Annotated in this window: 53 protein-coding genes, 1 tRNA gene and 3 pseudogenes (2 of these 57 only partly in view); 30 read left to right on the plus strand and 27 right to left on the minus strand. The window is 50.2% G+C overall.

All coding sequences use genetic code 11. The annotated features are described in order from the left end of the window. A protein-coding gene (locus C2M34_RS02720; RefSeq protein WP_105199469.1) for a rhodanese-like domain-containing protein crosses the window boundary here: on the minus strand, nt 1–91 show its 5' portion. It extends 341 nt beyond the left edge of the window; 91 of the gene's 432 nt are visible here — the first part of the coding sequence; it begins with the start codon at nt 89–91; the stop codon falls past the left edge of the window. 149 nt (nt 92–240) lie between these two features. Here C2M34_RS02720 and gpmM point away from each other — a divergent pair, with 149 nt between their 5' ends. From gpmM to C2M34_RS02740, 4 genes are all read left to right on the plus strand, one after another. After that, nucleotides 241–1,776: a 2,3-bisphosphoglycerate-independent phosphoglycerate mutase gene (gene gpmM, locus C2M34_RS02725; protein WP_105258001.1), complete on the plus strand. Its 1,536-nt coding sequence runs from the start codon at nt 241–243 to the stop codon at nt 1,774–1,776. A gap of 9 nt (nt 1,777–1,785) precedes the next feature. Next, a complete protein-coding gene (locus C2M34_RS02730) occupies nt 1,786–2,940 on the plus strand; it encodes a murein hydrolase activator EnvC family protein (RefSeq protein WP_105199467.1) in 1,155 nt (384 codons plus the stop codon). 32 nt (nt 2,941–2,972) lie between these two features. After that, nucleotides 2,973–4,175: a S41 family peptidase gene (locus tag C2M34_RS02735; RefSeq protein WP_105199466.1), complete on the plus strand. Its 1,203-nt coding sequence runs from the start codon at nt 2,973–2,975 to the stop codon at nt 4,173–4,175. A 100-nt stretch (nt 4,176–4,275) separates the two neighbouring features. After that, complete coding sequence (locus tag C2M34_RS02740) at nt 4,276–5,046, plus strand: divergent polysaccharide deacetylase family protein (RefSeq protein ID WP_234398759.1); 771 nt, start codon at nt 4,276–4,278, stop codon at nt 5,044–5,046. A gap of 74 nt (nt 5,047–5,120) precedes the next feature. Here the strand turns inward: C2M34_RS02740 and tkt are convergent. Then, nucleotides 5,121–7,111: pseudogene (gene tkt / locus C2M34_RS02745) on the minus strand (transketolase). A 347-nt stretch (nt 7,112–7,458) separates the two neighbouring features. Between tkt and metK the strand changes: the two are divergent. Next, entirely contained in the window at nt 7,459–8,610 is a 1,152-nt protein-coding gene (gene metK, locus C2M34_RS02750; RefSeq protein ID WP_105188405.1) for a methionine adenosyltransferase, read from the plus strand. A 52-nt stretch (nt 8,611–8,662) separates the two neighbouring features. On the opposite strand, the gene C2M34_RS02755 is transcribed toward metK, so the two are convergent. Together C2M34_RS02755 and C2M34_RS02760 are read right to left on the minus strand one after the other, a co-directional pair. Further along, complete coding sequence (locus tag C2M34_RS02755; RefSeq protein ID WP_158681381.1) at nt 8,663–9,328, minus strand: START domain-containing protein; 666 nt, start codon at nt 9,326–9,328, stop codon at nt 8,663–8,665. Next, a complete protein-coding gene (locus C2M34_RS02760; protein ID WP_105199463.1) occupies nt 9,288–10,811 on the minus strand; it encodes a CYTH and CHAD domain-containing protein in 1,524 nt (507 codons plus the stop codon). The genes C2M34_RS02755 and C2M34_RS02760 overlap by 41 nt, the downstream gene beginning before the upstream one ends. Nucleotides 10,812–11,011: 200 nt before the next feature. Here C2M34_RS02760 and C2M34_RS02765 point away from each other — a divergent pair, with 200 nt between their 5' ends. Further along, the gene (locus C2M34_RS02765) at nt 11,012–11,602 is read left to right on the plus strand and encodes a TIGR04211 family SH3 domain-containing protein (protein WP_105258003.1); all 591 of its coding nucleotides are present in this window, start codon (nt 11,012–11,014) and stop codon (nt 11,600–11,602) included. A gap of 68 nt (nt 11,603–11,670) precedes the next feature. On the opposite strand, the gene C2M34_RS02770 is transcribed toward C2M34_RS02765, so the two are convergent. Next, a complete protein-coding gene (locus C2M34_RS02770) occupies nt 11,671–12,153 on the minus strand; it encodes a winged helix-turn-helix transcriptional regulator (protein ID WP_105199461.1) in 483 nt (160 codons plus the stop codon). A 284-nt stretch (nt 12,154–12,437) separates the two neighbouring features. Here C2M34_RS02770 and putA point away from each other — a divergent pair, with 284 nt between their 5' ends. Further along, the gene (putA, locus tag C2M34_RS02775) at nt 12,438–16,241 is read left to right on the plus strand and encodes a bifunctional proline dehydrogenase/L-glutamate gamma-semialdehyde dehydrogenase PutA (protein ID WP_105258004.1); all 3,804 of its coding nucleotides are present in this window, start codon (nt 12,438–12,440) and stop codon (nt 16,239–16,241) included. A gap of 85 nt (nt 16,242–16,326) precedes the next feature. Here putA and C2M34_RS02780 read toward each other — a convergent pair whose 3' ends face one another. Then, nucleotides 16,327–17,394 (minus strand): general secretion pathway protein GspB, encoded by a 1,068-nt coding sequence (locus C2M34_RS02780; RefSeq protein WP_105258005.1) that lies wholly within the window; start codon nt 17,392–17,394, stop codon nt 16,327–16,329. A 9-nt stretch (nt 17,395–17,403) separates the two neighbouring features. Continuing rightward, complete coding sequence (locus C2M34_RS02785) at nt 17,404–18,327, minus strand: ExeA family protein (RefSeq protein WP_105199756.1); 924 nt, start codon at nt 18,325–18,327, stop codon at nt 17,404–17,406. Between the two features lie 165 nt (nt 18,328–18,492). Here C2M34_RS02785 and C2M34_RS02790 point away from each other — a divergent pair, with 165 nt between their 5' ends. Continuing rightward, nucleotides 18,493–19,599: a tRNA nucleotidyltransferase gene (locus C2M34_RS02790; RefSeq protein WP_105258006.1), complete on the plus strand. Its 1,107-nt coding sequence runs from the start codon at nt 18,493–18,495 to the stop codon at nt 19,597–19,599. A 55-nt stretch (nt 19,600–19,654) separates the two neighbouring features. Here the strand turns inward: C2M34_RS02790 and C2M34_RS02795 are convergent, their stop codons facing one another. Genes C2M34_RS02795 through folB form a run of 3 tightly spaced genes read right to left on the minus strand, consistent with a single transcriptional unit; the run spans nt 19,655 to nt 21,293 of the window. Then, entirely contained in the window at nt 19,655–20,458 is an 804-nt protein-coding gene (locus tag C2M34_RS02795) for an undecaprenyl-diphosphate phosphatase (protein ID WP_105258007.1), read from the minus strand. Beyond that, nucleotides 20,455–20,937: a 2-amino-4-hydroxy-6-hydroxymethyldihydropteridine diphosphokinase gene (gene folK / locus C2M34_RS02800; RefSeq protein ID WP_105199456.1), complete on the minus strand. Its 483-nt coding sequence runs from the start codon at nt 20,935–20,937 to the stop codon at nt 20,455–20,457. The genes C2M34_RS02795 and folK overlap by 4 nt, the downstream gene beginning before the upstream one ends. 2 nt (nt 20,938–20,939) lie before the next feature. After that, nucleotides 20,940–21,293 carry a dihydroneopterin aldolase gene (gene folB, locus C2M34_RS02805; RefSeq protein WP_105199455.1) on the minus strand — a complete coding sequence of 118 codons (354 nt, stop codon included), beginning with the start codon at nt 21,291–21,293 and terminating at the stop codon, nt 20,940–20,942. Nucleotides 21,294–21,465: 172 nt separating this feature from the next. On the opposite strand from folB, the gene plsY reads away from it, so the two are divergent. After that, nucleotides 21,466–22,077: a glycerol-3-phosphate 1-O-acyltransferase PlsY gene (gene plsY, locus C2M34_RS02810; protein ID WP_158681382.1), complete on the plus strand. Its 612-nt coding sequence runs from the start codon at nt 21,466–21,468 to the stop codon at nt 22,075–22,077. A gap of 21 nt (nt 22,078–22,098) precedes the next feature. On the opposite strand, the gene tsaD is transcribed toward plsY, so the two are convergent. Beyond that, entirely contained in the window at nt 22,099–23,115 is a 1,017-nt protein-coding gene (tsaD, locus tag C2M34_RS02815; protein WP_105258008.1) for a tRNA (adenosine(37)-N6)-threonylcarbamoyltransferase complex transferase subunit TsaD, read from the minus strand. A gap of 196 nt (nt 23,116–23,311) precedes the next feature. Here tsaD and rpsU point away from each other — a divergent pair, with 196 nt between their 5' ends. The 12 genes from rpsU to C2M34_RS02875 all read left to right on the plus strand — a co-directional run bounded on the left by rpsU (nt 23,312) and on the right by C2M34_RS02875 (nt 35,789). Further along, nucleotides 23,312–23,527 carry a 30S ribosomal protein S21 gene (rpsU, locus tag C2M34_RS02820; RefSeq protein ID WP_105188416.1) on the plus strand — a complete coding sequence of 72 codons (216 nt, stop codon included), beginning with the start codon at nt 23,312–23,314 and terminating at the stop codon, nt 23,525–23,527. Between the two features lie 21 nt (nt 23,528–23,548). Next, complete coding sequence (locus tag C2M34_RS02825) at nt 23,549–23,995, plus strand: GatB/YqeY domain-containing protein (RefSeq protein WP_105199452.1); 447 nt, start codon at nt 23,549–23,551, stop codon at nt 23,993–23,995. 148 nt (nt 23,996–24,143) lie between these two features. Continuing rightward, on the plus strand, nt 24,144–25,916 hold the full coding sequence (gene dnaG, locus C2M34_RS02830) for a DNA primase (protein ID WP_105258009.1): 1,773 nt from the start codon (nt 24,144–24,146) through the stop codon (nt 25,914–25,916). A 124-nt stretch (nt 25,917–26,040) separates the two neighbouring features. Beyond that, on the plus strand, nt 26,041–27,888 hold the full coding sequence (gene rpoD, locus C2M34_RS02835) for an RNA polymerase sigma factor RpoD (protein WP_105199450.1): 1,848 nt from the start codon (nt 26,041–26,043) through the stop codon (nt 27,886–27,888). Between the two features lie 86 nt (nt 27,889–27,974). Then, the gene (gene prmA, locus C2M34_RS02840; protein WP_105258010.1) at nt 27,975–28,853 is read left to right on the plus strand and encodes a 50S ribosomal protein L11 methyltransferase; all 879 of its coding nucleotides are present in this window, start codon (nt 27,975–27,977) and stop codon (nt 28,851–28,853) included. Nucleotides 28,854–29,129: 276 nt separating this feature from the next. Continuing rightward, nucleotides 29,130–30,095: a tRNA dihydrouridine synthase DusB gene (dusB, locus tag C2M34_RS02845; protein ID WP_105199448.1), complete on the plus strand. Its 966-nt coding sequence runs from the start codon at nt 29,130–29,132 to the stop codon at nt 30,093–30,095. 26 nt (nt 30,096–30,121) lie between these two features. Beyond that, entirely contained in the window at nt 30,122–30,412 is a 291-nt protein-coding gene (fis, locus tag C2M34_RS02850) for a DNA-binding transcriptional regulator Fis (RefSeq protein ID WP_010374122.1), read from the plus strand. Nucleotides 30,413–30,641: 229 nt separating this feature from the next. After that, nucleotides 30,642–32,228 (plus strand): bifunctional phosphoribosylaminoimidazolecarboxamide formyltransferase/IMP cyclohydrolase, encoded by a 1,587-nt coding sequence (gene purH, locus C2M34_RS02855; protein WP_105258011.1) that lies wholly within the window; start codon nt 30,642–30,644, stop codon nt 32,226–32,228. Between the two features lie 106 nt (nt 32,229–32,334). Then, nucleotides 32,335–33,156, plus strand: coding sequence for a class I SAM-dependent methyltransferase (locus tag C2M34_RS02860; RefSeq protein ID WP_105199446.1), 822 nt, complete (start codon nt 32,335–32,337; stop codon nt 33,154–33,156). 12 nt (nt 33,157–33,168) lie between these two features. Beyond that, nucleotides 33,169–34,452 (plus strand): phosphoribosylamine--glycine ligase, encoded by a 1,284-nt coding sequence (purD, locus tag C2M34_RS02865; protein ID WP_105258012.1) that lies wholly within the window; start codon nt 33,169–33,171, stop codon nt 34,450–34,452. 155 nt (nt 34,453–34,607) lie between these two features. Next, nucleotides 34,608–35,438, plus strand: coding sequence for a DUF2797 domain-containing protein (locus C2M34_RS02870; RefSeq protein WP_105258013.1), 831 nt, complete (start codon nt 34,608–34,610; stop codon nt 35,436–35,438). A gap of 75 nt (nt 35,439–35,513) precedes the next feature. Next, the gene (locus C2M34_RS02875; protein ID WP_105258014.1) at nt 35,514–35,789 is read left to right on the plus strand and encodes a hypothetical protein; all 276 of its coding nucleotides are present in this window, start codon (nt 35,514–35,516) and stop codon (nt 35,787–35,789) included. 15 nt (nt 35,790–35,804) lie between these two features. On the opposite strand, the gene C2M34_RS02880 is transcribed toward C2M34_RS02875, so the two are convergent. The 5 genes and pseudogenes from C2M34_RS02880 to C2M34_RS02900 all read right to left on the minus strand — a co-directional run bounded on the left by C2M34_RS02880 (nt 35,805) and on the right by C2M34_RS02900 (nt 40,354). Next, nucleotides 35,805–36,737, minus strand: a complete 933-nt coding sequence (locus C2M34_RS02880) for a histone deacetylase family protein (protein WP_105258015.1) — start codon at nt 36,735–36,737, stop codon at nt 35,805–35,807. 98 nt (nt 36,738–36,835) lie between these two features. Further along, the gene (locus C2M34_RS02885) at nt 36,836–38,383 is read right to left on the minus strand and encodes a serine hydrolase (RefSeq protein ID WP_105258016.1); all 1,548 of its coding nucleotides are present in this window, start codon (nt 38,381–38,383) and stop codon (nt 36,836–36,838) included. A gap of 60 nt (nt 38,384–38,443) precedes the next feature. Next, entirely contained in the window at nt 38,444–38,956 is a 513-nt protein-coding gene (locus tag C2M34_RS02890) for a gamma-glutamylcyclotransferase family protein (protein WP_105258017.1), read from the minus strand. Next, nucleotides 38,953–39,578 (minus strand): annotated as a pseudogene (locus C2M34_RS02895) (LysE family transporter). Before C2M34_RS02895 ends, C2M34_RS02890 begins: the two are co-directional and overlap by 4 nt. Further along, entirely contained in the window at nt 39,575–40,354 is a 780-nt protein-coding gene (locus tag C2M34_RS02900; RefSeq protein ID WP_105213506.1) for a hypothetical protein, read from the minus strand. The pseudogene C2M34_RS02895 and the gene C2M34_RS02900 overlap by 4 nt, the downstream one beginning before the upstream one ends. 270 nt (nt 40,355–40,624) lie before the next feature. Here C2M34_RS02900 and C2M34_RS02905 point away from each other — a divergent pair, with 270 nt between their 5' ends. Further along, entirely contained in the window at nt 40,625–40,954 is a 330-nt protein-coding gene (locus C2M34_RS02905) for a 5-carboxymethyl-2-hydroxymuconate Delta-isomerase (protein WP_105199755.1), read from the plus strand. Here the strand turns inward: C2M34_RS02905 and C2M34_RS02910 are convergent. Both C2M34_RS02910 and C2M34_RS02915 read right to left on the minus strand, forming a co-directional pair. Next, on the minus strand, nt 40,951–41,889 hold the full coding sequence (locus C2M34_RS02910) for an amidohydrolase family protein (RefSeq protein ID WP_105258018.1): 939 nt from the start codon (nt 41,887–41,889) through the stop codon (nt 40,951–40,953). The two genes, C2M34_RS02905 and C2M34_RS02910, sit on opposite strands and share 4 nt — an antisense overlap. After that, the gene (locus tag C2M34_RS02915) at nt 41,867–42,595 is read right to left on the minus strand and encodes an SDR family NAD(P)-dependent oxidoreductase (RefSeq protein ID WP_105199437.1); all 729 of its coding nucleotides are present in this window, start codon (nt 42,593–42,595) and stop codon (nt 41,867–41,869) included. The genes C2M34_RS02910 and C2M34_RS02915 overlap by 23 nt, the downstream gene beginning before the upstream one ends. A 74-nt stretch (nt 42,596–42,669) precedes the next feature. Between C2M34_RS02915 and C2M34_RS02920 the strand changes: the two genes are divergently transcribed. Further along, nucleotides 42,670–43,062, plus strand: coding sequence for an acyl-CoA thioesterase (locus C2M34_RS02920; protein WP_105199436.1), 393 nt, complete (start codon nt 42,670–42,672; stop codon nt 43,060–43,062). Between the two features lie 3 nt (nt 43,063–43,065). On the opposite strand, the gene C2M34_RS02925 is transcribed toward C2M34_RS02920, so the two are convergent. Next, the gene (locus C2M34_RS02925; protein ID WP_158677898.1) at nt 43,066–43,479 is read right to left on the minus strand and encodes an META domain-containing protein; all 414 of its coding nucleotides are present in this window, start codon (nt 43,477–43,479) and stop codon (nt 43,066–43,068) included. 177 nt (nt 43,480–43,656) lie between these two features. Here C2M34_RS02925 and C2M34_RS02930 point away from each other — a divergent pair, with 177 nt between their 5' ends. Together C2M34_RS02930 and C2M34_RS02935 are read left to right on the plus strand one after the other, a co-directional pair. Continuing rightward, nucleotides 43,657–45,225, plus strand: a complete 1,569-nt coding sequence (locus C2M34_RS02930) for a S41 family peptidase (RefSeq protein ID WP_234398760.1) — start codon at nt 43,657–43,659, stop codon at nt 45,223–45,225. After that, nucleotides 45,225–45,596 (plus strand): hypothetical protein, encoded by a 372-nt coding sequence (locus tag C2M34_RS02935; protein WP_105213386.1) that lies wholly within the window; start codon nt 45,225–45,227, stop codon nt 45,594–45,596. Before C2M34_RS02930 ends, C2M34_RS02935 begins: the two co-directional genes overlap by 1 nt. Before the next feature lie 53 nt (nt 45,597–45,649). Here C2M34_RS02935 and C2M34_RS02940 read toward each other — a convergent pair whose 3' ends face one another. The 4 genes and pseudogenes from C2M34_RS02940 to C2M34_RS02955 form a co-directional block, all read right to left on the minus strand. Further along, nucleotides 45,650–46,825: a mandelate racemase/muconate lactonizing enzyme family protein gene (locus tag C2M34_RS02940; RefSeq protein WP_105199432.1), complete on the minus strand. Its 1,176-nt coding sequence runs from the start codon at nt 46,823–46,825 to the stop codon at nt 45,650–45,652. A gap of 12 nt (nt 46,826–46,837) precedes the next feature. Further along, a complete protein-coding gene (locus C2M34_RS02945) occupies nt 46,838–47,605 on the minus strand; it encodes a class II aldolase/adducin family protein (protein ID WP_105213507.1) in 768 nt (255 codons plus the stop codon). A gap of 131 nt (nt 47,606–47,736) precedes the next feature. Then, nucleotides 47,737–48,036: a c-type cytochrome gene (locus C2M34_RS02950; RefSeq protein WP_442792501.1), complete on the minus strand. Its 300-nt coding sequence runs from the start codon at nt 48,034–48,036 to the stop codon at nt 47,737–47,739. Nucleotides 48,037–48,195: 159 nt separating this feature from the next. After that, nucleotides 48,196–48,739, minus strand: a pseudogene (locus C2M34_RS02955) (DUF2058 domain-containing protein). Between the two features lie 166 nt (nt 48,740–48,905). On the opposite strand from C2M34_RS02955, the gene C2M34_RS02960 reads away from it, so the two are divergent. After that, nucleotides 48,906–50,048: an MFS transporter gene (locus tag C2M34_RS02960; protein WP_105258020.1), complete on the plus strand. Its 1,143-nt coding sequence runs from the start codon at nt 48,906–48,908 to the stop codon at nt 50,046–50,048. On the opposite strand, the gene C2M34_RS02965 is transcribed toward C2M34_RS02960, so the two are convergent. Then, nucleotides 50,015–50,539: a prolyl-tRNA synthetase associated domain-containing protein gene (locus C2M34_RS02965; protein WP_105258021.1), complete on the minus strand. Its 525-nt coding sequence runs from the start codon at nt 50,537–50,539 to the stop codon at nt 50,015–50,017. The genes C2M34_RS02960 and C2M34_RS02965 overlap by 34 nt on opposite strands. Then, entirely contained in the window at nt 50,539–50,931 is a 393-nt protein-coding gene (locus tag C2M34_RS02970) for a hypothetical protein (protein WP_105199427.1), read from the minus strand. Before C2M34_RS02970 ends, C2M34_RS02965 begins: the two co-directional genes overlap by 1 nt. A gap of 153 nt (nt 50,932–51,084) precedes the next feature. Here C2M34_RS02970 and C2M34_RS02975 point away from each other — a divergent pair. The 3 genes from C2M34_RS02975 (at nt 51,085) to C2M34_RS02985 (ending at nt 53,034) form a co-directional block, all read left to right on the plus strand. Continuing rightward, a tRNA-Ala gene (locus tag C2M34_RS02975) sits at nt 51,085–51,160 on the plus strand. A 294-nt stretch (nt 51,161–51,454) separates the two neighbouring features. Beyond that, complete coding sequence (locus C2M34_RS02980; protein WP_105258022.1) at nt 51,455–52,318, plus strand: DMT family transporter; 864 nt, start codon at nt 51,455–51,457, stop codon at nt 52,316–52,318. Beyond that, complete coding sequence (locus C2M34_RS02985) at nt 52,315–53,034, plus strand: glycerophosphodiester phosphodiesterase (RefSeq protein WP_105258023.1); 720 nt, start codon at nt 52,315–52,317, stop codon at nt 53,032–53,034. Before C2M34_RS02980 ends, C2M34_RS02985 begins: the two co-directional genes overlap by 4 nt. Before the next feature lie 77 nt (nt 53,035–53,111). On the opposite strand, the gene C2M34_RS02990 is transcribed toward C2M34_RS02985, so the two are convergent. Both C2M34_RS02990 and proB read right to left on the minus strand, forming a co-directional pair. Continuing rightward, nucleotides 53,112–54,359 (minus strand): glutamate-5-semialdehyde dehydrogenase, encoded by a 1,248-nt coding sequence (locus C2M34_RS02990; protein WP_105258024.1) that lies wholly within the window; start codon nt 54,357–54,359, stop codon nt 53,112–53,114. Next, entirely contained in the window at nt 54,356–55,462 is a 1,107-nt protein-coding gene (gene proB, locus C2M34_RS02995; RefSeq protein ID WP_105199423.1) for a glutamate 5-kinase, read from the minus strand. The genes C2M34_RS02990 and proB overlap by 4 nt, the downstream gene beginning before the upstream one ends. 548 nt (nt 55,463–56,010) lie before the next feature. On the opposite strand from proB, the gene C2M34_RS03000 reads away from it, so the two are divergent. Further along, nucleotides 56,011–57,671: the 5' portion of a cation:proton antiporter gene (locus C2M34_RS03000; RefSeq protein ID WP_105213394.1), read on the plus strand. The gene runs 193 nt beyond the window's last position; the window shows 1,661 of its 1,854 coding nt (coding positions 1–1,661); it begins with the start codon at nt 56,011–56,013; its stop codon lies off the right edge, out of view.

Here is a 57,671-nt window from a genome sequence, read left to right on the forward strand (position 1 = left end):
TAAACCATCCCGAAATAAGCATAAACACGATAACCAACCAGATAATGCTTAAAATCGGATGATTACCGATAAATTCTATGTATTGTTCCATACGTTTTACTTTGTTAATTCAAACCTTGAGGGCGGCACAAGTATACACATTTGCCTTGCACTTACCAATTAGTGAGATATTTTCTACTGCGATATTGTGCAAAAAACGGTAGGATATTAACAGCACGTGCACATTACCCAGGAGATACAATGACACAGCCCAAAAAGCCGCTCGTTTTGATGATTCTAGACGGATGGGGTTATCGTGAAGAAAGCGAAAGTAACGCCATTTTAGCCGCTAACACCCCGGTTTTAGACAAACTTTGGCAACAATGCCCACATACGTTAATTTCCGGTTCCGGTATGGACGTAGGTCTTCCCGATGGGCAAATGGGTAACTCCGAAGTGGGTCATGTGAATCTCGGTGCCGGTCGCGTTGTGTACCAGGACTTTACCCGTATCACCAAGGCTATTGAAGATGGCACCTTTGCCACTAACCCTGCCCTGGTTAACGCCATTGATGCTGCCGTAAATGCAGGCAAGGCAGTACACCTAATGGGCCTGATGAGCCCAGGCGGCGTACACAGCCATGAAGACCATATTATTGCCGCCATCGAGCTTGCAGCTGAGCGCGGCGCACAAGAAATTTATGTTCATGCCTTCTTAGATGGCCGCGATACGCCGCCACGCAGCGCCGAAGCCACTTTGAAGAATATCGACGCCGCCTTTGCGCGCGTAGGTAAAGGCCGTATTGCCAGCCTGATCGGCCGCTACTATGCCATGGACCGAGACAACCGTTGGGAGCGCATCGAAAGCGCCTACGACTTGATGGTCTTGGGCGAAGCCGAATATCACGCCGCCGATGCCGTAAGCGGATTACAGGCCGCCTATGAGCGCGGTGAAAACGACGAGTTCGTAAAAGCGACCGTGATTGGCGAGACCGCCGCCGCCATTAATGATGGCGATGCAGTGTTGTTTATGAACTTCCGCGCCGACCGTGCCCGTCAAATGACCCGCACCTTTGTCGATGCCGACTTTAAGGGTTTCAACAAAAAGAAAACGCCACAACTGGCCGCCTTTGTCATGCTTACCGAATATGCTGCGGATATCGATGCGCCTGTGGCTTTCCCACCTGAGCCGCTTAACAATGTACTCGGTGAATGGCTGGCCAAGCATAATAAAACTCAGCTGCGTATTTCCGAAACGGAAAAATATGCACACGTTACCTTCTTCTTCAGTGGTGGTCGCGAGCAGGAATTTGCAGGTGAGAGTCGCGAGCTTATTCCTTCTCCCGATGTAGCCACCTATGACTTACAACCGGAAATGAACTCTGAGCTTCTGACCGACAAGCTGGTTGAAGCCATTCACAGCGGCAAGTATGACGTGATCATCTGTAACTACCCTAATGGCGACATGGTGGGTCACTCGGGTGTATTCGAAGCGGCTGTGAAGGCCTGTGAAGCGGTTGACCATTGTATTGGCCGAGTGCTTGAAGCCCTTGAGCAAAGCGGTGGCGAAGCACTGATCACCGCCGACCATGGTAATGCCGAGCAGATGCAAAATGCACAAACCGGTCAGGCCCATACCGCCCACACCAGTGAGCCGGTGCCCTTTATCTATATCGGTCGCGATGCCGAGCCGGTAGCGGGTAAAACCTTGAGCGACGTGGCGCCGACCATGTTGCATCTACTAGGCATGGAGCAGCCTGCGGAAATGACAGGCTCGCCAATCATGCTGCTGCGTTAATCATTGCATATGTTTAGGTTTATCCACCTAGGCTCGCAAACAAGAGTGTCGCTGCTAAGCGCGGCGCTCTTGTCCTTGTGTGCCCTGCCCGCCAGCAGCAATGAAAACCGCACCAAGCAAGACTTAACCGAGGTTCAGCAGGAGATAAAGAAAAACCAGAATAACCTCTCAAGCCAGAAACAATCTCTGGGCTCGCTGCAACAGCAATTAAAAAAATCAGAGAAGGCCATTGCCAACAACGCCAAAAAGTTAAGAGAACTCGATGGCCAAATAAATACCAACCGCCAGCAACACAACGAATTACAAACGCAGGCGCAAGAATTAGAACAGCACAGAAAAACCTTAGACACAGCTTTGGCGGCGCAGCTTAAAAGCGCCTACATGGTCGGCGGTCACGATTACTCCAAGTTGTTACTCAATCAGCAAAACACCGCAAAATTAGAACGCACCATCAGTTATTACGATTACCTCAATAAGGCGCGTTTAGAACAACTTGATGAGCTTAGAGAAACCCTAGAAGAAATAGAACAAAACCAATTGGCGCTGGCGCAAAACCGCGAACAGCTTGAGCAACTGCGCAGCCAGGAAGAAGAGCAAAGGCAGCAATTATTGGCCGCCAAGACCGAGCGTCAGTCTCAGGTAAAGGCGCTGCAAGGCGAATTGAATCAACTGCAAAGCTCCATCGCTTACCTCAAAGACAACGAACAAACCCTGATCACCACCCTGGAAGAGCTTGAAGACTCCAAGGCTCGTCAGGTGGCTATGCTTGGCCTGGCCAGCAGCAAGGGCAAACTGGCCTGGCCGACACGAGGGCCGTTAAAACACCGTTTTGGCACCCGCAAACGCCCTGGCTTTAATTGGAAAGGCGTGGTGATCGATGCTAAAGAAGGCAGCAATATTAATAGCATCGAAGACGGTCAGGTGGTATTTGCCGACTGGCTTAAGGGCTTTGGCTGGGTCATGGTGGTTGACCACGGCAAAGGTTATATGAGTCTTTACGGTCACGCCCAAGCCCTGCTTAAGGAAGTGGGCGATCAGGTTTACCAAGGCGAAGCAATAGCCCTGGTTGGTCAGAGCGGCGGCCAGGTTGATCCTGGTCTATACTTCGAGATACGTCACAAAGGACGTGCCGTTAATCCAACCACTTGGTGCAGGTCCTCATAATTGAATAGCGGCTGCGCCACAAGGGGCAGCCTATGTTTGCATATAACGCACTCATTTTTAGGCACTTTTTAAACTGGTGCCTAGCCATAGCGCTAAGCATTTGCAGTGCTTCAGCAGCGGCGCAGGAAAGCCAGCTCGAAGAAGTTTTATTTCATATAAACCACTTTTATGTCGAGGAAGTGGACCGTGCCAAGCTGGATCAACATGTGCTGAGCAGCCTGCTTAGCGAGCTTGACCCCTACAGCGAATACCTGGATGAGCAGGAATTAAAACGCCTGTTTGATGTTACCAATGGCGAATATAAGGGCCTGGGAATCGAGGTCGAAAAACGCCAGGATCATGTGGTCATCGTCTCGGCACTGCCCAATTCTCCGGCTCAGGCTGCCGGCTTGTTAGGCGGTGATATTTTATTGGCTATCAACAATGTAGCTGTGATAGATAAGTCCCTGGAAGATGTCTCTAAGCTGATCAACAGCCGCGAAAATGGTGAAGTGACTTTGGCCATTGCCCGTGCCGGCCATTCACAACGACTCGATTTTCACCTCACCCGCCAACCCATACATATAGAAAGCGTTAACAGCGAGCTGCAAGCCAATCGCACCGGATACCTGCGCATCAACAGCTTTAATAACCACAGTTTTCATGATGTCGCCCGCCATATTACCAAGATGCAGCAGCAAAGCGGCACGGCACTCAAAGGCCTGCTCATTGATTTGCGCGATAATCCGGGCGGCACCTTCGACAGTGCCATCAATATTGCCGACCTGTTTCTCTCCACCGGCACCATAGTCTCGACCCGAGGACGCTTTATCGAAGCCAATCAAAGGTTTGATGCCCAGCCGGGGGATATCTTAGAAGGCGCGCCCATAGTGGTGTTGATCAACCAAGGTTCGGCGTCGGCGGCAGAAATTGTAGCCGGTGCCTTAAAAGACAACCACAGAGCCAAGGTGGTGGGAACCCGCTCTTACGGCAAGGGTTCGGTGCAATCGCTTATCCCATTAGGCGATGGTCGCAGCGCCTTAAAACTGACTACTGCTAAATACTATACGCCGGCCGGTATCTCTATCGAGGGAACTGGGATCACCCCGGATGTCGCTATTTTGCAACCAGACCTTTCCCAATCAAATAAAGAGGTTATAATCAATTTAGCGGCTGGAAAAAGCGCCAATAGTAATTTGACTGCATTATTGGACACGCAGTTAATAAAAGCCCAGCAACTACTAGAAGAATATTAAAAAATAATAATAGTGAGCCAGTGCGCAAAACATTGGCTCGAATAAAACCAATAGCATTAATGCCTTGGTTAATAACATCAACAGAAGAATAAATATTACTGTGCACATACTAAAATGGATTGCCGTGGTTGTGCTCTTGGCTTGTCTGCTGGCAAGTCCATCGGTACAAGCAAAACAGGTGGCCATCGTTATCGACGATATTGGTTATCAACGTCATGATTTGTCCGCCTTAAACATACCTGGACAGCTTACGTTTGCCATCTTGCCCTTCACTCCCTATGCCGCGCGCTTTGCGACTCAAGCCAATGAGCAACAAAAAGAAATTATGCTTCATGCGCCCATGCAATCGCTCAATGATCTAGCCCTTGGACCCGGCGCCCTGACCATGGATATGCCCAAAGAAGACTTCCAGAGCAGATTAAAAGAAGCCTTAAGCAGCTTGCCCAATATTAAGGGCGTAAATAACCACATGGGCTCATTGCTGACCCAGCAAAATATGCCGATGAATTGGACCATGGAAGTGCTCAAGGAGCAGAAGCTGTATTTTCTCGACAGCAAAACCACGCCGCACTCCAAGGCGCAAAGTATAGCCAGCCTCTATGGCGTCGAGAATATAGCGCGACATGTATTTTTAGATAATATCACCAGCGAAAAACAACTGCGTTTTCGTTTTGATCAGCTTAAACGCATTGCCAAGAAGCATGACTATGCGGTGGCCATAGCTCACCCCTACCCAGAAACCTTTGCCTTTTTGCAAAGTGCCCTAGATGAGCTTAAAGCGGAAGGCATTGAGTTGGTGCCCCTGTCACAGCTGGTACAAGAGCGCACCTTACGTTTGGCTCAAGCTAAAAGCACCAAGACCAGCGAATAACAATAGCTCGTTTTTCTAAGGACATAAAAAAACCGCGCCATGCGCGGTTTTTTCTTATGTCTTTAAACAAGCGATTAGAATTGGCTGTTAGCCGCTGCTACCACATTGTCCACGGTGAAACCGAACAGCTTGAACAGCTCATCCGCCGGCGCCGACTCACCAAAGGTAGTCATGCCGATCACCTTGCCGTTAAGGCCTACATACTTGTACCAGAAGTCGGCAATACCAGCTTCAACGGCAACGCGACGAGTCACAGCAGCCGGTAGTACAGATTCTTTATAAGCCGCATCTTGCTCATCGAATAGATCCGTTGACGGCATTGAGACCACACGTACCTGTTTGCCTTGAGCACGTAATTCAGCGGCTGCATCCATGGTCAGTTGAACTTCTGAACCGGTAGCGATCAGGATCACTTCAGGGTTGCCGTCACAGCTTAGTACATAGCCGCCTTTCTTAACGTTGGCCAACTGCTCTGCAGTACGCGCTTGCTGCGCCAGACCCTGACGGGTAAAGACCAGTGACGTTGGACCGTCTTTGCGCTCGATAGCTTGTTGCCAAGCGATAGCCGACTCAACCTGATCACAAGGACGCCAGTTAACTAGGTTAGGGGTATAACGCAGGCTCGCCATTTGCTCTACCGGCTGGTGCGTTGGGCCATCTTCACCCAGACCGATTGAGTCATGGGTATAAACGAAGATGCTTGGCGTTTTCATCAGCGCCGCCATACGCACCGCGTTACGGGCATATTCCATAAACATCAGGAAGGTAGCACCGTAAGGGATAAAGCCCTTGTGCAGCGCGATACCGTTCATGATCGCCGACATACCGAACTCACGCACACCGTAGAAGATGTAGTTACCGTTGGCATCATCGCTGGTCAAGCCTTTAGAACCACTCCAAAGCGTTAGGTTTGAGCCGGCCAGGTCCGCAGAACCGCCCATAAACTCTGGCAACATAGGACCAAAGGCATTCAGGGCATTTTGTGATGCTTTACGGGTCGCCGGGTTATCCGGGTTTGCTTGTAGCTGCTCGATATAGGCTTGTGACTTTTCCGCCCAATCTGCTGGCAGCTCACTGTTTTGACGACGCTCAAATTCCGCTGCTAGTTCAGGGAACTCAGCCTTATAGGCAGCAAACTTGTCTTTCCAGCTTTGCTCTTTTTGCTGACCTGCTTCTTTGGCATCCCACTGGCTGTAAACGTCCTGAGGGATCACGAAAGGTTCGTGGCTCCAGCCCAGAAACTCACGTGCCGCTTTAATTTCTTCATCACCTAGAGGCGCGCCGTGACAGTCATGGCTGCCCGATTTATTCGGTGAGCCGTAACCGATAACGGTTTTACAACAGATAAGGGTTGGCTTGTCGCCATTAGCACGACCTTCTTCGATGGCCGCACGAATCGCTTCGCTGTCGTGACCATCAACGCCACGAACTACGTGCCAGCCGTATGCTTCGAAACGAGCAGGCGTATCATCGCTGAACCAGCCTTCTACTTCACCGTCGATTGAAATGCCGTTGTCATCCCAAAACGCGATCAACTTACCTAGACCTAAAGTGCCGGCCAATGAACAGGCTTCGTGAGAGATACCTCCATCAAGCAGCCATCACCCAAGAAGGTATAAGTGTAGTGATCAACGATATCGTGACCGTCACGGTTAAATTGTGCCGCCAAAGCTTTCTCGGCGATAGCCATACCCACGGCATTGGTAATACCTTGGCCTAGTGGGCCGGTAGTGGTTTCTACGCCCGGCGCATAACCATACTCAGGGTGACCCGGTGTTTTTGAATGCAATTGACGGAAGTTTTTGATTTCTTCCATAGGCAGGTCATAGCCGCTTAGGTGTAACAGCGAATAAATCAGCATTGAACCGTGGCCATTGGACAGGATAAATCGGTCGCGATCAGCCCAATCAGGATTCGTTGGGTTGTGCTTCAAATAGTCGCGCCAAAGGACTTCGGCGATATCCGCCATGCCCATAGGGGCACCCGGGTGACCTGATTTAGCTTGTTGAACGGCGTCCATAGACAAGACGCGAATGGCGTTAGCGAGTTCTTTGCGAGATGGCATGAATTCTCCTACCTTTATATGTATTTGCGCTGGAAGATTCGCCTTTGCTCAAGCTAGCGAAGGCAAAATAGGTGCCCATTTTTACTTATTCATACGCCCCCTGCAAATAAAACTTGCGGCCAAAGTGAGCGACTTTAGAATTACTCATCAACTAGAGTAATTACTTCAGCTGATTTCGGGCAGTTGACGAGTTTGGCGAGTGAAAAGAAGTATTTTGGACGTCTAGGCGTAAAATTGCTATGCAAGGTGCGATCATTTAGCTAGAATATGCGCCTTATTTTTATGCTGCGCTGCGCCCAGAGGTTGGTGACGAGTTTGGGAAGCGCGAGACTTGTGAGAAGAAGCCAATGGCAAAACATTTATTTACTTCTGAGTCAGTATCTGAGGGACACCCGGATAAAATCGCTGACCAAATTTCAGATGCGGTATTAGATGCTATTTTGGAGCAAGACCCGCACGCCCGTGTCGCTTGTGAAACCTATGTAAAGACCGGCATGGTTATGGTTGGCGGTGAGATCACCACCAGCGCTTGGGTTGATATCGAAGAACTTACGCGTAAAACAGTACGTGAAATTGGCTACACCCACTCAGACATGGGGTTCGATGCCGATTCATGTGCCATCCTAAACACCATTGGTAAACAGTCTCCTGACATCAACCAAGGTGTTGACCGTGCTCGCCCTGAAGATCAAGGCGCCGGTGACCAGGGTCTAATGTTCGGTTACGCGTGTAACGAAACAGACGTATTGATGCCTGCTCCTATTACCTATTCACACCGCCTGGTACAGCGTCAAGCGCACGTACGTAAAAACGGCGAGCTTCCTTGGCTTCGTCCGGATGCAAAGTCTCAGGTAACTTTTGCTTATGAAAATGGCAAAGCAGTTGGTATCGACGCAGTTGTACTATCAACGCAGCACTGTGACACCATTTCACAGGACGCTTTAGTAGAAGCCGTGATGGAAACCATCATCAAACCAACGCTTCCGGCTGAGCTTATCACTTCAGCGACTAAGTTCTTTATCAACCCAACAGGCCGTTTCGTAATCGGTGGCCCTATGGGTGACTGTGGTCTGACTGGTCGTAAGATCATCGTTGATACATACGGTGGTATGGCTCGTCACGGTGGTGGTGCCTTCTCTGGTAAGGATCCATCAAAGGTTGACCGTTCAGCAGCCTACGCAGCTCGTTATGTTGCTAAGAACATTGTTGCTGCCGGTCTTGCAGATCGTTGTGAAATCCAAGTTTCTTACGCTATCGGTGTGGCCGAGCCTACCTCTATCAGCGTTGAAACCTTCGGCACAGGTAAACTGGACGAAGAGCACCTAATTGCACTTATCCGCAAGCACTTCGACCTGCGTCCTTACGGCCTGATCCAGATGCTTGACCTTGAGCGTCCTATTTATCAGCCTACCGCTGCTTACGGTCACTTCGGTCGCGACGAATTCCCATGGGAAGCGACAGACAAAGTAGAAGCATTAAAAGCAGACGCAGGTTTTTAAGACTGCAACAGCTTAGAAAAAAGCGCTCATTGAGCGCTTTTTTTATGCCTGTCTAAAAGGAGGAGCAATCGCCCTCTTGCAATGGCAGGGGTGACATGACCTGGGTCTTAGGCAGCACTCGGCGTAAATTCATTAGCGTCTTATACACGCTTTTTAACGACACCTTATTACTGAGCCAGGTAGGAATGGCACCACCGGGATCGGCCTCGACCCGATATTCCAACACCAAACCATCTGTTCGTGACGTTAGTACCCACAGCGCTTCTAATTCCTTGATCCTTACTCTTCCCTTGCCCACATCCCTATCCGGGTCAACACTGCGAATTAATAATCGCGAACTTTGTTCGTCGAGGGCTTCATAGCAGGACTCGGTATACAGCTCCCTGTCGGCCACCGGCCAGGGCGAATTCAGGTGGGTAAAAACCAGGGTGCGATTGGCGCTGGGACTGTCTAGCAGATTAACGCGCTTAACGCCCTCAAGCCAATCGGGCGCATGCTCGGTATCGTGCAACAGGCTGATAAATTGCGCCTTAGTGGCCTTAGCAACAAACAACTTGGCCTTAATAGCATAGTGACCTTGCGCCGTTTGATAATACTGCACCTGGTATTGCTGCGAGTGCTTCCAGGTGCGCCAATTTTCTTGCGCAGCAAAGGCGTGGCTTTGCGCGCTAAAGAGGCTAATCGCGCCAATAAGGCTGAATATTACGGGTCGCTTCACGACTTTGCTCCATGGCACCGAGTAGACTGTCCGTTTTCTGTGCGAGCCAGGCCTGGATTTTTGCCAGCTCTTCGCTGTCCTTGCCCTGACATAACTGGCCAAGATAATTAAGAGTAAACAGTTCGAAGGTGCCGTGGATGATATCCAGCCAGGGAGCACGGAAATTCATGCGTGCGTTTTCATCGAACAAGGCCCCTAAACAGCACCCGCTCAATAAGTTGCGCTCAAGACGGTGTTTTAGGCTTAAGTATTCATCACTCGACAACTGCGAGTCATTGTCGACCAAGGCGCGCATTTCATGCCAGTCAAATTCCAGCAAGTGAGCAGCAATATCATGGATATTTTTCTCCGCCGCCTGGAACTGAGACTGCCCCCATGACTGTCGCCAGCCGCGCTCGGTCAGCCAAATGGTCAGATCCAGCAGCAAGAGATTATAGCGCTTGCTGGTAAAGACCTTTTGCACTTCGTCTATGCTCGGCTGAACCGCTTTTAAATCTTCAATCACCTGCGCCAGCTCGGGCGCCGCATTGATTTTTTTGTAGTAGGCGTGCTTTTTCGAGGTAAAGGTTTTCAGTTGGATGGCCGTTTCCACCCAGCTTAATTCGCTTAGTAGCCACTTCAGTTCCGAGCGCAAACGCTCTGTGTCCTGCTTTTCAACGATGTCGCTAAACAACCACAGGCTGTGACGAATAAGGCTGACACCATCGGTAATACGCTTCAGGGTTTTTAAGCTCGGCTTTTGGAAATAGCACTCTTCGTGCTTTTGCACAAAGGTAATGCCATGGTTTAAACACTTCTCCAGCGCCCGCTCCTGCGAGTCGGCGTTGCTCAGTGCAACCATATCGATTTCCTTGCTCGCCACCAGCGGTTGGTCATCGGCCAAGCGATAACCGCGCGCCGCCTTTGAGTAGAGCCCCATGCGCAGCGGCAGGTTTTCGATCAGCTTTTCCGCCAGGGAAAAGAGCTCGCTGCGCTCGCCTTTAACCAGCTCGATTTCCAATTCGCAAATAGTCTCAACGCTGGCATTAGCGGCCACCTCTCCTTTATCCAACACCACTTCAATCAAGGTGCCGGCTTGAGTCTCTAACAGCCAGGTACGGCGAATAAAGTTAGTGCTAAACAGTGGATATAAATTGTCGGCAATGGCTTCAACCTGCACCCCGTGCGGCCAAATACTGGCGTCGAATTGACTGAGCTCGGGGCGGTTGCCTTCGATGGGCAAATTATACTCTGGACGCTGATGCAGCCCCCCGACATTCTCGCCGGCAAGCTTAATGGTTTGCTCGCATTGGCCATCGCTGCAGCGCGTGCGCAAACCTATATCCAGGGCCCGTAATTCACGGCTGGGAGTATCAAAATAGGCATTTTGCAGATTACGCGAAGGCTTGTTGGTAACGGTTTTTGCAAACTGTGTGATAAGTGCTGGAATCGACGGGATGACCGCCTCAGAAACTAAAAATTTCAGCTCTATTTCAGTGTCCATACGTTCTAGAAGACCAATGAAATTGACAAGAAGACAACATAAACAAAGCCATCAATGAATGCAAACTTTTTGCATTCATTTCCCAGTAATTTAAGCCCTTAGCCGCGGGGTTGGGTTACAAAATCGGCCTTGCCATTCGCCACGCCAGCCAATAATATGCCCCAATCAACATCTTATTTACGTAAACAAGGTTTAGTTGCATGCTAAAACACCTGTGTGTTGCGCTGCTTTTTATTTCCAGCGCACTAATCACCAAAATGGCCATTGCCGCCCCCAGCACCGCTTATATCAGTGATGATCTCTATATTTTCATGCACTCGGGGGCAGGTAAAAACTACCGCATTATCGGCTCAGTAAACGCTGGCACCGAAATCAAGCTGGTTACCGGCACTGAAAATAACGGCTTTTTTGAGGTTGTTGACGACAAAGAGCGCCAAGGCTGGGTAGAAAGCAAGTATATTAATCAGGAGCAGAGCCTCAAGGTTAAACACGAGAACCTTGCCGAAGAGCTGGCCAGCACCCAACAAAAACTACGTGATGTGCAGGCACAGGTGCCACAGCTGCAAAGCATGAACAGCGATTTGAGCACACAAACCGAGCAGTTGCAGGCCCAGCTTGATCAAGCCATTGCCGAACGCGATGCCATTCAAACCAAACAGCAGAATCTGCGGGCAAAAGAAAAGCGCCAGTTACTGACCTATGGCGGTGCCATTGCCTTTATCGGTTTATTCTTAGGTATTATTTTGACCATCTTTCTGTCGCGCCGAAAGCGCTACGATGGTTGGGCGTAAACTCACTTTTACATGAGTTATCGAAAAAAGAGCGCCTAGGCGCTCTTTTTTGTAGCAAAGGGAAGCTGTTATAAGTCGATACGCAGACCGGTATCTTCTTTCACCTTTTCAATCACCATATAGGTATGGTGCGTGCCCACCCCGGGTATATCGACCAGATCACCAAGCACCTGACGATACTCGTTCATATCACTTACACGCACCTTGAGCAGGTAATCATAGCCCCCGGCCACCATATCGCACTCCACCACTTGTGGGGTTTTAACTATGTGTTCTTTAAATGTTTTAAACACAGAGGTATTCGAGGTTACCAGTGACACCTGTACATGGGCCAAGAGGCTCTGGTTGAGCTTCTGCTCACTGAGCTTAGCAAAATAGCCTTCGATAAAACCCTCAGCTTCAAGGCGTTTAACCCTGTCCAGGCAGGGACTTGGACTCAGGTTTACCTGTTTAGCCAGGTTTACATTGGAGATGCGACCATTTTTTTGCAGCTCATCAAGGATGGCTAAATCTATCCTATCTAGGACACGAGACTTGGCTATTAGAGACATAACAGAATTTTATACGGGCAAGCTACAAATATACCCTGTAAATTATCGTAATTGCCAAAATTAAACCAGCATATTCTGCGGTATTTTCTTTAGAATGCCCGCGAATGTGTAGTCATTAAGAGCACAATCTTAACCACATACTGAATATCCACGTAGGTAAAAATCTACACTCTCGCAGTTAGAACCTACAATGTAGTAATTGTCGTAACCGAGGCCCCACCATCCCACCTTATGGTGTTGGGTACAGTTGCTATGTTTAGACTCCGTTATTTTGAGGGTTGCTTATGTTATTTGAAGGCAATTTGATTACAGAATGCCCCATCCGCCAGAAGATCCGTGACTTCTATCGCATTGACGAAAATGAAGTAATTGATCACATTCTTCCATTGGCTGAAGTAGGTGTTACGGCACGAAGCCGCGCATGGGAGCGCGCCCGTCAAATGGTATTGAATATCCGTAAAGACCAAGATGGTCAAAGCGGTGTTGACGCGCTATTAAACGAATTCTCTCTGTCCAGTGAAGAAGGCGTGGTGTTAATGTGTTTGGCCGAAGCGCTACTGCGCGTGCCAGATAAAGCAACACAAGAACAACTTATTCGCGACAAACTAGCCAATGGCGACTGGAGCTCACACTTAGGTGCAAGTGACTCACTGTTTGTAAATGCATCTTCTTGGGGCCTATTAGTAACCGGTAAAATGGTTAACTACAGTGACAAGAATAAAGAAGACCAGTTCGGCCTGCTAAAACGTACCGTAGGTCGCCTGGGTGAGCCGGTTATTCGTAAGTCTGTAAACTTCGCCATGAAGATCATGGGTAAGCAGTTCGTTATGGGTCAAACCATTGACGAAGCGATTGAGCGTGCTGCAGAAGCTGAAAGCAAGGGTTACGTTTACTCTTATGACATGCTAGGTGAAGGCGCACGCACCATGCGTGATGCTGAGCGTTACTACAACAGCTACGTTATGGCGATTCATGCCATAGGCAAAGCGGCCAATGGCCGGGGCCCGGTGAAAAGTCCTGGTATCTCGGTAAAACTTTCAGCTATCCACCCGCGCTATGAGTTCACTCACCGTGACCGCGTCATGGAAGAGATTGTACCTAAGCTAAAAGACCTGGCACTACTTGCCAAGCAATACGACATCGGCCTGACCGTTGATGCCGAAGAAGCAGACCGTCTTGATATCTCACTAGACATTATCGAAGCCGTATTCAGCGACGCCGAGCTTGGCGACTGGCAAGGTTTTGGTCTGGCGGTTCAGGCTTACCAAAAACGTGCAATTTTCGTTATTGAATGGCTAACCAACCTGGCTCGCCGCGTTGGCCGCAAGCTAATGGTGCGTTTGGTTAAAGGTGCCTACTGGGATACCGAAATCAAAACCACACAGCAAGATGGTTTAAGCCACTTCCCGGTATTTACTCGTAAAGCGACCACAGACGTATCTTACAAAGCCTGTGCTATTAAATTAATGGATGCACGCGATGCGATTTACCCGCAATTTGCAACGCACAATGCCTACACGGCTGCAACCATTCTGGAAGTAGCCAAGGGTGATAACCAGGGCTTTGAATTCCAGCGTCTTCACGGCATGGGTGAGTCTCTGTTCGATCAGGTTGTAACTCAAGAAAAGATTCAGTGTCGTGTGTATGCACCTGTTGGTCAACACGAAGACCTGCTTGCTTACTTGGTACGTCGCCTGCTTGAAAACGGTGCTAACTCATCGTTTGTTAACGCCATCGTTGATACCACTAAGCCTGTTGAAGAGTTACTGCCGGATCCGGTAGAAACCCTGCAAGGTCTACGTAACAAGTACAACAAGCAAATTAAGCTACCGATTGAGCTTTATGGTGACGAGCGTCCAAACTCAAAGGGTATGGACTTAACCGACATCAATGTGATCACCCCACTAAAAGCCAATATGGATGCCTGGTTTGCCGAGCACCTTATCTCGGAAGAGCAAGTTGCTGAAGGTAACCTGGCGGTACGCAACCCTGCGAACCACAAAGAGATTATCGGTCAGCACCGCCTACACACAGGCGATGAGATGCAAACCCTGCTGGCAAACGCAGAAAATGCCTTTACCTCTTGGTCGGCAACGCCTGTTAAAGAGCGTGCGGATCTATTACGTCGCATCGCAGATATCCTAGAGCGTCATAATGACGAACTAGTGGCTCTTTGTATTAAAGAAGCCGGTAAGATCACTCAAGACGGTATCGATGAAGTACGTGAAGCGGTGGATTTCTGTCGTTACTATGCCGCACGTGCAGAAGAGTTATCACAGGACGAGCGTTTTGAAGCCCGCGGTGTGGTGCTATGTATCAGCCCGTGGAACTTCCCACTTGCCATCTTCCTAGGTCAGGTTGTAGCTGCCATTGTGACCGGTAACACGGTCATCGCCAAGCCAGCAGAGCAAACCAGTCTTATCGCATTACGCGCCATCGAGCTAATGCAATATGTAGGTCTGCCTGAGCACGTGGTGCAGCCGGTTATCGCTCGCGGTAGCGAAGTAGGTAAGCACATAGTGCCTGATGAGCGCATTCAAGCAGTGATGTTCACCGGTTCAACGGAAACAGGTACGCTTATTTCACAAACTCTGGCCGCTCGTAACGACATCCAGGTTCCGCTTATCGCCGAAACCGGTGGTCAGAACTGTATGATCGTGGACTCTACCGCTCTGCCTGAGCAGGTAGTAGACGATGTGGTTAAGTCTGGCTTCCAAAGTGCCGGTCAACGCTGTTCTGCACTACGCGTATTGTTCCTACAAGACGACGTAGCCGACGGCATTATCGAGATGCTTAAAGGTGCTATGGCCGAGCTTCACATTGGCGATCCGGCTTACTTGTCTACGGATATAGGTCCGGTAATCGACGAAAAAGCACTGAAAGCGCTGACCGCTCACGTTGAATACCTAAAAGGCAATGGCACCTTACATTATCAATGTGATATCCCTGACAACAGCGAAAATGGTGCCTTCTTCTTTGCACCACGTTTGTATGAAATCAAAGACTTGTCTGTGCTTAAGCGCGAAGTATTTGGCCCTATCGTGCATATCGTTCGCTTTAAAGCGGGTGAACTTGATAACGTGATTGATCAAATCAATAACACGGGTTACGGCCTGACTATGGGTGTTCACTCACGTATTGAAGAGCGTTGCGAGTACGTTGCCCGTCAATCTCGTGCCGGTAACGTCTACGTTAACCGTAATATGATCGGTGCTATCGTTGGTGTGCAGCCGTTCGGTGGTCGTGGTCTTTCTGGTACCGGTCCTAAAGCAGGTGGTCCTAACTACCTACTTCGCCTGGTTAAAGAGAAAGCCTCTCCAGAGAACGTGCAGATGACGAACTTACCAGCGGATGAAGCGGATCAACACCACTATTCGGGTGCTGCTGAAAAGGTAGAAGCACTGATGAGTGCCTCAATGCGCGATGAGAAGATCTGGCGTGCAACGGCGCTGAATGACCGTGTATCGGCACTTCGTCAGCTATTGGCGAAAGTGGCTACGGTTGAGATCATCGACGAACTAGCCGATGACCTGGCCAAGACCCTGAGCGATGCGCGTACTCAGCTTAACCGCATTGAAAAGCGTATGAAGCGTCCTAAGGTATTGCCTGGGCCAACGGGTGAATCAAACATCCTGTATCTTGAGCCGCGCGGCTGTGTGGTTTGTTACGCAGATAAGAGTACCTCGTTCAACTTCTGGGCGATTTCTATTATCACTGCGCTGGCAGCGGGTAACACGGTTATCACAGTTGCCTCTGAGCTATTCTATGAAGAAGCTCTGGCGTTCCGCGATAAATTCATTGCTACCGGTGTAGCCGAGGGCGTATTACAGGTGGCTAAGCCGAATCAGCTACAAGCTATTTTGGCACACTCTCACCTTGCCGGTGCGGTTGTTGCTGCACGCTCGTCTCGCTTGGGCTACTTCGCACAGCAGTTAGCAAACCGTAAGGGGGCTATCCTGCCGGTGATCAGTGCCGAGTACTACGATACCCTGATCAACCGTCTATTGACGGAAAAGACCATCAGTATCGATACCACGGCATCCGGTGGTAACACCTCATTGATGACCCTGGTAGAAGACGAAGAATAAGTCGTAAGCTACTGAAAAAGGCGCCAATTGGCGCCTTTTTTATTACTCTCTCAACGTCTAAACGCCGATAAACCTATGCCTCTTATTAAGGCCAGTCTTGCATTGCCTCAAGGGAAAACTCATAGTTATCAATGCTTAAAATTGTCTGCTCCGGGGTGATCTCCACAACCCGTATGCGACCCACATTGTCACCCTCATACAGCTCATAACCATTAAGTTTAATCCAACGTCTATCCTGCGCGGTGGCATAAATATGGGCTTGATAGACCAAGGATGGAATGCGGCTCTGAATCGCCTCCGGCAATAATTCGATGGGCTCTACCATGGCACTGCTGCGCGATGCGGTAGTGACGGAATCATCATTCTGCATGCCTGCGGTAGCGGCGACGGCATCGGCAAAGGCACGTTTTAAGTCGCTGGAAACTCCTTGTAACTCAGCATCGTTATAGCTAGGCGTCGAAGAGTAACCCTGCTGAGGTTGCTGATAAGCATTGTTGCCCTGCTCCATTGGCTTACCCACCACCTTATATTGACTGGTATCGACCGGCTGCGCCCCAGGATTAAAGGTTTGCGGATATTGGCCGGCATTGGCCATCATAGGATTACCATAAGCGGGAACCCATTGCATATAAGTGCCAGGGCCATAGGCCTGGGGCATTTGTCCCATCACATAAACGGGCACCATTTGTTGATAAGGCTGGGCAAATTGCACCGGCACCTGCAGAGCATTCAAGTTAACCTGCCCCTGCGGTAGCCCCTGCGCTACGGATTGACCAACCTGCTGGCCTGTCACTTGATTCTGCGGATTATTAACTGGCTGTGCTTGATTTGTAGCCAGCTCGGCATTCACCTGAGCCGATGAAGCGGTTTGGGCGGCGGTCACATTTGCCTTGGTAGACTGCTGCTCCTGTGCTTGCATTTGCGCTTGCATCTGGGCCTTGGCCTGTACTAACAATTCATTGCTATTATCCTGCCACCATTTACCGGCGAAATAGCCCACCACCAGAACCACGGCAATCACCACCAGGGCGACTAGGCCCCAGCTTAGGCGGCGATAAAAGTCTAACGCCTCTTGCTGCGATGTATCGGGCTCAGATTCTAGGGCACTCGATTGATTTTGTGATTGTTTTAATGCGTCTAATAACAGCGACATAGTAGAGCCCTAAATAAAGTAAGATAAGCCAATGCCCACGGCGAACAGCATCATAACCCCGCCTAGGGTAAAAACAAAACGTTTGCCTCGGCTCTCTGTGCCGTTATTTTTTTGACTCGGTAAGGTTTCCGGCAAGGCTTCTTTGGCCGCCTGAGTCACTAATTTTTTGCTGACCTGATTAACCTGGGCCGAATAGGCACCGAGTAAGGCGCGTTCGCATAAGAGGTTAATCAAGCGCGGGATACCGCCAGTCAGTTGGTGAATTTGCTTTACCGCAGCACGATCAAAGAGGATCTGCCTGCCACCGGCAATTTTTAAGCGGTGCTTAACGTACGCATCGACCTGGGCCAGCGTCAGTGGCAACAGGTGGTATCGGGCGGTAATACGCTGTGCAAGCTGGCGCAGCTCATTGCGACGCAGTAAGGCCTGCAATTCCGGCTGGCCAACCAAAATAATCTGCAACAGCTTTTTATGGTTGGTTTCTAAGTTGGTAAGTAAACGCAGCTGTTCCAATACCTGAGGCGCCAAATGCTGTGCCTCATCGATGATCAGCATGGTATGACGACCATTAACATGGTTGCTTAGCAAACGCCCCTTAATGCGGTCGGTCAGCGTCTTCAAGGTGGCGTTTTGGTGATCATACTCGATCTCCAGCTCATCGCAGATACTCGCCAACAATTCCAACTCAGACAAGGTGGGATTAAGAATAAAGGCCACCTGGGTCGAATCTGGTACCTGCTCAAGCATGCACCGGGTTACCGTGGTTTTGCCGGTGCCCACCTCGCCGGTTAGCAACACAAAGCCGCCGGACTCACCCAACCCATGCGTCAGGTGCGCCAAGGCTTCATTATGGCGCTCACTGAGATAAAGGTACTCGGGGTTCGGGGCGATGGAAAAGGGTTTTTCGGTTAAGCCAAAGTAATCTAGATACACAAATAGGTCCTTAGTTTTTGCCACAGGCCTTACCCGGAAAACTTCCCTGGTAGGCACTAAGCGCTGCGGTTTAATTAAATTATCACTCGCACTTCTTATAATGGCAAAAAAACCGCCATGATAAAACTCTGTTACAATCATCTTTTTAGCCGCTCGGGAAAACGGATGCAAACATATTTAGTCGGTGGCGCGGTACGCGACCAGTTATTAGGGCGAGTCATCAAAGAGCGCGACTACGTGGTGGTGGGCGCGACTATAGAAGAAATGAAGCGACTTGGTTACACCCAGGTTGGCAAGGATTTCCCGGTATTTTTGCATCCACGCAGCAAGGAAGAATACGCCCTGGCGCGTACCGAGCGCAAACAAGGCCAGGGTTACACCGGCTTTATTTGCGACTTTAATCCGGATATTACCCTAGAGCAGGATTTAGAACGCCGCGACCTGACCGTCAACGCCATAGCCCAAGGTGAAGATGGCCAGCTTATCGACCCTTTTTGTGGCCAGGACGATATTGAAAAACGTTTGTTGCGCCATGTTAGCACCGCCTTTAGCGAAGACCCTTTGCGGGTATTACGCGTAGCCCGCTTCCGCGCCCGCTATCACTATCTCGGCTTTCATATAGCCGAAGAAACTCTGGCCCTGATGCGCGACATAGCCCATAGCGGTGAGCTTCAGGCACTGACCCCGGAACGTGTTTGGATGGAATGGCAAAAGGCTCTGGATGACGGTTATATTCATATCTTTATCGATGCTCTGGCTAAGTGCGATGCCCTGAGCGTACTCTGCCCCGAATTAGCAAACATATGGGCGAATGAAAAGCAGGGCCTGGAAGCGAAAATCGACTATGGCCGCAGCCATGATCACACCCCACCTTGTCAGTTTGCACAGGTGATGCAAGCGCTCGATACCAAGGCGCGCCAGACGTTTTATCAGCACTACCGGGTGCCAAAGCAATATATGGAGATCAGCGAAGCGCTGGCCAAGCATGGTGCCCTGCTCAGCCAAGAGAACTGGCAGGCCAAGGAACTGGTGACGCTTTTTAATGAGTTGGATATTTGGCGTCGCCCACAACGACTGGACGATTTGGTACAGGCGTATACGTGCGCCCAGCTCGGTGATTTTAGCCGCCACGCCCTATTGCTTAAGGCTGCCGAGGCGGCGCAACAGGTGAACGCGCAAACCTATATTGGTCAGGGTATAGAAGGGGCTGCCATTAAAACGGCACTGGCCCAGGGGCGACTTGAAGCTATTGAAAATGTCTTGGCCCCATAAAAGTAGGGGCCAAGTTTATTTCTCACTTTACGAGAAGATAAGAGAAAAGCGCGGGCTATTGATAAAGCAAAAACGCCAGTAAGCCGAAGCCCAGAAGTAAGCGGTAAATCACAAAGGGGAACATGCCCATGCGCTCGATAAACTTAAGGAATAAGAAGATACAGGCATAAGCGGCCATAAAGGATAAACCGGCGCCAAGGATCAGAGCTTGCCAGTCTACCGCTTGCTCACCCGTGGCCAGCTCTATAGTTTTAATAAGCCCCATGCCGCCAATCACAGGCACAGACAGCAAAAACGAAAAACGCGCCGCACTTTCCTTAGTCAAACCTAAAAATAAACCTGCCGTCATGGTGATACCCGAACGTGAAGTACCGGGAATAAGCGCAACGGCCTGGGCACAGCCGATCAGCAAGGCCGATTTCCAATTCAATTGATAGATGTTCTTTGTTTGTTTGGCCTTAATATCCGCCAGCCAGAGCACTAGGCCAAAAAAGATGGTGGTAATGGCGATCACTATGGCCGCGCGTAGATGCTGCTCAATCAGATCTTCAAAGAGCTTGCCGGCCAGGCCTGCAGGAATGGTTGCCAATAAGATATACCAGCCCAGTTTGCTGTCGTCGGTGGCGCCCTGAGAACAGAAGGATTTAAACCAGGCAACTAGGATATCGCCTATTTCCCTGCGAAAATAAATCATCACCGCCATTAAGGAGCCGACATGCACGGCCACATCAAAGGCCAGACCCTGATCCTGCCAGCCCAACAGCTGCGAAGGTAAAATCAGGTGGGCGGAGCTCGAAATGGGGAGAAACTCTGTCAGTCCTTGAATCACTGCCAATACAACAATAGCGAGAATACTCATTCGATAGTGACCTTCCATAGGTTTTGTTTTGATTTATCATAATCTTGCCAGAGTGTCGCAATGGTGGTTTGAGTAACCGGGTGCACCAGCTCTGGGGCCAGTTCAAACAAGGGCCAGAGCACAAAGGCATTTTTGGTGATCTCATCACGGGGCAACTGCGCCGGAGAGTCACAGATCACGTCATCATAAAACAACAGATCCAGATCCAATGTACGGGGGCTAAACTTTTTATCGTCGGGGGTGCGGCCGTTATCACGCTCAATCTGCTTGAGCAGGCTACAGACCTGAGCCAGGCTCATATCTGTGTCGGCCCCAGCCACAGAATTATAAAAATTACTGCCGTTAAAACCCACGGCTTCGCTTTCATACACATTGGAGTGTTGCAGTACGCCGAAATGTTGGCGCAGCGCACTTAACCCATTCAGAAGGTTTTCGCGCTTATTGATATTGGAGCCTAGGCTAATATAAATGCGAGCCATAACTAGTTTTTACTACGTACGATTTTAACGCCAACGGTTTGCGCCGCAGGCACCGCAGCGGGCTTGCTGACGGTAATGGCCACCTTGGGCGTGTTGAATTCATTAAGAATAAGCGCCGCCAATTGCTCTACCAGAGTCTCCAGCAATTCCACCGGTTTTGCCAAGCAATGCTCGGTGACGCGCTGACTGACCAAGGCATAGTCTATAGTATAAGAGAGATCGTCACTCTGGGCGGCCTGGCGTAAATCGCAGTCCATTTCGATATCGAAATAAAGGCTTTGTTTACTTTCTTTCTCAAAGTCGTACACTCCAATAATGGTGTCCACTCTAAGCTGTGATATATAGACTTTGTCCATGTTTGAAGCTCCAATGTCAGCTGGTCGGATACCCAAAAAGGATTAGAATAAGTACCCTGACCTGGCGTAACCGCGATTTACCTCGCTGCGCCCGGCATGAAATAGCTCGGCGCACACTCATAATGAGCGGCGATAATAGCTTAAAACGTACAATTAAAAAATAAGGATGACAGTGTTAGCGGCGTTAATGTGCATTTTTGCCTACCTTCTCGGTTCGGTCTCTTCGGCAGTACTGATCTGCCACCTTTTTGCGCTGCCCGATCCTCGCCAAGCCGGCTCGAAAAACCCCGGCGCCACCAACGTCTTGCGCATTGGCGGTAAGCTTCCCGCGATCCTGGTACTAGTATTCGATATTCTCAAAGGCACGATCCCGGTCTGGAGCGCCTATTTTATGGGCATAGATCCTATTCACCTGGGACTGGTCGCCGTGGCCGCCTGCTTAGGGCATATCTATCCGCTGTTTTTCGGTTTTAAGGGCGGCAAGGCCGTGGCCACAGCCTTTGGCGCCTTATTACCCATAGGTTTATCCCTTGGCGGCTTGCTGATCCTCACCTGGGCCTGCGTTGTCGCCCTGACCCGCTATTCATCCCTGGCCGCCTTGGTAACCGTTTCCCTGGCTCCCTTGTATACTTGGTGGATCAAGCCCTTGTACACTGAGCCAGTGCTGTTTTTAACCGTGCTGATCATCTTTCGCCATCGCACCAACATGGTACGCTTGCTCAAGGGCAAAGAGCCTAAGGTAGGGAAAAAGAGAGAAAAAGAAGAGGTAGCGCCAGAGAAATAATCGCCGGCGCTTTAGGACCTACTAGCGAATGCTAGGCAAGGTATCTATAGACCAGCGAGGCTGAACTCGGGTATCCAAGGTAGCCGTTTGCCCCGCCTTAAGACGCTGCATACCCGCATAAGCGATCATCGCGCCGTTATCCGTACAAAATGCCGGACGCGGATAAAATACTTCACCCTGCATGCCCTGCATCACCTGCTCTAATTGCTCACGCAAATAGGTATTGGCACTTACACCACCGGCAATAACCAAACGCTTGATACCGGTTTCCTTAAGCGCACGCTTACACTTGATAGCCAGGGTGTCGATCACCGCGGTTTGGAAAGCATGGGCAATGTCCGCCTTGGTTTGCAGATCGTCGCCTTCACTGCGAATGGTGTTGGCGGCAAAGGTTTTCAAGCCACTGAAGCTAAAGTCCAGACCCGGTCTGTCGGTCATGGGACGGGGAAACTTAAAGCGATTCGGGGTGCCCTGCTCGGCCAGTTTCGCCAACAAAGGGCCACCTGGGTAATCCAGGCCCAGTAATTTAGCGGTTTTATCGAAGGCCTCACCGGCGGCGTCATCCACCGACTCACCTAATACTTCGTACTCGCCAATGGCGCTTACCTTGACCAACAAGGTATGACCGCCAGAAACCAGCAAGGCCACGAATGGAAATTCGGGTACCTTTTCTTCCAGCATAGGCGCAAGCAAGTGACCTTCCATATGGTGTACGGCCACGGTGGGCAGCTTCCAGCCATAAGCCAGGGATCGGGCGATCGACGATCCTACCAATAATGCACCCACCAAGCCGGGGCCAGCGGTATAGGCCACACCATCGAGATCCTCTGGGCCACAGTTCGCCTCGGCAAAGGCCGCTTCAATCAGGGGCAGAGTCTTACGCACATGATCTCGCGACGCCAGCTCAGGCACCACACCACCGTAGTCGGCGTGCATTTTTACTTGGCTATAGAGTTGGTGGGCCAACAAACCTTGTTCGTCATCATAGATGGCGATCCCTGTCTCGTCACAGGATGATTCAATCCCCAAAATGCGCAATGTCTGTCTCCTCGCAGGGCGATGTGGCTGATAAGGCCGCATATTCTACTCCCTTGCTGCAATTTTACCAGTATTGTGATATTTATTCTTTACACACCGGGGTAACTCGGATTACAATGCCGCACCATTTTTGAACCACATGATCATTATTTGATCGAATGAGTGCAGCTCATTAAGTTAGGTAGGTGAGATTTTAATGCCAGTAATTAAAGTAAGAGAAAACGAGCCGTTTGACGTAGCCCTACGCCGCTTCAAGCGTTCATGTGAAAAAGCAGGTATCCTTTCAGAAGTTCGTCGTCGCGAGCACTATGAAAAGCCAACCGCTGCGCGTAAGCGTAAAAAAGCGGCTGCTGTTAAGCGTCACATGAAAAAGCTTTCTCGCGAAAACGCACGTCGCGTTAAATTATACTAATCACTGTCCGGTCTTGTTGTCATGAGTCTATTAGATTCGTTAAAAGATGCACAAAAAGACGCGATGCGTGCCAAGGACAAATTACGCCTTGGTGCTATTCGTTCAGTACTCGCTGCAGTTAAACAGCGTGAGATCGACGAGCAAATCACGTTAAACGAAGCCGATATTACGTCGGTTGTAGTTAAACTAGTGAAGCAACGCCGCGATTCTTATACTCAGTATAAGGATGCCGGTCGTGACGATCTTGCCGATGTAGAAGCAGCGGAAATGAGTGTTTTGGAAGAGTTTCTACCAAAGCAGCTGAGCGAAGATGAAATCAGTCAACTGATTGATAAAGCCATCGCCGATACTGGTGCACAAGGCATGCAGGACATGGGTAAAGTGATGGGCGTAATTAAGAGTCAAGCTGAAGGCCGTGCCGATATGGGCAAACTCTCAGGCCTTATTAAACAGCGTCTTAACGCCTAAGTCGCGAAAGCAAATTCAAGCAAACCGAGCCTAGTGCTCGGTTTCTTCGTTTTTAGAGTCTGTAAAAATCAAGGCGTAAATTTATAACCCCTTTTCCCATCGCCCTTGATATACTAGTGTGATTCTCTTTTCTTCTTAGGTGTTGCGAATGGCAGGTAAGATCCCCCGACAATTTATCGACGATCTTTTAGCGCGTACCGACATAGTCGAGTTGATCGACTCGCGCGTAAACCTGAAAAAAGCAGGCAAGGATTACCAGGCTTGCTGCCCATTTCACAATGAAAAGAGCCCATCCTTCACCGTTTCTCAGGATAAACAGTTTTATCACTGCTTTGGCTGCGGTGCCAACGGCAACGCCATCAGCTTTGTAATGGAGTACGACAAACTCGACTTTGTTGACGCCATCGAAGAGCTGGCCAGCCTGTTGCACCTGGAAGTTCCCAGAGAGCAAGGCAACCCCAACCAAAGCGATCGTCCGCCGGTCTCCCAGGAGCAAAAGCGATCCGACTACGATTTAATGGAGCAAACCGCGCGCTATTATCAGCAGCAATTGCGCCATCATGCCAATGCCCAGCTGGTGATTGACTACCTTAAAGGCCGAGGCTTAAGCGGACAAACGGTAAAAGACTTCGGTATCGGCTATGCACCCAGCGAATGGGAAGCCCTGTGCCAAACCTTGGGGAAAAACCCGAAACAAAAGCAACAGCTGATCGAGCTCAAGCTGGCAACGCAAAAAGACAATGGTCGCACCTTTGATTTCTTTCGCGATCGTCTTATGTTTCCTATTCGCGATCGTCGTGGTCGTGTTATCGCCTTCGGCGGACGCATTATGGGCCAGGACGATAATGGTCCTAAATACCTGAACTCGCCGGAAACCAGAATCTTCCATAAGGGCTTTGAGTTATATGGCTTTTATGAAGCCAAACAGGCCCATAAAAAGCTTGAGCAACTACTGATTGTTGAAGGCTATATGGATGTAGTGGCGCTGGCGGAGCATGATATTAAATACGCGGTAGCGGCCCTAGGTACGGCGACCACCAACGAACATATGCAGATGCTGCTACGGGCAACCGACAAGGTCGTGTGTTGCTACGATGGCGACCGCGCCGGTCGCGATGCCGCCTGGCGAGCCTTAGAAAATGCCCTGCCCCATTTAAAAGACGGTAAGGCACTGAAGTTTGTATTTCTGCCCGATGGCGAAGACCCGGATTCCTTGGTGCAGCAAGAAGGCAAGGCCGCGTTTGAACAACGCCTGGTCGATGCCAGAGATTTTAGCGACGTCTTCTTTAGCCGTTTGAGTGACGACATTGATCTTACTCAGGATGCCGGCAAAGCCAAACTGCTGAGCCTGGCTCTGCCTCTGATTGAGAAGATCCCCAGCGAATTCTATCAGGAAAACCTGCTGGAGCGTCTGGCCCGCTTTATCGGTCGCACCCGAGAGCAACTTAATGCCAAGCTTAAAACTCCGCGCCAACAGCACAGGGTGGCAAGCCAATTTAAGATGACGCCAATGCGCACCGCCATCGCCCTTATGCTGCAGCACCCGCAACTGGCGGCCAGCGTTGACTATATGCCAGAGCTGGCCAGCCTCGGCCTGCCCGGTCTGGAATTATTTTTGACCATACAAAAGCATTGTCTCGATAACCCAGGAGCGCGCACCGCGCACCTGCTGGAACACTACCGCGATCGCCCGGAATACGGCGCTTTGACCAAGCTAGCCGCCTGGCCTCACCAAATAAACGATGAGGTGTTGGAACCTCATTTCCAACAAACGGTCAAATTCATTGAAGATCAGTGTTTAAATCACCGTTTAGAGTCCTTATTAATAAAGGACAAGACTCAAGGTCTAAGCGTGACAGAGCGGCGTGAATACGCCCTGCTGACTCAAGCACTTAAAGGCAGTGAAGTGCTCGAAAGCTAGCCAGAAATTTCACGGTCTGTTATACTACGCTATTCACCGCGTCAAACCGGCTTGGGGCACCCAGCTTAGGTACTTAAGCTGACGCCTGTTGTATTAATTTATCAGGGTGGAAGAGCAAATCTCTATGGATCCAACTCCTCAGTCACAACTAAAACTTCTGATTCAGAAAGGTAAAGAGCAAGGTTATCTGACATTCGCTGAAGTGAATGATCACCTTCCACAAGACATCATAGATTCGGATCAGGTCGAAGATATCATTAGCATGATCAATGACATGGGTATCAAGGTTTGCGAAAGCGCACCAGATGCTGATGAATTGATGATGGCCGAGACCACCACCGATGAGGATGCGGCAGAAGCTGCCGCTGCGGCACTTGCCACCGTAGAAAAAGAAATCGGCCGTACCACGGATCCGGTGCGCATGTATATGCGCGAAATGGGCACAGTCGAGCTTTTAACGCGCGAAGGTGAGATCGATATCGCCAAGCGTATCGAAGAAGGTATCAACCAGGTACAGATTTCTGTAGCCGAATATCCGGAAGCCATTTCTCACCTGCTTGAGCAATGGGATATGTTCGAAGCGGAAGAGATCCGCCTGAGCGACATTATTACCGGCTTTTTCGATCCTAACGAAGAAGATACACAGATCTCAGCCACCCATATCGGTTCAGAACTAAGTGACGATGACTTAGATGACGAAGACGACGATGGCGATGACAGCGACGACGATAGCTCGGAAGAAGAAACGGATAACGGTCCAGATCCGGAAGAAGCACGTATCCACTTCGAAAATCTACGTACCCTGTACAACGGTGCTCGTGTAATTTTCGAAGAAAAAGGTCGCTCACACCCGGATGCGAAAGCAGCTATTGTTGAGATCGGTGAGCTATTCCGCACCTTTAAACTAGTGCCTAAGCAATTCGACCGCATGGTTAATAACATGCGCGATATGATGGATAAAGTGCGTGTACAAGAGCGCATCATCATGAAGCAGGCGGTACAGGTTGCGAAGATGCCGAAGAAAACCTTCGTTAAGCACTTTGCTAACAATGAAACCGACAGCGCCTGGCTAGACCTTGAAATCGCAGCCGGTGAAAACTACTCAACTATGCTGGCAGAATTGAAGCCAGAAATTGAGCGCTGCATCAATAAGCTTAAGCATATTGAGCAAAGCACAGGTTTATCAATCGAGCGTATTAAAGACATCAACCGTCGCATGAGTATCGGTGAAGCGAAAGCCCGCCGTGCCAAGAAAGAGATGGTTGAAGCCAACTTACGTCTTGTAATTTCAATCGCCAAAAAATACACCAACCGTGGTCTGCAGTTCTTGGATCTAATCCAGGAAGGTAACATAGGTCTGATGAAGGCGGTTGATAAGTTTGAATACCGTCGTGGTTACAAGTTCTCGACTTACGCGACTTGGTGGATCCGTCAGGCTATCACGCGTTCAATCGCTGACCAAGCCCGTACCATACGTATTCCGGTACACATGATTGAGACCATCAACAAGCTAAACCGTATTTCTCGCCAAATGTTGCAGGAAATGGGTCGTGAACCGAATCCGGAAGAACTTGCCGAGCGCATGATGATGCCGGAAGACAAGATCCGCAAGGTACTGAAAATTGCCAAAGAGCCGATCTCGATGGAAACCCCAATCGGTGACGATGAAGATTCGCATCTTGGTGATTTCATTGAGGATACCACCATTGAATCGCCAATCGACTCGGCGACCATGGAAAGCCTCAAGGGTGCAACCCATGAAGTGCTTGCTGGCCTAACTGCTCGTGAAGCGAAAGTACTACGTATGCGTTTTGGTATCGATATGAACACCGACCACACCTTGGAAGAGGTAGGTAAACAGTTCGACGTAACCCGTGAGCGTATCCGTCAGATCGAAGCCAAGGCTCTGCGCAAATTGCGCCACCCTTCACGCTCTGATCTACTGAAAAGCTTCCTAGACGCGAACAAATAACAGGCGTCTTATTAAAGCATTACAAAGGCCGCTTTTTAGCGGCCTTTGCGTATCATTTACAATATTCATCCAACATGGGGACTAACATGGCTTGGATTCAAATTCGCATTCGTGCCACCGAATCAACGGCGGACGCAATCAGTGACCATCTTATGGATGTCGGCTGCCCATCGGTCACCTTTATGGACACCAAAGACACACCCATCTTCGAACCGCAACCGGGCGAAGTAAGATACTGGGCAGAAACCACAGTGATCGGCCTGTTTGAAGCCACACATGATATGCAGGCGGTGGTCAACTACCTTAAGGTTCAGCCCGAACTGCAAGAGCAGTTCCACTACAAAATAGAACAGCTGGAAGATAAAGATTGGGAACGGGAATGGATGAAAAATTTCCAGCCGATTCAGTTTGGCGAACGCCTATGGATTTGCCCAAGCTGGTTAGATGTACCGGATCCATCTGCGGTCAACGTCATGCTCGACCCGGGTCTGGCCTTCGGTACCGGCACGCATGCCACTACGGCCTTGTGTTTACGTTGGCTTGAGAGCCTGGATTTAAGCGGTAAAACCGTGGTCGACTTCGGCTGTGGCTCAGGCATTTTAGGTATCGCCGCCATTAAACTTGGCGCCGCACGCGTTATAGGTATAGATATCGATCAGCAAGCACTCGATGCCAGTATCGATAATGCCGAGCGCAATGGCGTTGCCGACCAACTTGAAGTTTACCTGCCAGAGAATCAGCCGAGCTTTGAAGCCGATGTGGTCGTTGCCAATATTCTTGCCCAGCCGCTACGCGAGTTAAACGAGGTGATTCTTGGCCTGTTGAAGTCAGGAGGCGAGCTTGCTCTTTCCGGAGTACTTGAAGAACAAGCCGAATCCGTGGCCGCTTGCTACGAGCATCAAGTGACTCTAGATCCCATAGCCCAGGAAGGTGAATGGGTGCGGATCAGCGGGATTAAAAAGTAACCGCTTTTGATCCTGCCCTGCACAGTGGACAAAAGTCTCTGTGCAGGCCATTTCTCACTCTTTTTACACTGTTTACGCTCCATCAACACCCCGCCATATAAGCCCTGTCAAGCCGGTGTTCATAAAACAGGCAAAAACCTTATTGCCCTCACTCGTTATAAAATGTCAATACAAAAAGTTTAAAAAAAAAGCACTTTTGTTCAATTTCTAGCCTTTGATTTTGCCTCAAAAAACCGTAAACTTAGCGCCCCTTGAAACGAGGTAAATTGTAACGCTGTGCAAATTGGTCCTTACCAGTTAGAAAACAATTTGATGGTTGCACCGATGGCGGGGATCACAGATCGCCCCTTTCGGCAGTTGTGTCGTCGCTTAGGCGCCGGACTGGCCGTCTCTGAAATGTTGTCTTGCAATCCCAAGGTATGGCAAACCGCCAAATCCATGGGACGTATGGATCATAGCGGCGAATCGGGTATTCGCTCCGTGCAAATTGCGGGGGCTGACCCTGAGCTAATGGCGCAAGCGGCGCAGTTTAACGTTTCCAACGGCGCGCAGATCATAGATATCAATATGGGCTGCCCTGCCAAAAAAGTGAATAAAAAGCTCGCAGGCTCTGCCTTGTTGCAGTATCCGGACTTAGTCGAAGCCATAGTGAAAGCTGTGGTGGAAGCGGTAGATGTGCCCGTCACATTAAAAATCCGTACCGGCTGGGATGTGGACAACCGCAACGGCGTCGAGATTGCAGCGATTGCTGAACACAATGGTATTCAGTCATTAGCCGTACATGGGCGTACTCGCGCCTGTATGTACAAAGGCTATGCCGAATACGACACGATCAAAGCGATCAAGAGTTCAGTGTCGATTCCTGTGGTTGCCAACGGTGATATCAGCTCACCGCAAAAGGCGAAACAGGTATTAGAGTATACGGGCGCAGATGCCATCATGATTGGACGAGCCGCTCAAGGTCGCCCCTGGATTTTCCGGGAAATTGACCATTATTTAAAAACTGGAGAAATACTCCCGCCCCCGGCCATTACCGAGGTGCGCAGTATTCTGATGGAGCATTTAATCAATCTCCATCAATTCTACGGTGAGGCCATGGGGCCGCGGATTGCTCGAAAGCATGTTGGATGGTATTTGCAAGCCCACGACGAAGACCGTCAGTTTAGGCGAGTATTTAATGCGCTAGAAACACCTGAGACTCAGGTGGATGCACTGAATGAATACTTTGAAACTTATTGCTAATCCAGAAAGAAAGAGACAATACAACGATGTTTGAACAAAATGTGACTTCTCCTTTTATTACTAACGCTCACGTTCAGTCACAAGAGAAACCACAACCTCTTCGCGACGCTGTTAAAAAAGCTGTTCACCACTACCTTAAGCAGCTTAACGGCCAGGACGTACAAGACGTTTATGAACTTGTTCTTTCTGAGCTGGAAGCGCCGCTTCTAGAAGAAGTAATGACCTATACACGCGGTAACCAAACCCGTGCAGCCATCTTACTGGGTATCAACCGTGGTACTTTACGTAAGAAGCTGAAAAAGTACGGCATGAACTAATTTATTCGCAGCCTTGAGCTGCACCGAAAAGCACCCTAGGGTGCTTTTTTATTTTCGCCCATACGCGAAAATGACCGATGCATCGGTCACTGTGTTATACAAAAACATCATCATTGTTTAAAATAGGGTTTCTAAGCAAACCCCTTGTCTAACCCCTAGGTCGAATTCACCAATAACTGGTGCTACCTAAGACAAGATTATCTACTCAACTGAGGTAACAAAAACTACCATGGATACACATCGTCCAATTCGTCGCGCGCTCCTGAGCGTATCTGATAAAACGGGTATCGTTGACTTCGCTCGTGAGCTAGCAGCTCAAGGCGTCGAAATTCTTTCTACCGGTGGCACCTGCAAGCTACTTGCAGACAACGGCATCAAGGTAACTGAAGTATCTGATCACACCGGTCACCCTGAGATCATGGATGGCCGCGTTAAAACATTGCATCCAAAAATTCACGGCGGCATCTTAGCCCGTCGCGGCCAAGACGAAGGCGTTATGGCTGAAAACAACATAGATGCAATCGACATGGTAGTTGTAAACCTATACCCATTCGCACAAACGGTCGCAAAAGAAGACTGCTCGCTTGAAGACGCGATTGAGAACATAGATATCGGTGGCCCAACCATGGTTCGTGCCGCGGCGAAAAACCACAAAGACGTGACCATTATCGTCAATGCCGCCGACTACGGCCGCGTTATCGACGAAATGAAGGCCAATGAAGGTTCTACCTCACACGCCACCCGTTTTGACCTGGCCATTGCCGCATTCGAGCACACGGCTCAGTACGACGGCATGATCGCCAACTACTTCGGTAAAATGGTGCCTGACTACACCGAAGAAGCGGCAACCGATACTAAGTTCCCACGCACCATCAACATGCAGTTCGCCAAGAAGCAAGACATGCGCTACGGTGAGAACTCGCACCAGGATGCGGCCTTCTATGTTGAAAACGACATTGAAGAAGCCTCGGTTGCCACGGCTAAGCAAATTCAAGGTAAGGCGCTGTCTTACAACAATATCGCCGACACCGATGCAGCCCTTGAGTGCGTAAAAGAATTCGATGCGCCGGCCTGTGTTATTGTTAAGCACGCAAACCCTTGTGGTGTGTCTGTAGGTGAAAACATCCTTGAAGCCTATGACCGTGCCTTTAAAACCGACCCAACATCGGCATTTGGTGGCATTATCGCCTTCAACCGTGAATTGGATGCGGATACCGCAGAAGCCATCATCGCCCGTCAGTTCGTAGAAGTGATCATCGCCCCTAGCATCAGCGAAGAAGCGGCACAAATCGTTTCTGCCAAACAGAACGTGCGCCTACTTGAGTGTGGTCAATGGCAAGCGCAAACTACAGGCGTTGATATCAAGCGCGTAAACGGCGGTATCCTGGTACAAGACCGTGACCAAGGCATGGTTACCATGGGCGACCTTAAAGTGGTTTCTAAGCGTCAACCGACCGAGCAAGAACTGAAAGATCTTATGTTCTGCTGGAAAGTAGCCAAGTTTGTTAAATCAAACGCCATCGTATACGCCAAAGACGGCATGACTATCGGTGTGGGCGCCGGCCAAATGAGCCGCGTATACTCGGCGAAAATCGCCGGTATTAAAGCCGCCGATGAGAACCTTGAGGTTAAAGGTTCGGTTATGGCTTCTGATGCCTTCTTCCCATTCCGTGACGGTATCGATGCTGCGGCCGAAGCTGGCATTACTGCGGTGATCCAGCCGGGTGGTTCAATGCGTGATGAAGAAGTAATTGCTGCCGCTGACGAAGCTGGCATGGCAATGGTCTTCACCGGTATGCGCCATTTCCGCCACTAAGAAACTCACCGCCAGGGCCATTTAGGCTCTGGCGTGTTTTCGTAGACTATTCAAATCAATCTGCTATTTTGTGTTAACACATAATAAATATCACAAGGATTCGATTATGAAATTTGGCTTTAAAACCGCGCTAACCGCGGCCATCGCGCTTTCACTAAGCGCCTGCGTAAGCACCAGCACCAGTGAACAACTGACTGAAGCCAGCCAAGGCGAGCTAAGAAGTGCACAAGCACAAGCCAGAGATCAATATCGTCACCCGGTAGAAACTCTGACCTTTTTCGGCATCGAGCCGAATATGACAGTGGTTGAAGTCTCTCCAGGCGGTGGTTGGTACACGGATATTCTCGCTCCTTTACTTAAAGACGAAGGCACCTTGTATGCCGCCCACTTCCCGGCCGACTCGGACGTGAAGTATTACCAGCGCTCATTGGCTGGCTTTAAGGAAAAGATGGCCAATACTCGTGCCTATTCCGACATCCGACTCACCGAGTTTTACCCCGGCACCCATCATAATATCGCCCCGGAAGGCAGTGCCGATATGGTGCTGACATTCCGTAATCTGCATAACTGGTATATGAATGCCGACGAGCAAGGTGTGAAAGATGCCATGCGCGCCTTTTATACCGCCCTTAAACCCGGTGGCGTACTAGGTATAGTGGATCACCGTTTGCCGGAAACCCGTGATAGCGGTAAGGCCAAACGTTCGGGTTATGTTAAAGAGAGCTGGGTGATTGCGCTGGCACAAGAAGCTGGATTTGAACTGGTTGCGAAAAGTGAAATCAATGCCAATCCGAAAGACTTCGCCAACCATCCAAAAGGCGTGTGGACATTGCCACCAAGCCTGAGCTTGGGTGAAGAAGATCGCGCAAAATACGAAGCGATCGGCGAAAGTGACCGGATGACGCTGAAATTCATCAAACCCCTATAGGATTTATAAGCCATGAATGTACTAGTCATTGGCAGTGGCGGCCGCGAACACGCACTTGCGTTTAAGGCCGCTCAATCAAACAAAGTAGAAAAAGTATTTGTTGCTCCGGGTAACGCCGGCACCGCACTTGAGCCAAAGTTAGAAAATGTGGCCATTGGTGTTGAAGATATTGATGCACTTATCACGTTCGCGAAAGAAAATAACGTTGAACTGACTATTGTAGGCCCTGAAGCACCGCTTGTTATTGGTGTTGTTGATGCCTTCCGCAAGCAGGGCCTGGCAATTTTCGGCCCAACGCAAGGTGCGGCGCAACTTGAAGGCTCTAAGTCCTTCACTAAAGACTTCTTGGCACGCCACGATATCCCCACTGCGTTTTACAAAACCTTTGAGCAAATTGAGCCAGCGCTTGAGTACATCAAAGAGCAAGGCGCTCCTATCGTAGTTAAGGCCGATGGCCTGGCGGCAGGTAAAGGCGTGATCGTGGCCATGACCGAAGCGGAAGCGGAAGAAGCGGTACGCGATATGCTAGCCGGTAATGCCTTTGGTGAAGCCGGTAGCCGCGTGGTTATCGAAGAGTTCCTTGAGGGTGAAGAAGCCTCTTTCATCGTTATGGTCGACGGTAAGAATGTATTGCCATTTGCCACCAGTCAGGATCATAAGCGCGCTTATAATGGCGATCAGGGCCCTAATACCGGTGGTATGGGTGCCTACTCTCCGGCGCCCGTGGTAACTGCGGAAATTCATGAGCGCATCATGAATGAAGTGATCAACCCGACCGTTGCTGGCATGGCCGCGGAAGGTCACCCTTACACGGGTTTCCTATACGCCGGTCTTATGATTGCTGCAGACGGCACGCCTAAGGTAATTGAGTACAACTGCCGCTTTGGCGACCCTGAAACTCAGCCTATAATGCTGCGTCTACAGTCGGACTTGGTTGAGCTAATTGAAGCTGCTAACCGTGAAGAGCTGGATAAGACAGACATTCAGTTCGACCCGCGTGCAGCGGTAGGTGTCGTTCTTGCAGCCAAAGGCTACCCAGGCTCCTACCCTAAAGGCGACGCCATCTCGGGCCTGCTTGTTGAGTACCCGGAAGGTGAGAAAGTATTCCACGCCGGTACCAAGCAAGACGGTGACAAGGTAGTGACCGCCGGTGGTCGCGTACTCTGTGCCACCGCTCTAGGTGAAACCGTAACTGCGGCACAACAACGTGCCTACGAGCTGGTAAAAGCCATAGATTGGGACGGCGTTGAGTACCGTACCGATATCGCTTATCGCGCCATTGCTCGCGAAAGCTAATCAGGCGCTAAAGGCCTATTGAGAAAGCGAAGCTCCGGCTTCGCTTTTTTATTGCCTGAAGTTTATCCGCCCAATCGCTGCAAACCCAGCTAGCCGAAGACAGTGCCGCGGTGGTCTGATACCATAAGCCCATACTTTTGCCATTGGGACGCAATATGCAAGGCACACTAAAGAAAATGAAAACCCAGCTCGGTGATGAGCAGAACCCGGCGGTGCAATACCAGCTTCCCGTTGGCGACGAACTATTACCGCTAAATGAGCTGATAGGCAAAACCCTGACCCTGACCTACAGCGGTAACATCTTCTGTTCCAGCTGCGGCAAGAAAACCAAAAAGAGCTACTCTCAGGGCCATTGCTTTGTCTGTATGCGTAAGCTTGCCAGCTGCGATATGTGCATTATGAAACCGGAAACCTGCCACTATGATCAGGGCACCTGTCGCGAGCCGCAGTGGGGTGAGGAAAACTGCATGATCCCCCACTATGTGTATCTGGCTAACACCTCTGGGCTAAAGGTAGGCATTACCCGTCATACTCAGATCCCAACCCGTTGGATAGATCAGGGCGCCACGGCGGCCTTGCCTATTATCAGGGTGCAGACTCGTCTGCAATCCGGCCTGGTGGAAGTCGCCTTGGCTGAGTTTATTGCCGATAAAACCAATTGGCGCAATATGCTCAAGGGCACTCAGGTTGAAGTGGACTTGCTTGCCGCCCGCGATGAACTCTTGCCGCAGATCCAGGCTAAACTGGATGAACTGGCCGAACTGTTTGGCGCCACCGCGGTGGAAGTGCTGGACGAAGAGGTGGTCGAGATCAACTACCCAGTGGACACCTACCCAAGCAAAATCAGCTCCTTTAATTTTGATAAAGAGCCCAAGGTCAGCGGCGTGCTGCTCGGCATCAAGGGGCAATACCTGATCTTTGATACAGGTGTAATCAACATTCGTAAGTTTGGAGCTTATGAGGTTGAGGTAGACTATAGCGCCTAGCAAATTCGGCGCTGCTGCTTGTAACCTAAAGATACTAATGAGTACCGGCCTTATCCTGCTGACCTAGGACAAAATATGCCCAACTTAGATTTTCCGGTACTGGCCGTTGAGTCAGACTTTATCACCCTGTGCAGCGATGCCAGTGAGCTTAAAGCCGCGGATAACGGCCACCTGCTCTTTGTCCTCGATAGCCGTCATCACTACTTTGATGCCAAGGGCCAGCCCATTGATCGTCAATGGTCGCTGCTGTGTACCGCCCTGCAAGATTATTTAAGCGCCGAGGGACATTGCTGTGTGGCTAAGTTACAGCTTCAGGATGAGAGTCAGATCTGGCCTTTGCTCGACGACTAAATGGGTAACGGGCTGCTATTGCCCTTCATACGCCGCCAGTTGCCCACGCAGATAATGCTCAACACCGCGGGCCAGGGCCGATAAATGGTAGCCCCCTTCTAAAAATGACACTATGCCCAGCACCCCATGGGCCTTGGCAAATTCGCCGAGGCGCTGACTAAACCAGGCATAATCCTGCTCGACAAATTTGAGTGCCGACATATCGTCTTCCAGATGCCCGTCAAAGCCGGCAGATACAAAGATCAGCTGTGGAGCAAAATGGGTCAATGCCGGTAACCATTGGCTTTCAACCAGACGGCGTAAGTCATTACCATCGCTGGCCGGTGGTAGGGGTGATTGGATCAGGTTGGCTCTGTCGACCGGCTCGGGGTTGGGATAAAGAGGGTTTTGAAATAAGGAGCACAGCAAGACATTGCGCTCATCGGCAAAAATGCTTTGGGTGCCATCGCCGTGGTGCACGTCTATATCCAAAATGGCAATGCGCTGTATCCCTTGCTGCTGCGCATAACGCACGGCGATAGCGAGATTGTTATAAACGCAGAAACCGGCGCTGTGCTCTCGGCTGGCATGGTGACCGGGCGGGCGCACCGCACAAAAGCCAGCATCTATGTTTCCCGCTAACACCTCATCCACGGCCGTTAAACCGGCACCAACGGCACGCTCTATAGCCTGCAACGACTCGGGGCACAAGCGCGTATCACCATCGAGATCCGCATAGCCAAGATCCGGAATGCGTTGCTCCACCAAGGACACCAACTGCTCGGAATGGACACTGAGAAAGTCCTGTCGTTCGGCCTTGCGCGCCTGTAATTGTGCTAGCTCTAAATCTAAGCCACTGGCAAGCAGGCGGTCTTGAATTACATCCAGGCGAGCGGGCGAGTCTGGATGATCGCTGCCCATTTGGTGGCGGCGACAGGCGGGGTGAGTGATAACGGCGATACGGGACATAAGCTGGCTGCATTAAACACTTTAATCAAGAGCTTAACAAAGTCGCAGCGCCTTGACCCTGCGACTTTGGTGTTAGCTTGTATGCTTTCAGGACTGGCCTACTTCTTCGGACGTAAATCCAGGTTGCGGAAGTCGAAGCTGAAATCTGTGACCTCGGTGGAAACGGCATGCATCCTGGCGCTGCTTACCTTATTTTGCTCATTCAGGGTAAAGTGGATAAAGGCATCCGCTTCGAGCATGGGCTCATCCCACTTAACAATAAAGCTGTTGCCACTGTGATGCTGCAGTTCGCCCTTTAAGCGCTTGGTGTGAGTAAAATCAATGCGCAGCTTGCCATCAAGTTGCTCGATAACCACGTCGCCATACCAGGCATCATGAAGCGTGCCGGTATAGTAGATAGGCGGTAAGGCGCTTTGATAATCTTCGACTAAACCCGGCTTGGCATTGGCGTAGGCCTGCTCCTTATTTTTAAAATGACGCTCGGCAAAACGCTCAACATAATCTTGATCCTCAAGCTCCAGCGCCTGCTCAAAGATTTCTTCGGTCACCGCCGAAAGCGCTGCAAAGGCCTGCTGATTCGACAGTACCACTACACCGAGCTTTTTCTCCGGCAGCAGAGAAACCTGCGACACCATGCCAAGAATACCGCCGCCGTGGCCGACGCGTTTATAGCCATGGTAATCAACAATAGACCAGCCTAAGCCGTAGCCACTGAACTGTTGTCTGGTCGCCGTAAAGGCCGCTTTAGAAACGGCGCGATTAATATGTGGCAGCCACATTTGCTCTTGCTGCTTGGCGCTAAACAGGGTCTCGCCATTGGCCATAACCCCGGCGTTAAGCTGGGTATTCAACCACAGACTCATTTCCTTCACGTTCGAGGCAATGGCACCGGCACCACGGAAGTCTTCAAGATAATTGACGAAGAAGGGGTTCAGCTTGCCGTTAAAGGGAATATGGCCGGTGGCATAGTTATTATTGTCTTCAGCGATACGGGAAAAACCGGCGCGTGACTGCTCCATGCCCAAAGGCATTAGCATCTTTTGCTCGATAAAGTCCTGCCAACTCATGCCGCTTACACGGGCGACCACCTCACCGGCGGTGACAAACATCAGGTTATTGTAGGCGTAGGTACTGCGGAAACTGGACTGTGGCTTTAAATACTGCAGGCTCTGGATGATATCGTCCACCGATTTATCCGTGTCCGGCCAAATCATCAGATCGCCCTGTCCCAATCCCAGACCACTGCGATGGCTAAGCAGATCGCGGATGGTCATCTCGCGCGTGGCGTACGCGTCATACAGGCGAAACTCCGGAAGATGGTCAATGACCTTGTCATCCCAGTTTAACTTGCCTTGATCCACCAGCATGGCCAAGGCCGCACTGGTAAAGGCCTTGGTATTTGAAGCTATCCCAAACAGGGTGTCGGCGGTTACCGGCTCCTTGGTATCGAGATGACGCACACCAAAACCCTTGGCATAAACGATGTCACCCTCGGCGACCACGGCGACGGCCATACCGGGCACATCAAAACGGGCCATGGATTGCTCAATGGCAGCGGTAATTTTTTGTTCTTCCAGCTTGGCTTGCGCCGGGCTATTTAATCCCAGCAACACGGCGCTGCACAGCAGCAGCGTTTTAAATTTCATTGTTATTATTCCTTTTGAGTTACTTCTGAATCCTGATCTTCCAGCAGCGCCCATTTCGCCCTAACAGTCACCCTTCTGGGGTTGGCCTGAGTGGATCTGCATCTCCCTCAGGTGCCGCTCGCGATTGAGATCTTCAATACTGGCTTGGCGGGCGATTTCAGCAATATAGTGCTGTGGCAAGCTCGCCTCTTGGGCACCGCGATACACATGCTGGACATACCAATCGAACGGCAAGGCCACCCGATCTAGGGTATTGGCGATATAACAATAGGCTCGGACCTGCTCTTGCTGGTCGACTAAGGTCACCTCAATATGCGCGACGTCATAACGCGGCCCCTCGATTTTATGCAGGTATTCCTGCTGCTCAACATCGAGTATCCACACCACGCCATACACGCTGGCACCAGTTTCACGGTGAATGGTGCACTTTCCCGAGCCGTCGAGGCTAAGCATATCGAAGCTCAGACGATAGTCGGGTAAATGGGCCACCCCGACGCGCCGGGCATCGGGCAAGCGCTCGCCAAGACGATGCGCCGACATATTGGAGCCGAAAGCAAAATAATATTGTGTCATAACAACACCACCTGAATCGCTAATACTATTAACACCACGCCGATGGCGCGGTCAAACCAGAACCCCTTGGCATTAAAAAAGCCCCGAACCTGCTGCTTAGAAAGCAACAGCGACAACAGAGAAAACCAGGCCCAGGTTGCCAAGGCCATATAGAGACCATAGCCTAATTGCACCATTTTTGGCGTTTGTACCGATACTACCAGGGTAAAGAGCGAGAGAAAAAACAAGGTCGCCTTGGGGTTCAGGGCATTGGTTAAAAAGCCGCGGCGAAAGGCCACCAGCAAGTTCTGATGCAGCTGCGGTTGCGGCTGGGCCTGCTCAGACTCTCCCGCCGCGGGCTTGCTACGCAGCGCCTGCACGCCTAAATAACCAAGGTAGAGAGCGGCCAAGTATTTCAGCACCATAAACAGGGTCGGCGCCTGAGAGATCAATAGGCAACACCGAGCAAACAATAAAAGATATGCACCAGAATCCCGGCACCCACCCCGGCACTGGTAGCCAAACCGTTAGCGCGACCATAACTGACGCTGTGTTTAAGTACCACGGCAAAGTCCGGGCCTGGGCTGGCAACGGCAAAAAAGTGGGCAATGGCTATGGCGGCGAACTCGGGCCAATAACTCATGCCTGCTCCTTGGTGAGCAGAGAGAGCAACAAGGGATCGGCACTGGTTTGTCCTAAGGCGCGCAATGTTTTTGTCGCCTTTTTAAAATAGCTGCGCAGGTGCCCTTTTAGATGCGCCGCCCCTTTGTCTATGCCCTTAATATGACAAAACAGCGCCAATAGAAACACTTGTTGCTGCTCGGACAGCTCACTGGAGCGATTGGCATAGGGGTTATAACACTTGCCGCAACCGCCGCGGAATTGATACACGGTGTTACTCAGCATCACGCCAAAACCAAAGAAGCTGGCCACCACCTCTGTGGCGGCATCCAGGTATTGTTCACCACCAGGAGGCAAGTGACCGCCCTGATAAATCATGACCCGCGCCATACCCTGCGCAAAGCTGGCAATCAGATCCTGTGGCTGATTGATCTGTTGCGGGTTGTATGAGAGTTGTACCTGGCCATCACTACTCAGTAATTGAGCCTCTGGGCCGCGTAAACAATTCGCAAACTCCATACGCGGGAAGCGCTGCGGCTGACTCAGCTCAGGTGCGACCAACACCAGGGGCCATTTTTCAAGACCAGCGTACTGTTTTACCTGGGTAAAAACCTGTTCCGCCATTTGCGCCACGCTATGGCTCTGACCGGCAAAAAACGCGTTGGTGGGCAGGACCAATTGGCTTTGCTGGCGAAAATAATCACCATCAAAGTGTTCATAGGCCCATAAAAAAGTATCCAGCAGCCATTGCTGCTCTTGCTCTTCAAGTAAAGGCGAAGGTTTTAACCAGCTTAACATAGTCATTTTTATTGCAACTTAGGTTCTTACCGCCAAGCATACCAATTCAAATAGAAAATAACAGCCGGGTGCGACGACACACGCTCGGTGAACAAGGCACCAAGACTTGGCTCTATAGGCTTTGCGCAGAGGAACTGGCATTTTTCTAAAAATGTGCTAAACCAGATATACCAATTACATTAAAAAGTGCTCGTTAGATTGAGCATGGTTTTAATAAAATTGGTCTTTTTACTCACTGGCGCTACTTATGTAATGTTAACGAGTGTGACCATGCCCCATATCATCATAGAACATTCCGAAGACCTGCCGGTGTTACCACAAGTATTAGTGGACAAGGTGCACCAGGCCACCTATGCCAGCGGCCTATTCGAACTAGCCACCATTAAGACGCGTGCCATTGCCTACCAACATTATGAATTGGGGGATGGTAAGGACGGCTTTATCCATATATGCGCCTACATTATGGCTGGGCGCACTCGCGAGCAAAAGCAGCAACTGAGCAGCCAACTGCTGGAGTGCCTTAGCACCTACTGCCGCCGTTCAGATTGTTTAAGCGTGGATGTGCGTGATTTAGATCCTGAGATCTATCTGAAGTGCTAAGCGTCGGGAGTCCGTGTCTCGGTGCCGTACAGACGCTGCGCATTGACGCAGGCCAGAGCGCTAAAATGGGGTAAATCCATGGCTTGATAGTCCAGCCACAGCTGCTGATAGCTGGTTTTAAATAAGCATAAGGGGAAATTGCTGGCGAGCATCACCCGTTGGAAGCCCAAGTGCAATATTGCTGTGCGGATCACCTTTTGCTGCCAGTTTATATCGCCATCCGGGTGAGTAATTTCCCAGCCGCAACACTTAAGATAAATATTGTCGCACCCTGCGCACAAGCTTAAACCCTCCAACCAGGTATCCCAGGTAGCAGGGGTCACCAAACCGGCATGATTGATCACTATATTCAGCCTTGGATTGGCCTTGGCATGGGCCACCACAGCGGCCGCTAGCTCGGGCTCACACAGACTAAACTGGGCCTCAAAAAGCAAGCCCTGCTCACAAAGCAAGGTAAGATTTTTACCTACATTAGGGCTTAACAGGCGCTCTCCATCAAGGCCTTCGGTGATATCGCGAATTCCGCGTAACAAGGGGAATTTTAACCGCTGCAAAGAAGCGGCGAACTGCTCAGGTGCTTGGTCTATGGCCGCATAACTGATTGCCGGGCCTCTAAAGCCCAGCTCTTGCAGCCAGTCCAGCTCTTTGGCTGGGTGTTGATTGTCAAACCCCGCCTCAATATGGGCAACGCCTTTTAACTCTAGGCCGTGCCCGAGTATCAGGTCAGCCATGGCGAAGTCACGCTGAATGCACTGCTTTTGCGGCCAAAACGGCGGCCCTTGCTGTTTAAGCCAATAATAATCCCCACGGCCATAAGCGAAAAAATGCACATGGGGATCAAACACGGGCGTAGTCATGGACTTAGCCATGGGTGTTGCCAAAGGCTTCTCCATTAAGGCTGCCACGGACTCATTACTGCGCCGTATAACCACCATCAATCACCTGCAGGGAGCCGGTGATAAAGCTGGCTTCTTCACTGACCAAAAAGGCCACCAGATTGGCCACATCTTCAGGCTGCCCTAAGCGACCAAGAGGCTGTAGTGCCGACTCCTCGGCCACCACGGTATCCTTATCGGCACCTGTATTAGCGCAGAAGTTGTCGATTGCACTGTGGAACAATGGCGTTTCTATGGTACCCGGACACACGGCATTGGCACGAATGCCAAACTCGGCATAATCCAGCGCTGTGGTTTTCGTCATTGAGGCCAGTGCCGCCTTCGACAGGTTATAGGCGAAGGAATTGCGTTTACCCACCAAGGCCTGATCGGAAGAAATATAAACGATAGAACCTCGTTTGGCCTCACGCATCAAGGGCAACACGGATTGCGTCGCGGCAAAGGCACCCTTGATATTCAGGGCAATCACTTCATCGAGCATGGCCTCAGAGGTTTGCTCAATATTGGCACTGCGGTGAATACCGGCGTTGCAGACCAAGACATCCACTCGCTCTTCGCGCTCACAGATGTCAGCGATCACCCGCTGCACACTGGCCACATCGCGCACATCACAATGGCGATACTCACCTATATCGGAAGTGACAATATCCAAGTTGTAAACTTTATATCCCTGGTTTGCTAACTTTTCTACAATGGCCAGACCAATTCCCTTGCTGCCACCCGTTACAATAGCGACTTCACTCATATTCATTTACGCCTTGATGTACATATCAGCTAATACTAGCATCAGCGCTAAATAAAAATATAGGATTAAAAATAATGACATTTCGTCTTGATATGAAAGTGCGTGACTACGAATGCGATTTGCAAGGGATAGTTAATAACAGCGTGTACTTCAACTACTTGGAACATGCCCGCCATGAGTACCTGTTAGAGCAGGATGTTGACTTTGTGGCTTTGGCCAAAGAGGGTATCAACCTGGTGGTAGTGCGCAGCGAAATGGATTATAAGGCTTCCTTGGTACCCGGCGATAAGTTTTATATCGGCGTTGAGATGGTGCGCGAAAGCCGCCTTAAGTTTGCCTTTATTCAGAATATTTACCGCGCCAGCGACGACAGACTGGTGCTTAAAGCCAAAGTTATCGGCACCTCAGTCAATGCCGAAGGACGTCCCTTCTTGCCAGCGCAGTTAGAGCGTTTATTTGCGGCCTAGGACTCAGGTTCCAGGCGCAACACCAACGACAAAGGTAAGGGTATGAGCCCCTGTTAAGGTCAGGGTCTCTTTATCCATCTGTAGCAGTGGCGATGACTTTAGGGTGCTTAGCAAGGCACTTTCATTGCGCTGCACTTCCCCCTCACAGACCCTGTAAGTCATGCCCAGATTAGTGACCTGCAACCTTTGTTCTTCCACCTTGCTGCTGGCGAAAAAGTGATTGCAACCGGTGTGGCCGTTTAACTGCAGTGCGTCGATAAAACCCACATAGGTATTATCGGTTTTTACCGCTTGCCCATCTATGCTGGTTAAATACCAGTGTTGAAATTTGAGTGCATCGGCTGTGCGCTGATCTTGTGCGGCACAAGCCGTTAATCCGGTTATTAACACCATCGCCAATATTAAATTCTTTCTCACCCTTGTGACCTTGAACTCACAGCTGCTAATGCCCTCAATGCTAAAGCAAAGACAGTAAATTTGCACCGATAACGACTTAATAATGTGCCATAAAACTTAACTTTTAACTTCCTTTTTACACCCACATACGCTTTAGTATAGAGTTAGTAACAGAGCACCTAAAAAATGGATTTCGACATGACGACCCAGCTTATAAAACCTTTACTTATTAGCGCCCTGAGCGCTTCGCTTCTGGCCTGTGGTGGTGGTAGCACAGATGACAATGGTGGCGACACCCCATCCAGTTGGACCCAAGGCGTTTTTGCCCCGTCTAGTCAGTTCAAAGGACAATGCAGCGCCATCAACGAGAAAAACTGGCTGCGTTCTTGGAGCAATGAAACCTATTTATGGTATGACGAAATCATCGACCGAAACCCGGCTTCCGTTGCCGGAGTTATCGACTACTTTAATACCTTAAAGACCAATGCCACTACCGCCTCCGGCGCGGCTAAGGATAACTTTCACTTCAGCTTGCCCACCGACGAATACCAGAAAATGCAGGAAAGCGGCGCCGTGATGGGCTATGGCTTTAATTTCAAGTTAATTCGCAGTGCACCACCTCGCGAAGTGGTGGTTAGCTACACCGACCCTGGCACCCCTGCAAGTGCAGCAGGAGTGAGACGCGGCTGGGAAATCATTGCCGTAAATGGCGTCGATATGATCAACAGCGATGACGTAGAGACGCTCAATAGCGCCCTATTCCCAAGTGTTAAGGGCGTACAAAACACCTTTACCTTTAAATTGGTCGGTTCAAACGAGGAGCGCAACATCACCCTGACCACAGGTGAATTTATCCAAGATCCTGTGATGAATGTAAGCACCATAGCCACCAACAGTGGCAATGTCGGTTATGTTCAGTTTAACGATCACAATGCCCCGGCGGAGCGCCAATTGTATGATGCCTTTAATCAATTGGCAGGAAGCAACATTAGCGATCTGGTAATCGATATGCGCTATAACGGCGGCGGCTATTTAAACATGGCGGCGCAGCTGGGTTATATGGTCGCGGGGCCATATAATACAGACGGCCTTATTTTTGAAAAAACCATTTTCAACGACAAATATCCAAACACCAACCCGGTGACCGGCAGAGCGCTCACGCCCATCCCCTTTATTGATGAGTACCTGGCTTTCGATCCCGACTCAGGGATCCGCAAGGGCACCAAGTTGCCAAGCCTCAACCTGGATCGCGTCTTTGTCCTGTCATCCAGCAGTACCTGCTCAGCCAGTGAGGCGCTGATCAACGGCTTAAACGGCATCCCTGCCGCGCGCGGTTTTAAAGTTATCCTCATTGGCGGTAATACCTGTGGTAAGCCCTACGGCTTTTACCCCACTGATAACTGTGACACCACCTTCTTCACCATTCAGTTTACCGGCGTAAACCATGCCGGCTTTGGTGAGTACTCCGATGGTTTTGCTCCAGAAAACACACCGTACGTCGAACTGGCCCCCGTCTATGTAGAAGGATGTGCGGTGGCCGATGACTTCACCCACCTCTTGGGTGATAAAAACGAAGCCATGCTAGCAGCGGCGTTAAACTATCGCACCACAGGCTTTTGCCCGGCCCCCACTACGGCGGCAGGCTTAAAAGGTTATGCGGTACAAAGCACTGTTTCAGAGGTGGGACTGAGTATTAGCGACAACCGCTGGCAAACCCAGTTGAAAAACAACCGCGTAGTAACCCCCTTACCCAAGGAGCTTAACTAATGCGTAAGTTTTGGTCTCACAGCCTGCTGGCGGCGCTCACCTTGGCCACCAGCAGTGGCTGTAACAGTACGGTGAATCAGGACGACTTGCGCCCGGCGCTGCTGAGCGAACCAAACCAGCAAGAGGTTGCAACCCTGGTTGCCCAGGCTCTGAACATCAAGGAAGTGAAGGTGCGCGAAGACGTGTTTATGCAAAAAAGCTCATTGGTATTGGAATCACCGCCCTTTAGCGATGCGCAAGGCAACCCCTTAATGGGCAAGCAACTGGAAATGCCACAGCGCTTTATGCTGCTCACCGATGGTCAGTTGTGCTACTTGCAGCACCTTAATAGCGAGCAGATATTGCCCGCCCCGACCCTGACTTGTCGTTAACAAAAAAAGCGCCGGCTAATGTCGGCGCTTTTTTCTTACCCATTTATTAATATCTATTTTATCTCTACCCGAGCCGAGCGCATCACCACCTCATCATTTAGCTCGATACCTATACCCGGCTCCTCACTCACCTTAAACTTGCCGTTAACCGGTTGCGGGTCTTGAATACACAGCTCGCGGTTCCATTTTTTAATGGCGTAGGTGTGATGTTCGTGGATTAAAAAGTTAGGGATCGCCGTTTCCAGGTGTAAAGACGCCGCGGTCGCTACCGGGCCGCCGCAGACATGAGCCTGAATACGCACGTCGAAAATATCGGCGTAATCACACACCTTTTTGGTTTCGGTAAAACCGCCACACAGGCCGATATCCGGCTGTAATACGTCGATACTCTGATCTTCCAGATAAGGGCGTACGCCCCAACGGTTATACAAGCGCTCGCCACCGGCAATGGGCACGGCCACCTTGTCGGCCACCTTGGCATGCAAGGAATGATTCAAGTAATTCACCGGCTCTTCGTAATACATGCAGTCGAATTCCTCGGCAATTTCACCGATTTGAATCGCCGATGTGGCGCCCGGCAGACTATGACATTCAAAAATAATATCTACCTCATCGCCCACGGCTTCGCGGATGGCCTGCATACGAGCGCGATACAGCTTCATTTCCGCGCGGGAAATTATCTTGGTGCGATCATAATAGGTGTTACCGTGCTTATCGTATTGAATGGGATCCACCTTCACCGCATCATAGCCTTCGGCTATAGCCTTAAGTGCCGCCTCGGCATATTCTTGCGGCTGCACCAGGGCTTTAAACTCGCTGTCCCAGTCAAACTGCAGTTGCGACGCATAGGTACGCAGCTCATCGTTTACCTTACCACCGAGCAGCTGATACACAGGTAAGCCCAAGGCCTTGCCCTTGATATCCCAAAGCGCCGTATCTATGGCGCTCATGGCTGCATAGACTACCGGGCCGCCGCCCAAGCCCCAGAAGCTCTCACGCAACATGCGCGACCACAGTAGCTCGGTTTGAAACGGGTCGTGACCGATCAAGAAGGCCTCGGCCATTTCCTTAATCATGGCCGCCGCAGCGCTGTGGCCTAGATCATAAGCTAGACCAGCCTCACCGACACCACTGATCCCTTCATCGGTGTGAATACGAACAAAAACGGGTGTCCAGGCTGGACGGTCTGGGCAGTGAATGTCGAAAACTTCAACGCGATTAACTTTCATATTCTTTCCTTCTTACTCGGCAAAACCCGGGTCTAAACGATACGCTTTGCGTAACATTGCAGGCCATGCTAACTGCCCGCCGGTGCTGCCGCTGTGCACCACATTGGCTTGATGATAAATGTTGTCGATAATGGCTTGCGGCACCCGAATCGGGTTCTGCTTCATGCTTTGCATCGCCACCTGAATTTCACAGGCACGTTGCAAGTCATAAAAACGCATAAAAGCATCACCCACCGTAGGGCCGACGGTTAAGCCGCCATGATTCACCAGCAGCATATGGTTGGTGGTGCCTAAATCACGCTGCAAACGCGCCTTTTCATCCTCGTTCACCGCCAACCCTTCATAGTCGTGATACGACAAGGATGGCAGGGAGAACATAGAATGTTGTGAATAAGGCTGAAGCCCGCCTTCAACGCTGGCCACGGCAATGGTTTCCTTGGTGTGCAGATGGATCACGCAATGGGCATCGTCACGCACTTCATGAATGGCGCTGTGAATGGTAAAGCCGGCAGGGTTAATCTCATGCGGGGTATCATCTAAGATCTCGCCGTTAAGATTTACCTTCACCAGATTCGAGGCGGTCACCTCATCAAAACTCAGCCCAAAGGCATTAACCAGATACTCGTCGGTGCCAGCAATACGCGCCGACATATGAGTGTAAATCAGATCGCCCCAACGCATATGGTCAACCAAGCGGTAACAGGCCGCCAGGTCGACGCGCAGGCGCCATTCTTGTTCGCTGACCTTATCTTTAAGGTTTAATTTAGGTAACTGGGGGATCAGGGTCATGCACTACTCCGCACACTTTATAGATGGATAGAAGTCTAAACACTTATCAACTGCCATTCAACAAAAAACCACCGCAGAGTAAAACTCATACGGTGGTTTTTTATCTAAATTTGTACCTGACGTTATTTAACGCCAGCAAGGTACTCGGCAATCGCAGCAAATTCTTCGTCAGAAACGGTCGCTACCATGGCTTTCATCGCCATTGACATGCCGTTGGCACGAGCGCCAGACTTGATGTCTTTCATTTGCGCCACTAGGTATTCTTTGTTCTGGCCAGCCAGCTTAGGATAAAGCGGCATAATTGGCGCGTTGCCGTCGGCACCATGACAGGTGTGACAGTTTTTCTCTGTGTATAACGCCTTGCCGTCTGCCGCTTGCGCATTCATCGCCATTGCAGAAACAGCAATCGCACCGGCTCCCATAAGTACTTTAGTGAACTTTTTCATAATATTTACTCTTATAATTGACGGTAAAATTTGGGGAGGTTCCCCCCCACTAGCAATGAGTGTAGACCCTTGTTCTTTACTGTAGCAACTAAGAATTAACAGACGCTGAGCATCCGGCAATCAAAAAATGGCGCATTACCACATCAGATCATCAGGAACTTCGTAGCCTGCATAAGGATCGTCCTCATCGACATCTTTATCATCGCTTTCAACATGGAAAACAATATATTTTTCATCTACTTCAGCGATTTTACGCGCAGGTTCATCCTGCAATACATAAAATTTTCCTTCCAGCACACAAATGGCCAAGCGACCATTGGCCAGGGCCTTTTTGTGTCTGCGCATTCACCTCAATTTCCTTCACCTTGTTTTCATAGGTGAAGTTAAAGGTCAGTGGACCGCGAATTTCGTCCTGGTTGTGATGCTCTAAAATCTGCTTCACACGGGCTACCTGTTCACGCTCTTTGAGCTCTTCCTGGCGTTGCTCATTAAGTTGCGTCGCTTTTTCCTGCTGCGCCTTTTTGGTTTGCTCGATATGCTTTTGCAAATCGCTTTGATCGCTCGTGGCACCTTTTTTCTTCTTTTTCTTTTGCGCTTTGCGCTTTTCTGTTTTTGCCACCTTGGCCTTGTGCTCGGTGGTTAAGCCTGCTTTTAGCAGTTGATCTTGTAAAGAACCCATAATTGTCACTTTCAACAAACTAACTTAATAAGGTTATTTTACCCATCCTTTGACGAAATGACAGTAGCATGGCCGAACTGATGCCACTTTGATTAATCGCAAGCTTTATCCCTCTCTTTGAGGCTATGATACACTCCCTCGCGCCTGGTCTCTGACGTCCGTTATTATGCCCTATTGGTTGTTGCTCTGTTGCTCTGTGGTGATATTTTTTGTGCTGTATGCGGTGCAGCCTCTGCTTGCGCTTTTTGCCCAGCAATATCAGGTCAGCCCCGCCAGTGCCGGGTCGCTAATGACCTTAACCATGCTTCCCTTGGCCATAGCCCCTTTGTTTTATGGCGTTTTTCTCAATCGTCGTAACCTCTATCGGGTGCTGCAAATTGTGATGCTGATGCTGGCCGTTAGCAATGCCCTGGTCCCCCTGTGCACCGAGTTTTGGCAGTTACAATCCCTGCGCCTGTTACAAGGCCTGGCACTACCCGCCGCCCTCACGGCCATGACCGCCAGCATAGCTTTGCGCTTTAAAAGGGAAGATATCAACACCAAAATGAGTGGCTATATCGGCAGTACCATAGCCGGCGGCTTTTTAGGTCGCGCCCTGGCGGCGGGTTTTGCCGAATACCTGAGCTGGCAGAGCTTCTTTTGGCTAAATTCCTTACTCTTGATCTTGTTGGCTTTACTGATTCGCGCCAAGACCGAGCCCGTCTATCAGGCCCACACGCCTTGGCGGGGCAATATTAAGGCGCTGGCAACAACGCGCATTATCAGCCTCTATGGGGCGGTGTTTTGCATGTTCTTTTGCTTTGCCGCACTGCTGAATTACCTGCCCTTTATTCTGCGCAGCACCTATGCCATGAGCAGCACCAAAAATATTGGCTTAGTCTATAGCGGCTATTTACTTGGCGCCTTAGCGACCTTGATCACCCCCTATCTGCACAGGCGCTTTAGGAATGTGTTTGCCTTGCTCGGCGGCGTATTTATATTCTATTGCGCCACCATAGTACTGATGTTCTATCAGCACCTGAGCGTGTTCCTTATCGCCTTTACCTGCTTCTGCGCCGCCATGTTTATTATTCATGCCAGTGCCGCACCGCTGGTGAATCGCCTCAGTAGCGCCAGTGCCAGCCTGACCAATGGTGTCTATGTGTCGTTTTATTACAGCGGCGGCGCCTTGGGCTCATTTTTACCCGGGCTGCTTTATCAGGAATATGGCGAGTATGCGTTTTTGACCTGTATTTTGCTTGTCTGCTTAATGGGTTATGGCTTGATAGTGCTGCCTCAACGCTTAGCCACGGGCAACACCAAGGGCTGACGCTGCCAGTGCTTAAACAAACTGTTGAGCCCGGCCTTGGGCATCAGCCAGGTTTGCTCATTATCGAAGGGGTGACAATGGTACAAGGTTTCGTCTTGGTTAATGTTTTGGGAATCATCCCAAATAGCCGCATCCAGCCATAACTCCACCTCCTGCTGAGGGTCGTTCATCAGGGCCAGCATGGATACACAACCGGGGCGCACACCCAGATAGCGCAGTAAGCGATCATCGGAAGCAAAACCTAAACGAGACACCTGCTGCGCCTTCGACAGCGCCTTAAGATCCACCAGCGCATCATGGGCGGTGATCAGTAAAAAATGTCGACGGCCGTAATTGTCGCGCAAAAACAAGTTTTTCAAACGCACGCCGGGTCGGTGCAGGGCTATTTCATCGGCGGCACTGGCGGTGGCCAGCGGCGGATGGGTGACCTTTTCACAATCGATATTCAGTTGCGACAACAGCGCAGCCAACTCTTCTATACTTGCCGCCATTACAAACAAACGCCACGCAACTGCACGCTAAAGTCGCGCCAGAGTACCTGGTTTATCTCATAGGCATCGGGGCAATAATCGCGCTCTTTTAACTCTTTTTTCAGCGCCGCTGCTGCTTCATCTTCAAGTTGTAACTTAAGCACCCTGGATTCATCAAAATGCTCGCGTTCGATATAAGTTTTCATTTGCTTGCGACTGATGGGCTTGTTGAGATCCAAGGCGGCACGCTTACTGGCTTTAACCGTCATCACATAGGCAAAAATCTTGCGCCCCTGATCATCAAGCTTGGCGTAAAAATCCTGACTATGAATTTCATATTGACGCTCATCCGGGGCGGACGAGCAGCCCAGTAACAAGGCGGTAAATAATAAAAGGGACAGAGCGCTTTTCATAACTTCGACTGTTGTTCTTATACTTACCCGCTACTGTAACAAAGCCCGCACACATTTGGTCAATTTATCGCAGTTTTTTCTGTTCCCATGCTTGACCAGCCTCTAATAATTTATAAAATGATCAGCATTCCTTCGGGAGTCCACCTAAGAAGTGGGGCTATAGCTCAGCTGGGAGAGCGCCTGCCTTGCACGCAGGAGGTCAGCAGTTCGATCCTGCTTAGCTCCACCACTTTCTTTCTATATCTAACTTATTGGTTAGCATCCCTGCGACCACCCAGCTCGGTATCCTTACCTCGCGTTCAAAACTAAAAAAGCAGCGCTTTTTTCGAGCGTTTTTCACCCTGCTTAGCTCCACCACTTTCTTTCTAAATAGACTTTTGTGTTAGCCTGGCACCCAAGCCCATCCCTAGCTAATTATCCCCCTAGATTAGCCCTTGGTCGCATTTACACGAAAATGCCCGACTCCTTCATTTCTCTGCCTTAATTGCCATGATATGCTGACAAAAAATTCAGCCTTGCCGTTATGAATCCCCATAAACAAAGCCTTATTTATCTGCACGTTGCCGTACTCTTATTTGGCGGCACCGCCCTGTTTGCCAAGTTGATCAATCTCTCGGCCTTAGACATCACAGTCTATCGCACCGCGGTGGCCGCAGCCGTCCTGGCCTTGCTGCTTGGTTTTCAGGGTCAGCGTATACGTTTAAGCAGCCGTAAAGATTATGCTATTGCCATTGGGCTAGGCATGATAGTTGGCATACATTGGGTCACTTACTTTGCCGGCATGCAGCTGGCGGGGATCACCATAGGCATAATCGCGTTTTTCAGTTATCCGGTACTGACCGTCTTAATAGAACCCCTGTTTCATAGTCAATGGCCAAAAGCCAAGGATATAGTCAGTGCCTTAGTGGTAAGTGGGGGCATTTACCTCTTGGTGCCCGAAGCGAATTTAGGCAACGATATTACTTTGGGGATAGTTACCGGGGTGTTTTCGGCGCTGTGCTTTGCCCTGCGCAATATTTTCCAAAAGCGTTATTTCACCCATTACAGTGGCCCGCAAACCATGTTTTACCAAACCCTGGTTGCGGCGCTGATGCTGTGCGCTTTTGTCGAGGTGCCGGTGACGGACATCCCCGAGCGTGACATTGCCCTCTTGCTCCTAGTAGCCATTGTTTTTACCGCCGCGCCCCATGCCTTATTTGCAGCTTCACTGCGAGGGCTCAGCGCCACCACCGCCGGGCTTATCTCTTGTTTACAGCCCTTGTACGCAACCATTTTGGCGTTTATGCTGCTGCAAGAGCGTCCCGATACGGCGACGTTAATCGGCGGTCTGATGATAGTCAGCGCTGCCCTTTTTGAAACCTGGTCAGTCTCGAGGCAACCAAAATGAAGGTTTTTGCACACCGCGGAGCCAGCGGCAACCACCCGGAAAACACCGAAATCGCCATTAACTCGGCGTTAGACATAGGTGTCGATGGCATTGAATTAGATCTGCAAAGCTGTTTGGATGACTACGTTATCATCCACGACTCCTGGTTGGACAGAACCACCTCGGGGCAAGGCAAGGTTAATGCCACCGCCTTTGCCGATATTAGGCGGGTGGATGCCGGAAATGGACAAAAGGTGCCGGGCTTACAAGATGTGATTGACTGGGTAGGCAATAAGACCCTGCTGAACCTGGAGTTAAAACACACCTTTTCCCTCGATAAGCTGGTCAGCACCTTGGAGCACAATGTCGACCAAGGCCGACTCAACCGCGATCAACTTATTGTTTCTTCTTTTGATCACCACCAACTGCAATGGTTGAAGCAACATCTGCCCTGGGTCAAAATTGGCGCATTAACATCGTCTATTCCCTTAGGCTATGCGGAATTTGCTCAGCGTCTTAATGCCTATAGTCTGCACTTGGATAAAAACTTTGTTAATCATCAGTTTGTCGCCGATGCAAAGGCGCGGGGGCTGGAGGTCTATGCCTACACGGTAGATAAAGACGAAGATATTTTAACCATGCAGGCACTGGGGGTAGATGGCGTCTTTACCAACTTCCCTTGCAATACCAAGAAAGTCTTGGCACAGCATGGAGATAACCAAGCAGGCATGGCTTAAAGCGCTTTGTCAGCCGAGTCGCAGCACGCATAAAAAAAGCCGCTATCAAGCGGCTTCTTACTTAAGAGGAATCCTTATTAGTCACGCACCTGACCAATACCATTGACCAGGTATTTTTCCGTGGTAAGGGATTCCAGCCCCATAGGACCGTAAGCATGCAATTTGGTAGTGGCAATACCAATTTCGGCACCTAAGCCTAACTGTGAACCATCTGAGAAGCGTGATGATGCATTCACCATAACCACAGACGCATCCACACTGCGTTGGAACAGCGCCGCCGTTTGCTCATTTTGGGTGCAGATCACCTCGGTATGAAAGCTGCCAAAACGATCTATATGGGCCACCGCGGCGTTAAAGTCTTCTACCATGCACACGGCAATTTCTAAGTCCAGGTATTCCTCACCGAACTCGTCTTCACCTATCACCTTGGCGCCATCAAAGTACTGTGCCGCCTGGCTGTCGGCGTTAATACGCACGCCTTTTTCGGCCAAGGCCTTGGCAGCCATAGGTAAAAATTGCGGGGCAATAGCCTGATGCACCACTAGGCCTTCCAGGGCATTACATACCCCAGTGCGCTGCGTTTTACCGTTCAACAGCAGATTTAGGGCAATATCCAAATCTGCGTCCTTATCCACATAAAGGTGACATACGCCCTTAAAGTGCTGGATCACCGGAATGGTGCTGTTCTCGGTGACAAAGTTAATCAGGCCTTCGCCACCGCGAGGAATAATAAGGTCAATGGTCTCGCGCTGGCGCATCAGCTCCATCAGCAGACCACGGTCTGGATCTGGGATCACCGAGATCAACGCCGTTGGTAAATTATGCTGCTCTAATACCTGATGCAGCACCTCGGCGATGGCCATGCTTGAGGCCAGTGCCTCTTTACCACCACGTAAAATTACCGCGTTACCTGATTTAAAACACAAGGCACCGGCATCGGCGGTGACGTTCGGGCGCGCCTCATAAATCATGCAGATCACCCCAAGCGGCACCCGCATCTTGGTAATTTTGATGCCATTGGGACGCTCGCCTAACGAGCGTAATTGGCCCACAGGATCGTCAAGCTCGGCAATGGTTTCAATACCAATGGCCATATCTTCGATACGGGCATCGGTCAGGGTCAGACGGTCAACCATGGCCGGGGCCAAGTTGTTGTCACGGGCCTGGGCAAGGTCTTGTTCATTGCGTGTTTTAATCTGCTCTTTATTGTCGCGCAGCGCCTTGGCCATATCGCGCAATACGGTATTTTTACTCTCGGTATCAAGCAAGGCCAGTACTTTGGCGGCCTTGGCTGCTTGGGCGGAAATATCCTTAACTAAACTCATGATTTCTCCAATACTGCGATGTCTTCATCTGAAATAATCGGGCCGATTGAATCTTGCACCTCATCGCTGAATTCTGTGCTTTCGTTCTCGGCTATAAAGTTCAGCAAACAACTGCTGTAGTTAGCCCTGGCCTTGGCCAGCTTAGTGCCATCGTCGCTGCGCACTAAAATGGTGTCGCCAACCGCAAACTCGCCCCGCACCTCAACTATCTCATGGGGATTAAGCTGTTCGCTATTTTTATCCAGAGGCTCGGTAAAACTCCCTTCAACCACAAGTTCACCCTGCTCGCTGGCGGTGTGTGTGCGCCAGTGAATCGCTTCTTGCATCGGCTTTTCATACGGCATAAAGATAGTGCCCGGATTCTCCCCCTCAAGTAAACGATTAAAAGTTTGTTCCTTAAAACCATTTAGAATAAAGGTGGTGATCCCGTGCGACGTTGCCTTCTCTGCCGCTTCAATTTTGGTTTTCATGCCTCCTGTGCCCACGGCACTGGTAGCACAGCCGGCCATAGCATAAATCGAATCGTCGATCTTGCTTATCTCGGGCAACAACACAGCATCACTGTGTAAATTCGGGTTTTTATCGAATAAGCCATCGACGTCAGAGCAAATCATCAGGGCATCCGCATCGGCGGCGGCCGCAACCATGGCGGACAGGTTATCGTTGTCGCCCACCCTAAGATCGTCCGTGGTCACAGTGTCGTTCTCATTAATAATAGGCAGCACACCGTGATCAAGCAGGGTAAAGATGGTTTCACGAATACTTTTATAGCGCTCACGGTCACGCAAGTCACCATGAGTCAGTAAGATTTGCGCCGAAGGAAAATCAAAAAATCGGTCCCAGGCTGCCATCATCTCAGTTTGTCCCGCCGCGGCCATGGCTTTTTTCATCGCCACGGAGCGCGCTTTATCGGCCGGAAACAGGTGTGAGCCGGCGGCTACCGAGCCGGAGGAGACCAAGATCACCTCAATGCCTTGCGCCCGACAACGAACAATAAACTGCGCAATGCTGAGCAGATAGCGGGAGCTGCAACCATTTTGCTCCGGCGCAATTAAGGCGCTGCCCACTTTAAGTACGATACGTTGCCATTTAAACGTTTGCATGTGCTTCACATCCTTACCAACAGGGTTTTAGGTGATAAACCAACTCATAGCCTCGCCTATCGCCGTGGCGATATCACGAAGAAAAAAGGGCCTAATTTAAACAATAAAAAAGCCGCTATGGAGCGGACCGTGATTAACTAGGGTTGGCCAGTACAGCGACTGACGCATAAGGCTTAGCCACAACCCAAGGGAGTTAAGAAAAAGCACTAACAGTTGTGGTTTGCTTGACTCCATAAAGCACAAAACCACAATTAATTAGCACTCTAATATTTTATGTACGAAGGTTATTATGCGAATCTGTCACTAAATATCAAGGATAAAGGGGCAATAAAGAACATAAAGCCTATTTATATTACGTACAACCACCAACTTACAATGAAAGGGTAGAATTTAAAACCGAAAAAAATATTAGACCTGATACTAATTTTCAATCAGACGATAAACAGCTGGAAAGGCTCAGCTGAAGGTTAGGATTTTGCCGAGCGACATTGTCATCGATGCTCACTTACCTCATACTTAAATTTCACGGATAGATTAAAAGGGTTTTTATGTCAGCTGTTTATATTGCAGGAATTGCGCTATGCAGCGTTATTGCACAGTGGCTCGCCTGGGCCTTTCGCGTTCCCGCGATTTTATTCCTCCTTCTTACCGGTCTTCTACTCGGACCTGCCACTTCCTTACTCAAACCCGATGAGCTATTGGGTGAACTGCTTTTCCCCGTGGTCTCCTTATCGGTGGCTGTGATCCTGTTCGAAGGCGCATTAACCCTGCACTTTCGAGAGCTAAAAGGCATAGGCAAAGTAGTACGAAACCTGTGCTCTGTGGGCATGCTGGTGACCTTTGCGGTGATCAGCACCAGCGCTTACTTACTGCTTGAGCTGGACTGGCGGGTGGCCGCGGTACTGGGTGCCGTATTAGTGGTAACCGGGCCGACCGTGATTGCGCCGCTGCTCAATGCCATGCGCCCAACCCAGGATATTGACCGAGTGCTGCGCTGGGAAGGCATAGTGATTGACCCCATTGGCGCCTTATTTGCTGTCTTGGTGTTTGAGGCCGTAATGCTGGTAGGTCAAAGCGATGTCTTTAGCCATACTTTGGGCGCCCTGGTGACCACCTTAGGCGTTGGCTTTTCACTTGGCGCCGCCGCAGGTTGGATCACCACTCAGCTTATTCGTCGTGAATGGCTGCCCTACGATCTACATAAATTCTTTACCCTTGCTTTGGTGCTGATCAGCTTCACCGTATCCAATCATCTCAGTCATGAGTCGGGCCTGCTGGCAGTGACAGTATTTGGGATCTGGTTAGCAAATCAGGATGACTTGGAAATAGACTCGGTGCTGGAGTTTAAAGAAGATTTGTCCATGATCCTTATCTCCACCCTGTTTATTCTCTTGGCGGCGCGCCTGGAGTTATCGGATTTACTGGCTCTGGATGCGCAGGTGTTTTTCTTCCTCGCTATTGTTCTATTTGTGGCGCGTCCGTTAAATATCTTGCTTTCCACCTATGGCAGCGACCTGCCGATAAAGTCCCGTATTATGTTGGCCTGGATAGCACCACGAGGCATAGTCGCCGCAGCCGTGGGCTCGGTATTCGCCCTCAGTATGGCCGAAGCCGGTATCCTCGATGCCGATAAAATGGTGCCGCTGATCTTTACCGTGATCATAGTGACAGTCGTGCTTAACAGTCTCAGTGCCGTACCCTTAGCAAAACTGCTGGAAGTGCGCCAACCGGCGCCATCAACCCTGCTGTTTATTGGTGCCAACCATGTTTCTCGCGCCATTGCCCGTGGCTTAAAAGATCAGGATATAGATGTGCATCTCTCCGATCCGGCCTGGGAAAACTGCAAAATGGCACGCATGGATGGCCTGCCCTGCTACTACGGCAACCCGCAATCCGAGCATGCCGAGCGTTACCTCCCTCTTGGCAATCTCAATAAGGTATTGGCCCTGTCGCCAAACCGCCATCACAATGCCTTGGGTATTCAATACTTTAGCCATTTGTTGGGGGAGAATAAGGTGTTCTCTTTAAAGTCTTCGCAAAACCACGCCAAAGCCAATAAAGACAGTGCCACCTTCTTATCACGGCAGATCCTCTTTGGCGATAATGGCTCCTACGCCAAGCTCAGCAGCCTGATAGCCAAGGGCGGCAAGGTCAGTGCAACACGCTTAAGTGAAGAATTTGACTGGCAGCAATACCAGGAATTTAATGC

It is taken from the genome of Pseudoalteromonas sp. T1lg88, from assembly GCF_002964765.1.
Taxonomy (GTDB): domain Bacteria; phylum Pseudomonadota; class Gammaproteobacteria; order Enterobacterales; family Alteromonadaceae; genus Pseudoalteromonas.

Coding starts and splice junctions, on each gene's coding strand:
- C2M34_RS02965 (WP_105258021.1), bottom strand. CDS start 50,539: ATGGCGGCAAGTATAGAAGAGTTGGCTGCGCTGTTGTCGCAACTGAAT.
- C2M34_RS02900 (WP_105213506.1), bottom strand. CDS start 40,354: ATGTTAAGCTGGTTAAAACCTTCGCCTTTACTTGAAGAGCAAGAGCAG.
- C2M34_RS02950 (WP_442792501.1), bottom strand. CDS start 48,036: ATGGGAGCCGGTGCGATTGCTGTTTCTGCAATGGCGATGAATGCGCAA.
- C2M34_RS02870 (WP_105258013.1), top strand. CDS start 34,608: ATGCAAGGCACACTAAAGAAAATGAAAACCCAGCTCGGTGATGAGCAG.
- folK (WP_105199456.1), bottom strand. CDS start 20,937: ATGGCTCGCATTTATATTAGCCTAGGCTCCAATATCAATAAGCGCGAA.
- C2M34_RS02940 (WP_105199432.1), bottom strand. CDS start 46,825: ATGAAAGTTAATCGCGTTGAAGTTTTCGACATTCACTGCCCAGACCGT.
- C2M34_RS02880 (WP_105258015.1), bottom strand. CDS start 36,737: ATGTCCCGTATCGCCGTTATCACTCACCCCGCCTGTCGCCGCCACCAA.
- C2M34_RS02935 (WP_105213386.1), top strand. CDS start 45,225: ATGCGTAAGTTTTGGTCTCACAGCCTGCTGGCGGCGCTCACCTTGGCC.
- gpmM (WP_105258001.1), top strand. CDS start 241: ATGACACAGCCCAAAAAGCCGCTCGTTTTGATGATTCTAGACGGATGG.
- fis (WP_010374122.1), top strand. CDS start 30,122: ATGTTTGAACAAAATGTGACTTCTCCTTTTATTACTAACGCTCACGTT.
- putA (WP_105258004.1), top strand. CDS start 12,438: ATGTTATTTGAAGGCAATTTGATTACAGAATGCCCCATCCGCCAGAAG.
- C2M34_RS02795 (WP_105258007.1), bottom strand. CDS start 20,458: ATGAGTATTCTCGCTATTGTTGTATTGGCAGTGATTCAAGGACTGACA.
- dnaG (WP_105258009.1), top strand. CDS start 24,144: ATGGCAGGTAAGATCCCCCGACAATTTATCGACGATCTTTTAGCGCGT.
- C2M34_RS02930 (WP_234398760.1), top strand. CDS start 43,657: ATGACGACCCAGCTTATAAAACCTTTACTTATTAGCGCCCTGAGCGCT.
- C2M34_RS02985 (WP_105258023.1), top strand. CDS start 52,315: ATGAAGGTTTTTGCACACCGCGGAGCCAGCGGCAACCACCCGGAAAAC.
- C2M34_RS02770 (WP_105199461.1), bottom strand. CDS start 12,153: ATGTCTCTAATAGCCAAGTCTCGTGTCCTAGATAGGATAGATTTAGCC.
- metK (WP_105188405.1), top strand. CDS start 7,459: ATGGCAAAACATTTATTTACTTCTGAGTCAGTATCTGAGGGACACCCG.
- C2M34_RS02735 (WP_105199466.1), top strand. CDS start 2,973: ATGTTTGCATATAACGCACTCATTTTTAGGCACTTTTTAAACTGGTGC.
- C2M34_RS02905 (WP_105199755.1), top strand. CDS start 40,625: ATGCCCCATATCATCATAGAACATTCCGAAGACCTGCCGGTGTTACCA.
- prmA (WP_105258010.1), top strand. CDS start 27,975: ATGGCTTGGATTCAAATTCGCATTCGTGCCACCGAATCAACGGCGGAC.
- C2M34_RS02825 (WP_105199452.1), top strand. CDS start 23,549: ATGAGTCTATTAGATTCGTTAAAAGATGCACAAAAAGACGCGATGCGT.
- C2M34_RS02765 (WP_105258003.1), top strand. CDS start 11,012: ATGCTAAAACACCTGTGTGTTGCGCTGCTTTTTATTTCCAGCGCACTA.
- C2M34_RS02990 (WP_105258024.1), bottom strand. CDS start 54,359: ATGAGTTTAGTTAAGGATATTTCCGCCCAAGCAGCCAAGGCCGCCAAA.
- folB (WP_105199455.1), bottom strand. CDS start 21,293: ATGGACAAAGTCTATATATCACAGCTTAGAGTGGACACCATTATTGGA.
- purD (WP_105258012.1), top strand. CDS start 33,169: ATGAATGTACTAGTCATTGGCAGTGGCGGCCGCGAACACGCACTTGCG.
- C2M34_RS02890 (WP_105258017.1), bottom strand. CDS start 38,956: ATGACACAATATTATTTTGCTTTCGGCTCCAATATGTCGGCGCATCGT.
- C2M34_RS02915 (WP_105199437.1), bottom strand. CDS start 42,595: ATGAGTGAAGTCGCTATTGTAACGGGTGGCAGCAAGGGAATTGGTCTG.
- C2M34_RS02980 (WP_105258022.1), top strand. CDS start 51,455: ATGAATCCCCATAAACAAAGCCTTATTTATCTGCACGTTGCCGTACTC.
- C2M34_RS02760 (WP_105199463.1), bottom strand. CDS start 10,811: ATGGACACTGAAATAGAGCTGAAATTTTTAGTTTCTGAGGCGGTCATC.
- C2M34_RS02885 (WP_105258016.1), bottom strand. CDS start 38,383: ATGAAATTTAAAACGCTGCTGCTGTGCAGCGCCGTGTTGCTGGGATTA.
- rpoD (WP_105199450.1), top strand. CDS start 26,041: ATGGATCCAACTCCTCAGTCACAACTAAAACTTCTGATTCAGAAAGGT.
- C2M34_RS02920 (WP_105199436.1), top strand. CDS start 42,670: ATGACATTTCGTCTTGATATGAAAGTGCGTGACTACGAATGCGATTTG.
- C2M34_RS02780 (WP_105258005.1), bottom strand. CDS start 17,394: ATGTCGCTGTTATTAGACGCATTAAAACAATCACAAAATCAATCGAGT.
- C2M34_RS02970 (WP_105199427.1), bottom strand. CDS start 50,931: ATGAAAAGCGCTCTGTCCCTTTTATTATTTACCGCCTTGTTACTGGGC.
- proB (WP_105199423.1), bottom strand. CDS start 55,462: ATGCAAACGTTTAAATGGCAACGTATCGTACTTAAAGTGGGCAGCGCC.
- C2M34_RS02730 (WP_105199467.1), top strand. CDS start 1,786: ATGTTTAGGTTTATCCACCTAGGCTCGCAAACAAGAGTGTCGCTGCTA.
- purH (WP_105258011.1), top strand. CDS start 30,642: ATGGATACACATCGTCCAATTCGTCGCGCGCTCCTGAGCGTATCTGAT.
- rpsU (WP_105188416.1), top strand. CDS start 23,312: ATGCCAGTAATTAAAGTAAGAGAAAACGAGCCGTTTGACGTAGCCCTA.
- C2M34_RS02860 (WP_105199446.1), top strand. CDS start 32,335: ATGAAATTTGGCTTTAAAACCGCGCTAACCGCGGCCATCGCGCTTTCA.
- C2M34_RS02790 (WP_105258006.1), top strand. CDS start 18,493: ATGCAAACATATTTAGTCGGTGGCGCGGTACGCGACCAGTTATTAGGG.
- C2M34_RS02875 (WP_105258014.1), top strand. CDS start 35,514: ATGCCCAACTTAGATTTTCCGGTACTGGCCGTTGAGTCAGACTTTATC.
- C2M34_RS02960 (WP_105258020.1), top strand. CDS start 48,906: ATGCCCTATTGGTTGTTGCTCTGTTGCTCTGTGGTGATATTTTTTGTG.
- C2M34_RS02910 (WP_105258018.1), bottom strand. CDS start 41,889: ATGGTGGTTATACGGCGCAGTAATGAGTCCGTGGCAGCCTTAATGGAG.